The organism is Aureitalea sp. L0-47, from assembly GCF_026126405.1.
Lineage (GTDB): Bacteria > Bacteroidota > Bacteroidia > Flavobacteriales > Flavobacteriaceae > Pukyongia.
Genome location: NZ_JAFMTQ010000007.1, coordinates 115,343 through 165,417, shown reverse-complemented (window position 1 = coordinate 165,417; position 50,075 = coordinate 115,343). Strand labels below are relative to the sequence as shown.

The 50,075-nt window shown below is 43.6% G+C and carries 46 protein-coding genes (1 of these 46 cut by a window edge); 11 read left to right on the top strand and 35 right to left on the bottom strand.

All coding sequences use genetic code 11. The annotated features are described in order from the left end of the window. The coding region (locus J1N09_RS09155; RefSeq protein ID WP_265199858.1) for a DUF1028 domain-containing protein at window positions 1-2,213 on the bottom strand (2,213 nt) is incomplete at its 3' end. A gap of 259 nt (window positions 2,214-2,472) precedes the next feature. Between J1N09_RS09155 and J1N09_RS09150 the strand changes: the two genes are divergently transcribed. Continuing rightward, window positions 2,473-4,158, top strand: a complete 1,686-nt coding sequence (locus J1N09_RS09150; RefSeq protein ID WP_265199857.1) for an ABC transporter ATP-binding protein — start codon at window positions 2,473-2,475, stop codon at window positions 4,156-4,158. 368 nt (window positions 4,159-4,526) lie between these two features. Here J1N09_RS09150 and J1N09_RS09145 read toward each other — a convergent pair whose 3' ends face one another. The 6 genes from J1N09_RS09145 to J1N09_RS09120 form a co-directional block, all read right to left on the bottom strand. Further along, window positions 4,527-5,183, bottom strand: coding sequence for a CoA transferase subunit B (locus J1N09_RS09145; RefSeq protein WP_265199855.1), 657 nt, complete (start codon window positions 5,181-5,183; stop codon window positions 4,527-4,529). Continuing rightward, on the bottom strand, window positions 5,183-5,884 hold the full coding sequence (locus J1N09_RS09140; protein WP_265199854.1) for a CoA transferase subunit A: 702 nt from the start codon (window positions 5,882-5,884) through the stop codon (window positions 5,183-5,185). The genes J1N09_RS09145 and J1N09_RS09140 overlap by 1 nt, the downstream gene beginning before the upstream one ends. 82 nt (window positions 5,885-5,966) lie before the next feature. Continuing rightward, window positions 5,967-8,282, bottom strand: coding sequence for a penicillin-binding protein 1A (locus J1N09_RS09135; protein WP_265199853.1), 2,316 nt, complete (start codon window positions 8,280-8,282; stop codon window positions 5,967-5,969). Between the two features lie 3 nt (window positions 8,283-8,285). Next, window positions 8,286-8,771: a gliding motility lipoprotein GldH gene (locus tag J1N09_RS09130; RefSeq protein ID WP_265199852.1), complete on the bottom strand. Its 486-nt coding sequence runs from the start codon at window positions 8,769-8,771 to the stop codon at window positions 8,286-8,288. Continuing rightward, complete coding sequence (locus J1N09_RS09125) at window positions 8,764-9,930, bottom strand: stage 0 sporulation family protein (protein WP_265199851.1); 1,167 nt, start codon at window positions 9,928-9,930, stop codon at window positions 8,764-8,766. Before J1N09_RS09125 ends, J1N09_RS09130 begins: the two co-directional genes overlap by 8 nt. Window positions 9,931-10,021: 91 nt before the next feature. Then, a complete protein-coding gene (locus J1N09_RS09120; RefSeq protein ID WP_265199850.1) occupies window positions 10,022-11,053 on the bottom strand; it encodes a rhodanese-related sulfurtransferase in 1,032 nt (343 codons plus the stop codon). A 162-nt stretch (window positions 11,054-11,215) separates the two neighbouring features. Between J1N09_RS09120 and recA the strand changes: the two genes are divergently transcribed. The 3 genes from recA (at window position 11,216) to J1N09_RS09105 (ending at window position 14,474) form a co-directional block, all read left to right on the top strand. Continuing rightward, window positions 11,216-12,223, top strand: coding sequence for a recombinase RecA (recA, locus tag J1N09_RS09115; RefSeq protein ID WP_265199849.1), 1,008 nt, complete (start codon window positions 11,216-11,218; stop codon window positions 12,221-12,223). A 124-nt stretch (window positions 12,224-12,347) separates the two neighbouring features. Further along, window positions 12,348-12,878, top strand: a complete 531-nt coding sequence (locus J1N09_RS09110; protein ID WP_265199848.1) for an RNA polymerase sigma factor — start codon at window positions 12,348-12,350, stop codon at window positions 12,876-12,878. Between the two features lie 6 nt (window positions 12,879-12,884). Next, window positions 12,885-14,474: a porin family protein gene (locus J1N09_RS09105; protein WP_265199846.1), complete on the top strand. Its 1,590-nt coding sequence runs from the start codon at window positions 12,885-12,887 to the stop codon at window positions 14,472-14,474. Between the two features lie 83 nt (window positions 14,475-14,557). Here J1N09_RS09105 and J1N09_RS09100 read toward each other — a convergent pair whose 3' ends face one another. Further along, the gene (locus J1N09_RS09100) at window positions 14,558-15,298 is read right to left on the bottom strand and encodes a lysophospholipid acyltransferase family protein (RefSeq protein WP_265199845.1); all 741 of its coding nucleotides are present in this window, start codon (window positions 15,296-15,298) and stop codon (window positions 14,558-14,560) included. 104 nt (window positions 15,299-15,402) lie between these two features. Between J1N09_RS09100 and trpS the strand changes: the two genes are divergently transcribed. Further along, window positions 15,403-16,371, top strand: coding sequence for a tryptophan--tRNA ligase (trpS, locus tag J1N09_RS09095; RefSeq protein WP_265199843.1), 969 nt, complete (start codon window positions 15,403-15,405; stop codon window positions 16,369-16,371). Here trpS and dprA read toward each other — a convergent pair. Beyond that, window positions 16,368-17,474 (bottom strand): DNA-processing protein DprA, encoded by a 1,107-nt coding sequence (gene dprA, locus J1N09_RS09090; RefSeq protein WP_265199842.1) that lies wholly within the window; start codon window positions 17,472-17,474, stop codon window positions 16,368-16,370. The genes trpS and dprA overlap by 4 nt on opposite strands. A 71-nt stretch (window positions 17,475-17,545) precedes the next feature. Between dprA and J1N09_RS09085 the strand changes: the two genes are divergently transcribed. The 3 genes from J1N09_RS09085 (at window position 17,546) to J1N09_RS09075 (ending at window position 22,058) form a co-directional block, all read left to right on the top strand. Continuing rightward, the gene (locus tag J1N09_RS09085) at window positions 17,546-18,532 is read left to right on the top strand and encodes an SPOR domain-containing protein (protein WP_265199841.1); all 987 of its coding nucleotides are present in this window, start codon (window positions 17,546-17,548) and stop codon (window positions 18,530-18,532) included. A 65-nt stretch (window positions 18,533-18,597) separates the two neighbouring features. Beyond that, a complete protein-coding gene (locus tag J1N09_RS09080) occupies window positions 18,598-19,110 on the top strand; it encodes an acyl-CoA thioesterase (RefSeq protein WP_265199839.1) in 513 nt (170 codons plus the stop codon). 206 nt (window positions 19,111-19,316) lie between these two features. Further along, entirely contained in the window at window positions 19,317-22,058 is a 2,742-nt protein-coding gene (locus tag J1N09_RS09075; RefSeq protein WP_265199838.1) for a S8/S53 family peptidase, read from the top strand. Window positions 22,059-22,122: 64 nt separating this feature from the next. Here J1N09_RS09075 and J1N09_RS09070 read toward each other — a convergent pair whose 3' ends face one another. The 17 genes from J1N09_RS09070 to J1N09_RS08995 all read right to left on the bottom strand — a co-directional run bounded on the left by J1N09_RS09070 (window position 22,123) and on the right by J1N09_RS08995 (window position 37,778). After that, window positions 22,123-23,355, bottom strand: a complete 1,233-nt coding sequence (locus J1N09_RS09070; RefSeq protein ID WP_265199837.1) for a murein hydrolase activator EnvC family protein — start codon at window positions 23,353-23,355, stop codon at window positions 22,123-22,125. Further along, complete coding sequence (locus tag J1N09_RS09065) at window positions 23,352-24,131, bottom strand: DUF4292 domain-containing protein (protein WP_265199836.1); 780 nt, start codon at window positions 24,129-24,131, stop codon at window positions 23,352-23,354. Before J1N09_RS09065 ends, J1N09_RS09070 begins: the two co-directional genes overlap by 4 nt. Next, window positions 24,132-25,502 (bottom strand): tetratricopeptide repeat protein, encoded by a 1,371-nt coding sequence (locus J1N09_RS09060; protein ID WP_265199835.1) that lies wholly within the window; start codon window positions 25,500-25,502, stop codon window positions 24,132-24,134. Beyond that, window positions 25,499-26,515 carry a sugar phosphate nucleotidyltransferase gene (locus J1N09_RS09055; RefSeq protein WP_265199834.1) on the bottom strand — a complete coding sequence of 339 codons (1,017 nt, stop codon included), beginning with the start codon at window positions 26,513-26,515 and terminating at the stop codon, window positions 25,499-25,501. The genes J1N09_RS09060 and J1N09_RS09055 overlap by 4 nt, the downstream gene beginning before the upstream one ends. A 25-nt stretch (window positions 26,516-26,540) precedes the next feature. After that, window positions 26,541-26,975 (bottom strand): dUTP diphosphatase, encoded by a 435-nt coding sequence (gene dut / locus J1N09_RS09050; protein WP_265199833.1) that lies wholly within the window; start codon window positions 26,973-26,975, stop codon window positions 26,541-26,543. After that, the gene (locus tag J1N09_RS09045) at window positions 26,972-28,432 is read right to left on the bottom strand and encodes an oligosaccharide flippase family protein (RefSeq protein WP_265199831.1); all 1,461 of its coding nucleotides are present in this window, start codon (window positions 28,430-28,432) and stop codon (window positions 26,972-26,974) included. The genes dut and J1N09_RS09045 overlap by 4 nt, the downstream gene beginning before the upstream one ends. 12 nt (window positions 28,433-28,444) lie before the next feature. Continuing rightward, window positions 28,445-28,936: a hypothetical protein gene (locus tag J1N09_RS09040; RefSeq protein WP_265199830.1), complete on the bottom strand. Its 492-nt coding sequence runs from the start codon at window positions 28,934-28,936 to the stop codon at window positions 28,445-28,447. A 122-nt stretch (window positions 28,937-29,058) separates the two neighbouring features. Further along, complete coding sequence (gene atpG / locus J1N09_RS09035) at window positions 29,059-29,928, bottom strand: ATP synthase F1 subunit gamma (protein WP_265199829.1); 870 nt, start codon at window positions 29,926-29,928, stop codon at window positions 29,059-29,061. A gap of 23 nt (window positions 29,929-29,951) precedes the next feature. Then, on the bottom strand, window positions 29,952-31,526 hold the full coding sequence (gene atpA / locus J1N09_RS09030; protein ID WP_265199828.1) for a F0F1 ATP synthase subunit alpha: 1,575 nt from the start codon (window positions 31,524-31,526) through the stop codon (window positions 29,952-29,954). Window positions 31,527-31,564: 38 nt separating this feature from the next. Beyond that, window positions 31,565-32,104 (bottom strand): ATP synthase F1 subunit delta, encoded by a 540-nt coding sequence (atpH, locus tag J1N09_RS09025; protein WP_265199827.1) that lies wholly within the window; start codon window positions 32,102-32,104, stop codon window positions 31,565-31,567. A gap of 6 nt (window positions 32,105-32,110) precedes the next feature. Continuing rightward, window positions 32,111-32,605 carry a F0F1 ATP synthase subunit B gene (locus tag J1N09_RS09020; protein WP_265199826.1) on the bottom strand — a complete coding sequence of 165 codons (495 nt, stop codon included), beginning with the start codon at window positions 32,603-32,605 and terminating at the stop codon, window positions 32,111-32,113. A 71-nt stretch (window positions 32,606-32,676) separates the two neighbouring features. Then, window positions 32,677-32,916 carry an ATP synthase F0 subunit C gene (atpE, locus tag J1N09_RS09015; protein WP_265199825.1) on the bottom strand — a complete coding sequence of 80 codons (240 nt, stop codon included), beginning with the start codon at window positions 32,914-32,916 and terminating at the stop codon, window positions 32,677-32,679. A gap of 24 nt (window positions 32,917-32,940) precedes the next feature. Further along, complete coding sequence (atpB, locus tag J1N09_RS09010) at window positions 32,941-34,062, bottom strand: F0F1 ATP synthase subunit A (RefSeq protein WP_265199824.1); 1,122 nt, start codon at window positions 34,060-34,062, stop codon at window positions 32,941-32,943. 69 nt (window positions 34,063-34,131) lie between these two features. Next, on the bottom strand, window positions 34,132-34,527 hold the full coding sequence (locus J1N09_RS09005) for a hypothetical protein (protein WP_265199823.1): 396 nt from the start codon (window positions 34,525-34,527) through the stop codon (window positions 34,132-34,134). After that, window positions 34,524-34,781 (bottom strand): AtpZ/AtpI family protein, encoded by a 258-nt coding sequence (locus J1N09_RS15540; RefSeq protein WP_414826844.1) that lies wholly within the window; start codon window positions 34,779-34,781, stop codon window positions 34,524-34,526. Before J1N09_RS15540 ends, J1N09_RS09005 begins: the two co-directional genes overlap by 4 nt. Continuing rightward, window positions 34,729-35,202, bottom strand: a complete 474-nt coding sequence (locus tag J1N09_RS09000; protein ID WP_265199822.1) for a bactofilin family protein — start codon at window positions 35,200-35,202, stop codon at window positions 34,729-34,731. The genes J1N09_RS15540 and J1N09_RS09000 overlap by 53 nt, the downstream gene beginning before the upstream one ends. A gap of 32 nt (window positions 35,203-35,234) precedes the next feature. Beyond that, window positions 35,235-37,778, bottom strand: a complete 2,544-nt coding sequence (locus tag J1N09_RS08995; RefSeq protein WP_265199821.1) for a tetratricopeptide repeat protein — start codon at window positions 37,776-37,778, stop codon at window positions 35,235-35,237. 188 nt (window positions 37,779-37,966) lie between these two features. On the opposite strand from J1N09_RS08995, the gene J1N09_RS08990 reads away from it, so the two are divergent. Beyond that, window positions 37,967-39,016 (top strand): 2Fe-2S iron-sulfur cluster-binding protein, encoded by a 1,050-nt coding sequence (locus J1N09_RS08990; RefSeq protein WP_265199820.1) that lies wholly within the window; start codon window positions 37,967-37,969, stop codon window positions 39,014-39,016. Window positions 39,017-39,019: 3 nt separating this feature from the next. Here the strand turns inward: J1N09_RS08990 and J1N09_RS08985 are convergent, their stop codons facing one another. The 3 genes from J1N09_RS08985 to J1N09_RS08975 all read right to left on the bottom strand — a co-directional run bounded on the left by J1N09_RS08985 (window position 39,020) and on the right by J1N09_RS08975 (window position 41,722). Continuing rightward, window positions 39,020-40,093: a glycosyltransferase family 9 protein gene (locus tag J1N09_RS08985; RefSeq protein WP_265199819.1), complete on the bottom strand. Its 1,074-nt coding sequence runs from the start codon at window positions 40,091-40,093 to the stop codon at window positions 39,020-39,022. Window positions 40,094-40,095: 2 nt separating this feature from the next. After that, the gene (locus J1N09_RS08980; protein ID WP_265199818.1) at window positions 40,096-40,704 is read right to left on the bottom strand and encodes a DUF4254 domain-containing protein; all 609 of its coding nucleotides are present in this window, start codon (window positions 40,702-40,704) and stop codon (window positions 40,096-40,098) included. Between the two features lie 94 nt (window positions 40,705-40,798). Further along, complete coding sequence (locus J1N09_RS08975; protein WP_265199817.1) at window positions 40,799-41,722, bottom strand: hypothetical protein; 924 nt, start codon at window positions 41,720-41,722, stop codon at window positions 40,799-40,801. Window positions 41,723-41,761: 39 nt separating this feature from the next. Here J1N09_RS08975 and J1N09_RS08970 point away from each other — a divergent pair, with 39 nt between their 5' ends. Then, window positions 41,762-41,992, top strand: a complete 231-nt coding sequence (locus J1N09_RS08970) for a DUF6341 family protein (RefSeq protein WP_265199816.1) — start codon at window positions 41,762-41,764, stop codon at window positions 41,990-41,992. Here J1N09_RS08970 and purD read toward each other — a convergent pair. Continuing rightward, complete coding sequence (gene purD, locus J1N09_RS08965; RefSeq protein WP_265199815.1) at window positions 41,984-43,258, bottom strand: phosphoribosylamine--glycine ligase; 1,275 nt, start codon at window positions 43,256-43,258, stop codon at window positions 41,984-41,986. The genes J1N09_RS08970 and purD overlap by 9 nt on opposite strands. A gap of 60 nt (window positions 43,259-43,318) precedes the next feature. Between purD and J1N09_RS08960 the strand changes: the two genes are divergently transcribed. Then, window positions 43,319-44,629: a phenylacetate--CoA ligase family protein gene (locus J1N09_RS08960; protein ID WP_265199814.1), complete on the top strand. Its 1,311-nt coding sequence runs from the start codon at window positions 43,319-43,321 to the stop codon at window positions 44,627-44,629. Here J1N09_RS08960 and J1N09_RS08955 read toward each other — a convergent pair. The 5 genes from J1N09_RS08955 to J1N09_RS08935 form a co-directional block, all read right to left on the bottom strand. Next, on the bottom strand, window positions 44,621-45,433 hold the full coding sequence (locus tag J1N09_RS08955; protein ID WP_265199813.1) for a glycosyltransferase family 2 protein: 813 nt from the start codon (window positions 45,431-45,433) through the stop codon (window positions 44,621-44,623). The two genes, J1N09_RS08960 and J1N09_RS08955, sit on opposite strands and share 9 nt — an antisense overlap. Then, on the bottom strand, window positions 45,402-46,757 hold the full coding sequence (locus tag J1N09_RS08950; protein ID WP_265199812.1) for an exopolysaccharide biosynthesis polyprenyl glycosylphosphotransferase: 1,356 nt from the start codon (window positions 46,755-46,757) through the stop codon (window positions 45,402-45,404). The genes J1N09_RS08955 and J1N09_RS08950 overlap by 32 nt, the downstream gene beginning before the upstream one ends. 2 nt (window positions 46,758-46,759) lie before the next feature. Then, on the bottom strand, window positions 46,760-47,758 hold the full coding sequence (locus J1N09_RS08945) for a UDP-glucuronic acid decarboxylase family protein (protein WP_265199811.1): 999 nt from the start codon (window positions 47,756-47,758) through the stop codon (window positions 46,760-46,762). A gap of 1 nt (window position 47,759) precedes the next feature. Next, window positions 47,760-49,073 carry a UDP-glucose dehydrogenase family protein gene (locus J1N09_RS08940; RefSeq protein WP_265199809.1) on the bottom strand — a complete coding sequence of 438 codons (1,314 nt, stop codon included), beginning with the start codon at window positions 49,071-49,073 and terminating at the stop codon, window positions 47,760-47,762. A 79-nt stretch (window positions 49,074-49,152) separates the two neighbouring features. Further along, window positions 49,153-50,075 carry the 3' portion of an O-antigen ligase family protein gene (locus J1N09_RS08935; RefSeq protein WP_265199808.1) on the bottom strand. The gene runs 301 nt beyond the window's last position, so 923 of the gene's 1,224 nt are visible here — the last part of the coding sequence; the start codon falls outside the window, past its right edge; it ends in the stop codon at window positions 49,153-49,155.

Below are 50,075 nucleotides of genomic sequence, written 5' to 3'. Positions count from 1 at the left end.
CTCGTCATGGTAACATTTGATGCCGAAAGGTTGGTAGGAGAGGTAGGCGCCTCTGTATCCGGTGGATCCAGAGTGGTCACGTTTGCCGCATTACTTGGGTCGGATTCGTTTCCGGCGGCATCCTTGGCAACCACTGTGAATGAATAACTTGTAGATGGGCTTAATCCGGTTACATTGAAGGTAGTACCGGTAGTTGTGCCTATCACCACAGCACCTTCATACACGTCGTAGTCGGTTACCCCCACATTATCCGTGGAAGCATCCCAACTCAGATCAGTTGTTGTTTGTGTTGTATTGGAAGCTGTTAGGTTTGCAGGTGGTGTTGGTGGTGTAACATCCGGCCCTCCGGCAGCATTCAGTACAAAGTTGTCCAGGGCGATGTCCGCCTGCCAGGTACCCCCTGTTACTCTGTTGAATCTCAACTGCACAGCGTTTTCTCCGAGGTAAGCCGCCAGATCTATGCTTTCCGACAACCATTGATTGCCAAGGTTCCCGGATCGGTTCCAGATACTAGCCCAGGAATTTCCTCCATTGGTACTAACTTCAAGATCTATAGTTCCCATATCAGTAGACCCAAACTGGTGATAATTGAAATCAAAGGAAGCCGTATTACTATTTGATAGATCAAAACATGCTGATTCAATGATCGCTCTTTTATTAGGGTATCCCGTACCATTCCCGGAAGCCTCAACATAGATATACGTAGCACCTTCAAAAGCCGATGATGGACCTGTATTATTTGATGGGGTTCCATTACTGTTTCTCGTCCAATTCAAGTCATCATTACCTACGTTGGACCACTCCCCGAATGAGCTTTCAAAGCCTTCGGAATAAGGGAAAGTGTCTACCACAGAATTACAGTTTACCGGTGCCGGTGTACCTACCCGTATGTTGTCCACCGCCATATCACTGGTAAAATTGGCTCCGGTTGTGGCATCGAAACGAATTCGAACCGTTTGTCCCTGGTAGGCACTTAAATCGATCTCCTGGCTTTGCCAGCTATTCCCCTGGTCTCCACTGAGGGACCATAGTGATGTCCATCCTGTACCATTGTTTATAGTGGCCGATAAGGTTCCCATATCTACGCCAAACATATGATAATTGAACGAAAGGGATACGGATTCATTCCCAGGCAGCACCAAACATGGAGAAGTCATGATCGCCCTCCCATTGAAGAATGAACTCGCCTCCACAAACATGTATAATTGTCCCTGGCTTGCACCTGTTGGCCCAGTATTACTTGAGGGGGTAGCGAATCTGGTGCGGATCCAGGACTTATCATTCCCTGTACAATTATTGGCATCCTTCACCCATACATTATCCTCAAAATCCATGGTGTACGGAAATGAAGTCACTGTTTCCCTGCAGGTTGGAGGAGTGATTGAACTATCGTAAAGGCACTGAAGTTCATCAATCGGTTCCACGCCAGTCGCCACTGCATTTCCAGTTGTAAAGAAAAGCGACGGACTGGTCTCTCCCGGTGACAGCACTTGAACAAAGGCCGTTCTCCCACTATTCCCGCTGGACGCACAGCGATTGTCACCACCCACGCGCTTGGCTGCCTGCATGGCGGACATAAGCTTGTCTGCGAGTGTTCCAGATGAATTATTAAAGGAGTCGCGCATATCATCTAATAGATCCTGCCCATTAGAAGTATCAAGGATATTTCCCTGGATGGAGACGGTATAGAATGCGTTGTCAATTTGAAGATCGTTCGCATAGTTCCCATTTGATGCACCGGTATAACCAGCCGCACCCGGATTATCAACTCCTACCACACCGTATTGGCGCGATCCCGGACCTCCACAACAGTCGTTATTCTCAAGCCAGGTAATGATCTCTGAAGGTGAATCCCCGGCAAGCATTCGATTCCTGGCATTGATCTGGTTGGGTTCCTGGTAGCTCGCCTGGGTGTGGATGGCTCCTACGATGTTATCGGGATTAGTTGTTCCGTCTGTAATAAGATCACTGAGGAAGTCAATCCCGCCTGTTATACTCACACAACTACATCCTGCTCCACCTACCTGTCCGGTGGTCTTGTCATAGGCTACAATGGAAAAAGTATCTCCTTCACTGTCCCTTGAGTTGTCATTTTGAATAATTGTTTCTTCTATTTCCGGACGATGGTTAGAAAAATTAATGGTTAAAGCGATCAATCCTATGAATAAAATTGACCCAATAAAGATTTGTTTGGTTTGTTTTAGTTGGTTCATAAGCCTTATATTTAAATACGTGATGCAAACCCCGTCTACCGACAAGTATTGATGCAAATTCTAAGAAATAAGAGGGGAGTTCGGAATTTGGGGATAAATTGAATTATTAATAAAGTATATAATGTTTAAGATTTTTGCAGTTTTATTAAATTTTATTGAAAAACATTAAACAAAACACGATAAATTTTAAAAATAGTAATGTATTTCGCAACTTAATTTAGTTAAAATTGCGAATCCTCAATTTATTTGTATTGATTCTATGAAGAATAGAATATTAAATATTCAAAATTTATCCGTTTCCTTCGGAAAAGGTAAAAAGCGGACCGAAGTGGTCCATGAACTTTCTTTTTCTCTTTCTGAAAATGAGATACTGGGGATCGTTGGGGAATCCGGTTCGGGAAAATCGGTAACATCCCTGGCCATTGCAGGCCTGCTTCCGAAGAAAACTGCCCTTGTTGAAGGAGCCATCCAATTTGAAGAAAAAGATCTCACCAAATTAAGCCCTAAAGAATTCAATAAGTTGCGTGGCAAAGAGATCGCCATGATCTTTCAGGAACCCATGAGCGCCCTGAACCCATCACTAAAATGTGGTTATCAGGTTTCAGAGACCCTACAGCATCAACTTGGCCTTTCCAATTCAGAAAGTAAAAAGGAAACCATCAAACTATTCGAAAGGGTAAAACTCCCAAATCCAAGGGAGATCTATAATCGATATCCCCATCAGATCTCCGGTGGTCAGATGCAACGGGTGATGATAGCAATGGCCATTGCCTGTAAACCGAAACTCCTCATTGCCGATGAGCCTTCTACGGCCCTGGATGTGACTGTTCAGAAAGAAATTGTTCAATTACTTAAAGACCTTCAGAAACAAACTGGGATGAGCATGATCTTCATTTCTCACGACCTCAGCCTTGTTTCTGAAATTGCCGACCGCGTCCTTGTGATGTACAAGGGTGACCTGGTGGAAGATGGCTCGGTTTACCAGGTTTTTAAAACTCCCAGGCATTCATATACAAAGGCCTTGCTTGCTGCCAGGCCTGTTCTTAGCAAAAGATTGAAGCGGCTGCCGACCATCGCTTCTTTAGCGGATAAATCCTTCAAGCCGAGAGAAGTCTCACCACAGGAACGCGCCCTTCGTCATAAAGAACTGTACACGCAAGCCCCATTACTTGAAGTAAAGAACATAAAGAAGGAATTTTACAACCAGGCGGGGCTTTTCCAGCCGAAAAAGGTTACTAAGGCAGTAAACGATGTTAGTTTTAGTGTTTTTGAAGGAGAAACCTTAGGATTGGTTGGAGAATCTGGCTGTGGCAAATCCACTCTCGGTAGGGCGATACTTCTGTTGGACAAGGCAACGTCGGGAAGTATTAAATACAGGGGTAAGGAACTAAACCAGCTTGACGCCGATGAGATCCGCCGTATGAGGAAGGAAATTCAATTGATCTTTCAGGATCCGTTTGCCTCATTGAATCCAAGACTGACAATAGGCCAGGCGCTTATGGAACCTATGAAAGTGCATAAGATCGGGGTTTCCAAAAAAGATCGGGAAGACAGGGTCAATGACTTGCTCGACCGTGTTGGACTCGATAATTCCTATTTCAACCGATATCCTCATGAACTGTCAGGCGGACAGCGACAACGAGTGGGAATTGCCCGAACCATTGCGGTTTCACCCAAATTGGTTATCTGTGACGAATCGGTCTCGGCACTTGATATTTCGGTACAGGCCCAGGTTTTGAATTTGCTGAATGAGCTAAAAGAAGATTTCGGCTTTACTTATATTTTTATTTCTCACGACCTGGCAGTGGTTAAGTATATGTCGGACCAACTACTGGTAATGAATGCCGGCAAGATAGAAGAGATGGGGGATGCGGATGAGATCTATGCGAGCCCTAGAAAGGAGTACACCAAAAAACTTATCGATGCCATTCCGAAGGGGATCTAAAAAAAATGGCCCGTTCTAACCTCACAAAGAACGGGCCTACCTTATCTGAATCGTTGCAGATTCGGGGGTAAAGTACTCTGAAAAAAACTACATCAATAAAAACACTTTTTTCGCAACATACAGTACGTTTCTAATCAATCGTACAGTATTTTTTAAGCTTTTAGAAATGGTTAACATAAGTAGGTTTAGTTGGTTTATTTGGGATTGCTAATATGTGAACTATTTTTTATAAAACACGATGTAAAGCATAATTAATCGATGAAATGCGCTTTATTTTAACATTTATTGATTGTTGCTAAGTATTTTCCTACAATAAGAGATGTGGAATGACGTTGTCTTCCGTAGTAAAAAATAGAAAGAGAGGAGAATTAAAGTTGCATTTCAGGAATATCACCCTCCACAACTAGGTCGCCTTCGGTGGCAGCTACAATTTCTTCTACACTAACACCAGGAGCTCGTTCAAGCAGGACGAATTTATTATTCTCAATATTGAGAACCGCCAGGTTGGTCACAATCTTTTTAACGCAATCCACCCCGGTTAGCGGAAGGCTGCATTCTTTGAGAAGTTTTGATGCTCCTGCCCTGTTGGTGTGCATCATGGCAACTATAATATTGTCGGCCGAGGCTACCAGGTCCATCGCGCCACCCATGCCTTTCACCATCTTGCCAGGAATCTTCCAGTTTGCGATATCTCCATTCTGTGCAACCTCCATGGCTCCGAGAATGGTTAGATCCACATGCTGACCGCGTATCATGGAAAAGCTCATGGCTGAATCAAAGAAGGAAGCCCCAGGCATTGCTGTAATCGTTTGCTTCCCCGCATTGATCAGGTCCGGGTCTTCTTCCCCTTCAAAAGGAAAAGGACCCATGCCCAGGATACCATTCTCACTCTGGAACTCCACTTCTATATCCTCACGTACGAAGTTGGCTACCAGTGTAGGGATTCCTATCCCCAGGTTTACATAGTATCCGTCCTTAACTTCCCTTGCAATGCGTTGCGCTATTTGTTCTTTTGATAATGCCATTAATCTCTGGGTCTTACGGTTCGTTGTTCTATACGTTTCTCATATCGCTCACCCTGAAAGATCCGCTGAACGAATATTCCGGGTATGTGGATCTGGTTAGGATCCAGTTCTCCAGCCGGCACAAGTTCTTCAACTTCTGCCACGGTAATAGTGGCGGCTCCTGCCATATTCGGATTGAAGTTACGGGCGGTTCCCTTAAAGATCAGGTTTCCTGCAGTGTCTCCTTTCCAGGCTTTTACAAAGCCAAAATCGGCATCAAAGGCGTACTCCATCAAATGCATCTTCCCATTGAACTCCCTCGCTTCCTTGCCGTCAGCTACTTCCGTTCCGTAACCAGCAGGAGTGAAGAAGGCAGGAATACCACTTTGGGCAGCCTGACAACGTTGGGCCAGAGTTCCCTGCGGAATGAGTTCCACTTCAAGTTCTCCACTTAGCATCTGGCGTTCGAACTCCGCATTCTCGCCTACATAGGACGATATCATTTTCTTGATTTGTTTTTTCTGAAGAAGTAGCCCCAGGCCAAAATCATCAACCCCTGCATTGTTCGAAATACAGGTGACATCCTTAACTCCTCTCCGAACTAATTCCGCTATGCAGTTCTCGGCTATTCCACTTAAGCCGAAGCCACCAAGCATAAAAGTCATACCGTTCTTCACGCCTTCACAGGCTTCCTGAACGCTCGCTACCGTCTTGTTGATCATGTATAGAAATTTGTTGAAAAATTACGAAAATTAGAGCATTAAAAAAACCTGCCGAACAGAAATCTAACAGGTTTTTAATAGCTTAATCAAGGTCGAATTCGTCGGGTATCTCACCCCCTGAATTTTCGGCCTTCCATTTGGCACAATCGGTGGCTATGGAAATCTTGCTTGGTTTCTCAAAACCACTATCCGAAATATTCAATGACTCATCCTCGTAGCAATTCTTCATATAGATACCCCAAATAGGAAGCGCCATTGTTGCTCCTTGTCCGTAGGCGGTTGAACTAAAGTGTGTGGCACGATCTTCTCCACCAACCCAAACTCCGGTGGCTAAGTTGGGAACCATACCCATAAACCATCCATCACTATTGTTCTGGGTTGTACCCGTTTTCCCGGCGATGGGGTTGGTAAACCCGTAAGGATAGCCGGTTACTGCATTTTTGTATACTGAAGCCGCTCCTGCCCAGGTATGTCGGAGCCTCGCTCCCGACCCGGACTGTGTAACCCCTTCCATCAGGCTTAGGGTCACGTAAGCGGTTTCATCACTTATAACATCTCTGGTCTCCGGAACATTCTGATAAAGCACCGTTCCGTTCTTGTCTTCAATACGCTGAATCAATGTTGGTTTGATATAAACTCCCTGGTTAGCGAAGGTGCTGTACGCCCCAACCATTTCGTACAAGGTTACATCAGGCGTTCCCAGAGCAATAGATGGAACGGGAGGGATGTCTTCGGTATCCATCTCCATTTTACTCACCAGTTCGATCACGGGTTCTGGTCCTACCCTGTCGATCAGCCTGGCTGTGATGGTATTGATGGATTGTGCCAGAGCGGCTCGAAGCGTTAGATGTTTCCCGGAAACCTTGCCGGAGTTCTTTGGAGTCCATGGCTCCAACAGTCCGTACTTTCCTTGCGCAATAGTATAAGGAGTGTCCGGCAAGGTGTCGCAGGGGGACATATGCATCTGGTCAATAGCAGTAGCATAGACAAAAGGCTTGAAGGTAGAACCTATCTGCCGTTGCCCCGTCTTCACCATGTCGTATTTGAAATGTTTGTAATCAATCCCTCCTACCCAGGCTTTCACTTCTCCCGTTCTGGGGTCCATGGACATCAGGGCGGCCTGTAAGATTCCCTTGTAATAACGTATCGAATCCAGCGGTGTCATCAAGGTGTCGATATCTCCACTCCAGGAAAAAATGCTCATCTTGGTCTTTTTCTTGAAGCTTTCCCTGATTTCCTGTTCCGACTTCCCCTGCTTTTTCATCTCTCGCCACCTGTCGGATCGCTGCATGGATGCATCCAGGATCTTATTGGTCTCTTCCGGTGTTATATCGCGGAAGGGTGCTGTTTTGTTCTTTTCATTCTGCTTGTGAAATTCCTTCTGAAGGTTAGCCATGTGAGCATCAACCGCATTTTCAGCATATTGTTGCATCCTGGAATCTATAGTTGTATAGATCTTTAAACCATCACTGTATATGTCGTAATTACTTCCGTCACTTTTAGGATTTGCCTCTACCCAATCGGCCATAAATGCACGCGCATATTCACGGAAGTAGGTGGCTATTCCTTCGTTATGCCCTTGCGGCGAGAAACGTATGATCAGGTCGAGCGCCTGCAGGGAGTCTTTCACTTCGGTAGTGATGTAATCGTATTTCGCCATTTGGGCAAGGACGACATTTCGCCTGTTCCTAACCCCTTCAGGATTTTTCAATGGGTTATAGAGAGAGGAATTCTTGAACATCCCAACCAGCGTAGCTGCTTCTACCGTAGTTAAATCTTCCGGTGCTTTTGTAAAATAAATATTGGCTGCCGACTGTATCCCAACAGCCTGGTTCAGGAAGTCGTATTCATTGAAATACATGGTTATGATCTCTTCCTTCGTATATCTTCGCTCCAAGCGGGTAGCTATAACCCACTCTTTTATTTTCTGAAGTCCACGTTGGAATTTGTTGCGAGATACTTGTTCCGTGAAGAATAATTTCGCCAATTGCTGCGAAATAGTACTCGCCCCTCCTTTCGAACCAAGAAAAGCGAATGCCCGTACCGTTCCTTTCGCATCGATCCCTGAATGATCGTAGAACCGGACATCTTCAGTTGCGATCAACGCATTCACCAGGTGATCAGGAAGGTCTTCATATTTTACAGGAGTTCTGTTTTCTTTGTAGAATGTTCCAAGCGTGATCCCATCAGACCCAATGATCTGTGTAGCGAGATTCTTTTCCGGATTCTCCAGGCTGGTCTCATCAGGCAGACTGCCAAAAACCCCCCAGGACGCCAGCAGGAAGACCAATACCACGAAAAGGATGAGCGCCCCGAACAATTTCCAAAACGTACGGATGTGTTTTCCTACACCCTGATCCTGGTTCGTCGCTTTCTTTTTGGTTTTCGCTTTAGCCATAGCTTACTGCTCTTTATTTTCTTCTATACTATATCCAACGTCTGTTATGCCCTCAAGTCTGCTAACGCCTTCAACATCACCGTTATTGCGAACAGCATGTGTTATAGTTATGTTATAATTCCCTTCTTCATAAAAGGAGACATTCTCCTTATACCACAATTTATTTTCTTTCACACTACCAATACCTTCTCCCATCCATTCACCATTTGGGAAGGCCATCTTGTATTCCAGGGTGTCCACAAGCGTCTTCCCGTGAGGAAATTCCATAGCCACAATAAGGAACAGGTTGTTGAAGGGATAATCGTTAGTATTGCGCACGTTCAGAAACACATTGTATTTCTTCAAGGAATCCAGCTGTGGTATCTGGAATTCCAACGACTCCTGTTTATCCCAATAACCCGGTAACGACCTGGATTCAGAAACTACAATGTCATTGGTGCATGATGCCAAAACCAAAAATATCAACAAGCACGTTAACCACTTAGCCATTTCTCTGTGAGTTTCGGTTCCTACTTCGACTCCTTTTCTTTTTTCGTCTTTTGTTTCTTCTTGTTTTGGGCTGATCGAATCGGGTTAGACTATCCTGACCTACCACATTATTGAACAACTCGCTGTCTGGTACAACGACGTCTTCGATGTACTCCTCTATACTTGCTACAGACTTTCCTTTTTTATTCAGGGCGACGATCTCGTTTACTTTATCAACCCGCAGCTCGTGCCAGTTCATCCCATCATTATCGTATGCAAACCACATCAGGCGCTTGAAAATATCGATTTTCTGACAACTGGCCGTTCCTTTTGTGGTGTTCAGTTTGATGTCGGTTCGTGGAAACTCATCCAGTGCCTCCAGGTAGGTATCCAGTTCGTAGTTGAGACAACATTTTAACTTACCGCATTGTCCCGCCAGCTTCTGCGGATTCAATGATAGTTGCTGGTATCTTGCTGCTGAAGTGTTCACCGAACGGAAGTCGGTTAACCAGGTAGAACAGCACAGTTCTCTTCCGCAGGAACCCACTCCACCCAAACGAGCCGCTTCCTGCCTGAAACCAACCTGTTTCATCTCGATACGAGTACTGAATGCCCTCGCCATGTCTTTAATAAGTTGCCGGAAATCAACTCGCTCTTCAGCTGTGTAGTAAAAGATAGCTTTGGATCCATCTCCCTGGTATTCTACATCACTGATCTTCATTTGCAACCCAAGAGCTATTGCGATTTCTCTTGATTCCTTCTGAACGGTTAACTCTTTACTCCTGCATTTCTGCCAGATATCAATATCCTTTTGTGTAGCTTTTCGGTAGATCTTCGGAAGTGCTTCGGTATCTGTGGTTTGTTTTTTCTTTTTCATCTGAACCCTTACGAGTTCACCTGTGAGGGTTACGATACCTATATCATGACCTGGTGCTGCTTCTGTTGCAACCACGTCCCCAATAGACAGGGTCAATCCCTCCGAATTTTTATAGAAATGTTTTCGCCCGTTCTTAAACCGGATCTCAACCCCGATAAAGGGCTCCTGGTCTCCCGGAAGCGACATGTTGGAAAGCCAGTCGAATACCGTTAATTTATTACAGCCATCTGAGCCACAGGTCCCATTGTTCCTGCATCCCTTTGGCTGTCCGTTGGCACCCGTAGTACAGCTTGTACAGCCCATATTTTATATGTGAAGCCCTGCAGTGCATACTACAGGGACGAAGATTAAACAATTACTCTATGCCGTAAAGATACCAAAAATGTAAGAAGCCCTACTTCTTGAATTTCAGTTTTTCCGAACGGCCCTTTTTGAAGATCTTGTTACTGTTATGCTTGCCGCTTCTCAGCTTTTTTTGCTCTTCGTAGGGTAGATGAATTACATCCACACATTCCTGGCTGCAGCAGTTTTCCATCTTTTCGGCACACTCATCGCACTGTATAAACAACAGATGACAGGCCTCATTGGCACAGTTCACATGGGTGTCGCATGACTTTCCGCACTGGTGGCATTGTGAGATTATCTCTTCAGAAATGCGCTCTCCCCTCCGGTGATCGAACACAAAGTTCTTTCCTATGAATTTGTTCTCCAGGCCCTTGTTGTTAACCTGTCTGGCATATTCAATGATACCGCCTTCCAGCTGGAACACCTTTTTGAAGCCTTTATGTTTGTAATAGGCACTCGCCTTTTCACAGCGAATCCCGCCGGTACAATACATCACCAGGTTTTTGTCTTCTTTGTATTCTGAAAGATCTTCTTCGATAATGGGCAAGGAATCGCGGAAGGTATCCACATCCGGAGTAACGGCTCCTTTGAAATGACCGATCTCGCTTTCGTAATGATTTCGCATATCGACCAACACTGTGTTTGGATCCTCGATAAGCTCGTTGAAACGTTCGGCATTTACGTGAACTCCTTTATTCGTTACATCGAAGGTGTCGTCGTTAAGGCCATCGGCAACGATCTTTTGCCTAACTTTTACCTTGAGTTTCAGAAAGGATTTCAGGTCTTGCTCGATCGCGATATTCAGGCGGACGTCCTTCAGAAAATAGATCCCATCAAGAAATTCTTTGAATTTCTCAAAGTTCCCGGCTGGCACGGAAAGCTGAGCATTGATCCCTTCATTGGCCACATAAATACGCCCAAGCACTTCCATCTCATTCCATGCGATGAAGAGGTGATTCCTAAATAGTTCAGGGTTGCCAATTTTGGCATATTGATAAAAAGAAAGAGTAAGCCTGTCCTCCCCGGCTTCTTCCAGCAAAGCAGCTCTTTCCTTTGCACTTAAAGTATTGTACAGTTGCATGCTATACGTTGTTTTTAGTGAAAAGATAGTTGTTAATAAGGGCGTAAAATTACTGTTTTACTTCATGTTAACAAAAAATAAGGAGGCCCCGTTTTTGAAGTTGCTACGAACATAAAGAAATAGTACCTTAGCCTACTGACTCCCTAATAAAATCTTAGTACAATGAGTAAAGAAAAAGACGCAAAATTAAAAGCATTAAAACTTACCCTGGACAAACTTGACAAAACCTACGGAAAAGGAACTGTCATGAAAATGGGAGACAGCGCTGTGCAGGAAGTGGAAGTGATCCCTTCAGGTTCTTTAGGCCTGGACCTTGCACTGGGAGTTGGCGGTTATCCCAGGGGGAGAGTTGTTGAAATTTATGGCCCTGAGTCTTCAGGAAAAACCACACTTACCCTGCATGCCATAGCAGAAGCACAGAAAAAAGGCGGAATTGCAGCTTTTATTGACGCTGAACATGCATTCGACCGTTATTACGCTGAAAAGTTAGGCATCGACATAGAAAACCTCATCATTTCACAACCGGATAACGGGGAGCAGGCCCTTGAAATAGCTGATAACCTTATCCGGAGTGGGGCCATCGATATCATAGTTGTAGACTCGGTTGCCGCACTAACCCCTAAGAGTGAGATCGAAGGTGAGATGGGTGACAGCAAAATGGGACTGCATGCACGTTTGATGTCTCAGGCACTTCGTAAACTTACCGGATCGATAAGTAAGACCAACTGTACGGTGATCTTTATCAACCAGCTTCGCGAAAAGATCGGTGTGATGTTTGGAAATCCTGAAACCACTACAGGAGGTAATGCATTGAAATTTTACGCCTCTGTACGTTTGGACATCAGGAGATCTACACAGATCAAAGATTCAAACAGCGAGGTTAGAGGAAATAAAACCCGTGTAAAAGTGGTAAAAAACAAGGTGGCCCCACCTTTCAAGACTGCCGAATTCGATATTATGTACGGCACCGGAATCTCTAAAGTAGGTGAGATCATCGACCTTGGTGTGGATTATGAGATCATCAAAAAAAGCGGTTCCTGGTTCAGTTATGATGATACCAAATTAGGTCAGGGAAGAGATGCTGTGAAAACCCTTCTTCTGGACAACCCCGAACTCATGGACGAACTGGAACAAAAAATCAAGGAAGCCATTGAAGCTGTACAGGCATAATCTTTCGTATACAACGCAACCATTTTAATCCTGAAACATCTACAGCGTGTAGAAACCTCGGTTAATCCGGTTGCTACTTTCAAAGTTTAGAAAAGTATAGCATCAATTAATCAAGGTACTGCGTTTGACTTTAGAGGAGCTCATAATACAATGTAAGAAGCAGAATGCCACAGCGCAAGCGGAACTTTATAAGCGGTACTCGAATACGCTGTTCTCGATCTGCCTGAAGTATTCTCCCAATTATGCTGAAGCACAGGATAATTTGCAGGATTCCTTCATTACAATTTTCAAACGTATAGAGCAATTCAAAGGAAAAGGTTCTTTCGAAGGCTGGATCAAGCGGATTACCGTGAACACCGCCCTTCAGAAGTACAGAAAAAAACGCGCCTTTGACATAACAAATGAGGATCAGATAGAAGATGAAGACGTCGAGGTTGAGGATACTTCCCTGCCATTGGACTTTCTTCTGAAGATCATCCAGGAATTACCGGACCGATACCGAATGGTTTTCAACCTTTATATTTTGGACGGTTATTCACATAAAGAGATTGGCGAAATGTTAGGAATTAGTGACGGAACGTCTAAATCTAACCTGGCACGAGCGCGAATGATATTAAAACAAAAGATAGAAATCTATAACAAAGAGCAGTTGTAAGCAGCGATGAAGGAAAAAAAGCAAATAGATAAGCTTTTTCAGGAACGCTTCCAAAACTTTGAGGCGACTCCTCCACCAGACGCATGGGCCAATATTGAGGCTGAGCTTCGGAAGGAGAAGAAGGACCGCAAAGTAATTCCACTTTGGTGGAAAGTTGGAGGTGTAGCCGCATTACTCGCATTGCTGCTTACAATTAGTAATTCGGTTTTCGACTGGGGATCAGACAACACCCAAATTACCGAAGAGGATAAGATAGAAAACACTACCGACCTTGAAAATATGGATAAGGATACCATCCTTACCGAAAAAGCCATTGAAGATACCGATGTTGCTTCTGATACAGAAGAAACCGATGAGCTGGAAAATGTAGAGAACGACCAGAAGGTATACACAAACAACGAATCGAAGGATGCGATCATCAAGACCGATAAATCGGTTGAGTCCGCTGTTACCAGTGAAGATCCGGATTCTAAATTAAAGAAGAAGTCGGAGATCAAGGACCCTATCATTCGTGACAAGAAGATAATTACCGATCCTGTGGTAAGAGATGCTGTTGCGAAGGAAAATTCAGAAGAAAAGAAAACTGAAGTTGAGAAAAAGGATCTCCTCAAAAAAGATCCTAAGGAAATAATAGACCGCAAAGTTGTAGAGACTGAAAAAGTTGCCACAGAAGAGGTCAATAAGAAAGAACTCGAAACAAATCCCTTGATCAAAAAAGGTGCTCAAATAAAAGATGCGAAAATAGAAGAGGCTGTAGCGAAAGAAGAGGCTGATGAAGTGAAAGAGGCTGCAGAAGAAGAGAAGAAATCTATCTTCGACGCTATTGAGGAAAACAAGGAAGTGGAAGAAGCCGTGGCAAAGGAGGAATCTCCCGGAGATCGTTGGGAAGTTAGTCCTAATGTAGGTCCTGTGTATTACAGTTCCTTCGGAAATGGTTCTTCTATCGATCCTACTTTTGCAGATAACTCCCAATCCGGAGATGTTAATTTCAGCTATGGAGCCGATGTGAGTTATGCAATTTCAGACAGGTTAAGCCTGCGTACAGGTATACACAATGTCAATTTGAGTTATAGTACCGGTGACATTGAACTGGGAACCGGTCCGGTGAGTGCAGCACTGCGCTCTATAGATTACGGCAACACGGGTGGTGAAGTACTGACTGCCGTAGATAAAGGTACTATAAGGCCAGCACCGGAAGGTGGATTTGGAGATATTCGTCCAAAGTCTACTGGGGCTGAAGCCTTTATCAACCAAAGCATTCGCTATTACGAAGTTCCTATGGAGCTTAAATACGCACTTGTTGATAATAAGTTTGGCATCCACATGATAGGTGGTTTCAGTACATTATTCCTCGGGGATAATGAAATCGCGGTGGAAGCCGGTGATTTCAGTAGTGTACTGGGCGAAGCCAATAATTTGAATTCTCTTAGCTTCACGACCAATGTTGGTCTGGGCTTCGATTATAAAATCTCCCGAAGGTTAAAGTTTAATATTGAACCTATTTTCAAATATCAGCTTAACCCGTATTCAGACTCCACGGTAGATTTTAATCCATTTTTTATGGGAGTCTATACGGGATTAAGTTTTAAGTTTTAGGTTAGTTTTTTAGTTGGTTAGGTTTGGAGATACCAAACAGACAATGAAGAGAAAGCCGTCCTTTTCGCCATAGGACGGTTTTTTTATTTTAGTGAAGGAGCCATTAACTCGTCCAGGATTATCTTCCGAACCTGCACTTTCAGCATTCGTTTATCTTCTATTTCAAGAATAGCGGTAGGTATCTCGTTATGAATCCTCACCCGGAGTTTTCCCGGCCCACCTGAAAAGAAGATGTAAGAGAATCGCTTCTTGTTATCGTGAAATGTCATTGGGATCACCGGAATACCGTGTTCGATGGCCAGGCGGAAGGCGCCATCCTTAAACTCGTCCAGGATGATCTTTTCGTCGGGCACGCCACCTTCAGGGAATATACAGACACTTAATCCGCGATTCAGTTTATTTTGAGCCATTTCAAAAACTTCACGCCTGCTCCGGGCATTGGCGCGATCTACAAGAATAGAGGTTCTTTTGTAAAAGAATCCGAATAAGGGAATCTTAGCCAGTTCTTTCTTCCCAACAAAAACGAATGGATTCCGAGAAAGGTAGAGCATGAGCATGATGTCTGTCATTGACGTATGATTGGCCACGAGCATATAGCTCTTGCCTTTCTTGATCTTCGTATCTCTCTTCACCACCGGGATGAGTCCCATTCCGAAGAGAATGAACTTAGCCCAGATCCTGGCTAGCCGAAAGAAAAACGGGTACCACTTTTCGTAGGCTATACTTACAAGGAGGACAGGGAATAGTATAATAATGGGAAGAACCACCAGTATATAAAACCAGATCCTGTAAAAGAGGATAAAAATATTTCGGAAGAATCCCATAGATGACCAAAAATAGTGAAATGCCTGAATCAAATACCTTAAATGATTTAACTTTGCGGAAATTTCAGAAGAAATAACGTATACTCCTTTTTCAAGGTAAATCTATGGCACGAATTCTCACAGGCATACAAAGTACGGGAACCCCTCACCTGGGAAACATTTTAGGCGCAATTCTACCGGCGGTCCAAATGGCAAACGATCCCGAAAATGATTCCTACCTTTTCATCGCGGATATGCACTCGCTTACGCAGATAAAAGATCCTGAATTGCTTCGCGATAACACTTACAGTACAGCGGCAACCTGGCTTGCTTTCGGACTGGATACCGAAAAGACGGTGTTCTATCGGCAAAGCGATATTCCGCAAGTAACCGAACTCACCTGGTACCTCAGCTGCTTTTTCCCTTATCAACGTCTAACACTTGCGCACTCGTTCAAAGATAAAGCAGACCGATTGGAAGATGTGAATTCCGGGTTATTTAGCTACCCAATGCTTATGGCTGCAGACATCCTTCTTTACGATGCAGATATAGTTCCTGTAGGGAAAGATCAGCTACAACACCTTGAGATGACACGCGATGTCGCCAGTCGTTTCCACGCCAAAATGGGAGAGACCTTTGTACTGCCCCAGGCGAAGGTCCAGGAGGACACAAAGCTGGTGCCCGGAATAGACGGGGCTAAGATGAGTAAGTCGAAGAATAATATCATTGATATATTCCTGCCCGACAAAAAACTTCGGAAGCAGGTAATGAGCATACAGACTGATAGCACTCCTTTGGAAGAACCCAAAGACCCGGATACATGCAATGTATTCGCCTTGTATAAATTGATCGCTTCGGAAGAGGAAGTAGCCGAAATGCGAAACAACTACCTCGCGGGTGGTTACGGCTATGGCCATGCCAAACAAGCACTTTACGAGGCGCTTTTAGGTAAATTCGAACAGGCTCGGGAACGATACGCTCACTTCATGAACAACAAAAACGAGCTTGAAGAAATTCTTACCTCTGGGGCCAAAAAAGCCAAAGTTGTGGCAGATGATGTGCTGTCCAGAACCCGCAAAAAGCTGGGCTATTAAGTAAGCTGAAACTGTTTTCCAGGCAGCGGTTGAACAAGGCCTTTCATTTCGAGATTGAGCAGTATAGAAGCTGTTTTATACGTGGGTAATTGGCAACCTAATGCGATAATATCCAGTATTTCTTTTCCTTCCTGCCTCAGGTAACTCACTACTTTTTCTTCCTCTTCGGAAAGTGAAACAAAGAGTTCTGTTTGAACAGGTTGTTGTTTCTTCGTGTCCAGATCCCATCCCAGCAGATATATAAGATCCGCCGCGCTTTCGATCATTTGCGCCTGTTGCGTTTTTATCAGGGCGTTACACCCTTTGCTGAAATTATCGGACGCTTTTCCGGGAAATGCGAATACATCACGGTCATAGGAATTCGCGATATCTGCAGTGACCAGGCTACCTCCTTTTTCAGCAGATTCCACGACGATGGTAGCTTCACTCATTCCTGCGATGATTCGGTTTCGTTTTAGGAAATTTTCTCGATTGAAAGCATCATTGCTCCAGAACTCCGTGAACAAACCCCCGTTATTGAGAATGGCCGACACATACTTCTCGTGTACCCTAGGATAGATCTGGTTCAACCCATGGGCCAGGCATGAGATCGTTTGCAATCCGCTTGCCAGGGCAGCCTTATGAGCAATAATGTCTATCCCATAAGCGAACCCGGATACGATCACTGGGTTGAGAACCGCTAGTTCGGAAACCAGCTTTTCGCACATGGTAGCTCCATAAGTAGTGGCATTCCTCGTCCCTACTATACTGATAATTGGACGATTTTTAAGATTAAAGCTTCCCTTTGTAAAGATCAGTAAGGGTGCATCATAACACTGCTTGAGTAGATTGGGGTAATCCTCATCTTTAAAATGAAGAACAGAAATCTCGTTCGAATGGATAAAGGCTAATTCTTCGTCCGCAAGGTCGAGTATGATCTTTGGATTAAACTCTTTGAGTCGGAAGGACGTGATCCCTTCTATTTTAAGTAAGTTCTTCCTACTTTCTTTAAAAACTCCTTCGGCCGAACCTACGTGATGGATTAGTTTCTTTACTGAAGTATCACCAAGGTTCGGAACACGCTGTAGCGCCAGCAAATGGCGCAATTCGATTCTACTAAGCATTCCGGTACAACTAATTGGGGAGCCTTCCAAAAATACAACAATTTCAGGTTGTTAATAAAATCGTACACGGGATGTTGATATGCACTGAAAAAACCTATAAGTTTGTTTTAATGCAATTGGAAACCTACATCAAGGATCTATTATATCGGTACGAATGTGTGATCGTTCCTGGATTTGGTGCCTTCTTAACGAATTTTCGTTCAGCTACCATTGACAAGGATACGCATACCTTCCACCCACCGGCCAAATTGGTTTCTTTTAATCGGCAACTTCAAACCAATGATGGTTTACTGGCCAATTATATCGCGGCCGCCGATAGTTGCAGCTATGAAACGGCCCTTCAGCGAATTCGTAGCTTTACCTCCAGGTTGTCTCAAAAACTGAACGACGGAAATATGATATCCATGCAGGGTATTGGTGATTTTCAGTTGAACAAAGAAGGTTCGGTTCAATTTGTGCCTTCCAGTTCAGAAAACTACGACACGGCTTCATTTGGCCTCACAGCTTTCGTTTCTCCGGAAATAGCACGATCTGCCGAACAGCATGCCCAGGCTTCAAGAGAGAAAGAGCCCGCTCCTTTATTGTTCGCGCCTGGTAGGCGAGTTGTTGTGCCTTACATGAAATATGCTGCCATTGGCTTGATAGCTATCGCGTTAAGCAGCTTAGGCGGTATGAAGATCTACGAAGGCAATGTTCAGAAACACAATTTTTCCGAAAAGGAGAAAGCCGATCTCAGGGTAGAGAACGACATTCAGGAAGCTACTTTTATCATTTCAGATCCTCTTCCAGCCATGAACATCAGTGTTCCTAAAGAAACGGGGCGATATCACATAGTGGCTGGAGCCTTCAGAATTGAGGATAACGCCTTTAAGAAATTAAAGCAATTGACGGCAAAAGGATATTCTCCTAAACTGATTGGTAAGAATCGATACGGATTACACCAGGTGATATACAGTTCACACGTGGACAGACTTGATGCCCTGAGAGAACTTCGGTCTATCAAGAACAATGAGAACTCGGATGCCTGGTTACTTGTTCAGACGTTGGGTTCAGAATAATCAAATTATACTTTCCTTAATACGCATTCCATTAAAACAAATGTAACTTTGCAAAAATTTGTTTTATGGAAGTTAAGCATCCCGAAGATTCTAAGACTATAATTACAGATCTTGTTCTGCCCAGCGAAACCAATCCCATAGGCAATATGTTTGGTGGCGAATTGTTGGCCAGGATGGACAGAGCAGCCAGTATAGCAGCGAGGAGACACAGCCGACGTATTGTGGTTACAGCTTCAGTGAATCATGTTGCTTTCAGCAAAATGATCCCTTTAGGCAGCGTGGTTACTGTTGAAGCCAAAGTTTCCCGTGCATTTAAGAGTTCCATGGAAGTATTTATGGATGTTTGGATTGAAGATAGGGAAAGCGGAATGCGCTCTAAAGCGAATGAAGGTATCTACACTTTTGTAGCTGTTAATGAAATAGGTAGTCCAGTACCCGTGCCGGAATTAGTTCCACAAACCGACCTTGAAAAAGAACGATATAAAGCGGCGTTGAGACGAAGACAACTGAGTTTAGTTCTCGCTGGCAAACTCGAACCTCATAAAGCTACAGAACTAAAGGCTATTTTTGAAGAATAGTCTGAATGTTTCAGAATGGGCAGATAACCTTCAAGCCGAGGCAATTATCATTTTTTTCTTCATTCAAGGAATATTCGATTTTAACGATTTTTACTATGTTTTTTTTGTGACTTTTGAATATATTTGATGTTCTTAAGTAAAATTAGCACATTTAAGAACCATTCATTATTAAAATTCTAACTTTAAACTTTTCTAAAAAATCAACTATGAAAAAATTTACCTTTTTCTCGATTAGTCGGAAAAGTGTAAGTTTTTTGGTGTTAGCGCTTGCATGTACTTTTGCATTTGCCCAGAATCCTTACACAATCACGTTTCAGGATGAAACGATTGAAATGCCGGAAAACATCGACACGTTCCAATGGAACCAGATGCCGGAATCGGCTCATCTTCGTGACGGTTACATCGGGTGGATCCAGTTTTACGAAACTCCATCTCAAGCCGTACAAGACAATTTTGCAGCTAACGGTCTAGACTTGATTAGCTACATCCCAAAACACACTTATGTGTTCCGTTTCCCTCAAAATACGTCTGTTGCGTTTCTTAAGGACAACGGTGTTCGTTCTATCGTTCCTATCCAAGGCAGATTTAAACTGTCTCAGGACCTGAAGAACGGCAACATTGGAAACTGGGCTACAGACGGCAGCAACTATGTTGTTACCCTGCAGCACTATCCTTATGTAGATTCACAATACGTGATCACAGATCTTGCTTCTCAGCAAATTTCTGTAAGAACTGAGTATGCGGGATCCAACAATATCGATCTTGTTATTCCAAACGATTGCCTGGAAGAATTATCCAGTCAGCCATACGTTAAGTGGGTTGAAGTTATCACCGCTCCTTCTGTTAAGGATAGTGATAAGGGAAGATCAATCCACAGAGCAAACTTACTAGATACACAGACTCCTGGTGGAAATAACTTCACAGGTGAAGGTGTAGGTGTTCTTTGTCGTGATGACGGCCCAGTTGGTCCTCATATCGACTTCGAAGGAAGACACATGGGTCCATTAGGACAGACTGCAAACGGGCAGAGTCACGGAGACGGAGTTTCCGGTATCATGGCAGGTGCTGGTAACCTGGTTCCTGGTAACAGAGGAATGGCAGCCGGATCTGATCTATATGTAGTATTCTACAACTCTTCATTCCTTGATGCTGCTACAACGAACTTAATCAACAGTGGTGACGTTCAGGTGACAAACTCATCCTACAGTAATGGATGTAATGCAGGTTATACAACTGTTACTCAAACTGTGGATACACAATCGAACACAATTCCATCCTTATTGCATGTATTCTCTGCAGGTAACTCTAACGGACTTAACTGTGGATATGGTGCAGGAACTCAGTGGGGTAACATCACTGGAGGTCACAAGCAAGGAAAGAATGTTATCGCTACTGCAAACCTATTTGAAGATGGAGCTCTTGTAAGCTCTAGTAGCCGTGGTCCTGCGCATGATGGTCGTATCAAGCCGGATATCTCAGCTCACGGACAAGGACAGGTTTCTACAAACCAAAACCACGGATACCAGACATTTGGTGGTACATCTGCGGCCGCACCAGGTATTGCCGGTGTTTCTGCTCAGTTATACCAGGTGTATATGGATGCTAACGGTGGTGCGTTCCCGGACGGTGCGCTTATTAAAGCGGCCATGATGAATACAGCAAACGAATTGGGTAATGTAGGTCCTGACTTCAAATACGGATGGGGACTTATCAACGCTAACCGTGCTGCACAACTTATCCAGGATGGAAGATACCTTTCAGATAACGTAGCTCAAGGAAATTCGAACACACACAATATCAGCGTTCCTGCTAACACAACTCAGGTTCGTTTCATGGTGTACTGGTCTGATCCTGCGGCAACGCCAGGAGCAAGTCCTGCTTTAGTAAATGACCTTGATCTTGTAGTAACAGATCCAGGAAATACAACTCATCTTCCATGGGTATTGGATAGTACTCCAAATCCAACTGCACTTGATACTCCAGCGACAAACGGAGTTGATCGTCTGAACAATGTTGAGCAAGTATTACTTAACAATCCTGCAGCAGGAACTTACGAGGTTGAAATCACAGGTTTCGATGTGCCACAAGGACCTCAGGAATACTACGTTGTATACGAAGTTATCACAGACAACCTTGTGTTGACGTATCCAAATGGTGGAGAATCATTTAGCAATTCTGCTGCTTCTATCAGATTGCACTGGGATGCAGTTAATACTGCAGCCGGTTTCACGCTTGAATACTCATTGAACAATGGTTCAACGTGGAATAACATCGGAAATGCTTCTGCTTCTGCTTCAACATTCACATGGAGCCCACCTAGCGAAGTTAGTGGTGAAACTCTAATTAGAATCACAAGTGGTTCATACTCAGATACCAGTGATGACGTATTCTCCCTTGCAGAAATAGTGAGTGGAATAAATGTTATTCAGGTGTGCGAGACTGAAGCAACTTTCACATGGGCCGCTGTTCCGGATACAGAGGAGTACGATCTGTATCTTCTTGGTGACAAATACATGGAGGTAGCGGGTACTACAACAAATACCGAGATCACCGTACCAATTGCTGATGGAGAAAACGAAGATCTTTGGTATGCGGTTGTTGCTAGAAACGATACAGAGGGGTGGAAAACACTTCGTTCTGTTGCACGTTTCCATAGTGCCGGATTGCTAGACTGTAGCCCACTAGGGATCGACGATGCTACCTTAGGTAACATCACAATGTCTCCGAACCCTGCGAGTGAATTAGTAACTATTTCATTGGCAGATGCAAACTTCGGTTCATTTGAAGTAACTCTAACAAATATGCTGGGACAAACACTACAAAATGTAAGTGCTGAAGCTGGTGCGAATTCAACTACATTGAATGTTGCCAACTACAAAACCGGTATCTACTTTGTTACTATTGAAGTTGACGGACAATCTACTACCAAGAAATTGATAGTGAGATAACCGATATAAATTCAAATAAAAAAGGCAGCCAATTGGCTGCCTTTTTTTATATCTATAACCGAACCTACATTCGATACACCCAATCCGCAGGATTCATCCGTGTACTGTTCTGGTAAATAAGAAATTTAAGTACCGTCTTCCCGGATAATCCATTGGTGAATATAGTTCCTATTGCCTGCTTTGTTTTTACTTTATCCCCGGTCTTAACAGTAACCTTGTCCATGTTGTAATACACGCTGATATAACTTCCGTGTCGGATATAAACAGCTTTGGTTCCCTGCCGCGTTTTCTGGATCTGAAAGACCACACCATCGAATACCGCTCTTGCATTTGTGCTCTTTTCGGTAGCAATCTCAACTCCACTACTGAATGTAGTTACATTAGGAAGTTGAGGGTGTCTTTGGTTACCATATCTCCGTATTACAACCCCCTTTTCAACCGGCCATGGTAATTTTCCTTTGTTATTGCTGAAATTAGCAGCAAGCGCCTTAGCCTCAGCAGTAAGAGCGAAAGTCTCCACTGTACCTTTAGTTACTTTTGTTTCGCTGCTTTTATTGGATTCAGCAATAGCTGCACGAATAATGGCGTCTATCTGCCTGTCGATAGCATCCGCTTCTTTTTGTTTTGTGCGTATCTGACTGGCAAATTTTCCTTCATCCTTTCTCAAGGACGCTATCAATGCTTCCTGGTCTTTCTTTTCCTTTGCCAGTGTAACCCTGGTTCGCTTATTCTCATCGATAAGTAGCTGCTTTTGTTTTTTCTGCTCCAGCAATCCCGTATTTAGCAGCTGTAGTTGCTCAGTTTTCTCTTTAATTCGATCTCCCTGTGCTTTACGATGTTTGGCGTATTGTTTCATATACTGAAGCCTCTTATATGCTTGTAAAAAGTCGTCTGAAGATAGCAGAAACATTACTCTACTTTGCTGAGACTTGCTTCTATACGACTTCCGAATCATAGCAGCATAGTCTTCTTTCAGCGTTTTCAGTTCGTCTCGCAAGGACTCAATCTTCCGTAAGTTATCATTGATCTCCCGCGTAAGTAAGTTGGCTTGTTGATTAGTCACCCTGATGAGGTTCTCGGTGGCCCTGATACGTTGGTCCAGGTCTTCCACCTGGTTCAGTACCGATTTCTTTTCTCCCCTGGTCTTGAAGAGCAGAGAGTTGATCTGCTTAATCTCTTCGATGATCTGCTGACGTTTTGCTTCGAGTTCCTGTTGCTTTTTAGATTGGGCTTCTACACTTACTGAGCCTATCAGCACACAAAACAGAACCGTTATTATAATTCTCCAATTCGTCATTGGCTGAGGTCAATTTGTTCGTACCCGGAGGGTATTGAAAAGGGAAAGGAAATGGACACATCCAGGTCGATCTTGCGGTAGGTTACCTCTACTTTCGTCCGGTCTTCGCCTTCCGAAGTATTAATAAGAACTTCCGAAGGGAAATACCTCCCGTCTATCTGCTGGTAAGGACCGTAATTGACATTCAACTCCCTGTTGTCCCACGGCTGAGTTACGGATGCGGAAGCAACTTTAAAATTATCCGGATTCAAAAACAGGCTGTGAATGAAATTCTCCAACTGTCTCTTAGGCAATAAGCGGTATTGATTGTTCACTACTTCTGAAGTATAGGAGCTTTTATTGAGATCGAACATGGCTTGTCCCAGCAGTATGGCCTGGGTCTTTGCAAAATCGACTTCTGTCCCCAGCCATTTGCTCAGCAGGGTAAAATCTCCATCGAAATAGGTGTTCGATAATGTTTCATAGTATTGAACACTGTCGGGAGTAACCATCACTTTGGCGAGAGTTATTCCTAATAATGAAGCTTTTATCCAGATCTTTTCGTCTTTTTGCATTCGAAGACTTACGGTAATACTCTGAGATTTCTTCTCGTCTTCGTACTGCACCTTAATCCTTCCCGCGAGCGTTTTAAAATTAGGAGATGCATCGTTATGAGTTGCGATGATCTCTTTGGCCTGCAATCTGGTATTCGCCAATTCAGAACCACTAACCACCTTGGCTCCACGGCAGGAAAACAGCAGCAAAATGAGGACGATATTTAAAAACCAATGTCTCATCTAATTCGCAATATTTATTTCTGAAGCTCTTTTAGCATAGTTTGCCGACTTGGCTGCATCGCCTTTTTTGTCGAAAGCCATACTCAGCTGTTCATAAAAATCCTTTTCCATTTTCGGGTCATCCAGTAAATAATCGATTCCCGTCTCCAGGCTTTCGATTGCCTTGTCCGTTTCTCCCAACTGTATATTTGCGACCCCATTCATGAGGTAAAGTAAGGGCTGAGCCGGAAATATTTCCAGGGCTTCTTCACTGGATCTGGCCACATCCTCGAATTTCGAAAATTCGATTTGAAGCAACAAGGTATTCTTTACCAGGCTGTAATTGTCCGGGTCCTTTGTCATTCCCCTTTCATAGAATTGCAATGCTTTTTCTTTTTCTCCCTTGGCGACAAAGTAACCTCCCAGTTGTTCATATACCTGCCCGGAATTCTCTTCGCTAAATTCCTCCACCACGGCTTCCAACTGCGCTTCGTGTCCTGGGTTTTCTGCAGCGAAACCAATGAAGTCGCTCAACACCCTGTATTTTGCCTCCTTATCTACTTCAGAAGCAGAAAAAACAATGTTCATTGAGTTCAGCGCATTTTCAATATCTCCATCGTCCAAATAGAATTTATACAGTGCCAGGTGCACCAATTTTGAATCCGGCTGGTTGCGCAGCAATTCTTTTGCTGTTTCGAAGGCTTTTTCAGAATCTCCCTGTTCGCTGTACAGAAAGATGAGATTTAGATAATCCTGTTCCTTCTTTGGGTTCTTGTCTATATTCTCTTCAAGATTAGAGATCGCTCCTTCGGTATCTCCCGTAGCTTTGTATATCTGTCTGCGCAAGGCATTCCTCACGGCACTCTCGCCCCAGTCTTCATCTAGTTCGTCCAGTAGAGATAGCGCGTTTTCGTATTGTGAGGTAAGGCTATACAAATTCGCCAGGTCTTCACGATAATCACCATCGAACTTGATCAGCTTCTCCACTAACGGAATCGCAGCGTCATAGTCTTGTTCTTCGTAGTAGACGTCGTAAAGTGCTTCCAGCACATCCAATCGTTCTCCCTGGCTCGTCAACACTTGTTTGAACATGAGCTCCGCATCTTCGTACTGCTTAAGCTTAGCATGGTTCTTTCCCATTTCAAACTGAACCACTGCGGTATTCACAGGATCTCCTTTAGCAGCCAATTCCGCCTTTCTAAGAGACGCAAGGGCTAGCTCGTAGTTCTCTATACCTTTTTGCTTCAAGCCTTCGAAAAAATGATCCTGGAAGGCGTCACTTACATCCCCTAAGTCGTCTGTAGGAACATCCTCCTCCTGGGCATAGGTTTCTGTACTGCTTATAAATGAACCAGCAGCAAGAAAGATGAATAAGATGTACTTTAATTTCATTTCAATTCTGAATAATCACCAATGCTAATCGTAGTAAAGTTGCCATCGAAGGTGGCGTGATTTCCAATCATTGCATTGTCTAAGGTAGCGCTTTTAACTACTGCCTGTTTCTGAATTATACTATTCTTAACGGTAGTATCCTCAATTATTGTGCCTTCTCCCACAGATACATACGGACCTACGGTTGAATTTTTTAATTGAACGTTCTCGCCAATGTAGCAGGGTTCGATGATAGTAGCATTGTCCAGGACCACATTTTCCGAAACCAGTTTATGGCCATCTTCCGAAAGATACTTCAGCATTTTACCATTGGTTTCAACTGTCACCTCTTTGTTTCCGCAGTCCATCCACTCATCAACCGTACCTGTTTTGAATACTTTCCCATTGGCCATCATCCGCAAAATTCCATCATTGATCTGATATTCCCCTCCCTTGATAATGTCATTGTCCAACACATATTGAAGTTCTCGTTTCAGTACAACGATATCTTTAAAATAATAAATCCCAATTACGGCCTGGTCACTAACGAATTCGGCTGGTTTTTCAACCAATTCCACGATCTCGTCTCTTTCGTTTAGTTTAACAACGCCATATGCCTCGGGATTTGCTACCTTCTTAGTCCATATCACACTGTCGACTTCCTTGTCCAATTCAAAATTGGCTCGTATAAGCGTATCGGCATATGCTATCACGGCCGGTCCCGAAAGTGAGGGTTCGGCGCACATAATGGCGTGCCCTGTTCCCTTCGGAATTAATTGGCGGTAGATGCTGCATTTGGCCCCCAGTCCCGTTGCTAAATCTGTGAGACTCTCCACTACATCATCTCCGAAAAAAGCCGGATCACCAAGAATGAAGGCAATCTCCTCGATCTCTTCGTCGAGAATGGATGCTATATCTGTCACCAATTGATGAACAATAGGTCTTCCCGCTACGGGTATAAGGGGCTTCGGAATGGTTAAGGTATGAGGCCTGAGGCGAGAACCACGACCTGCCATTGGGACAATTATTTTCATAGATTGTATTTCTTAGTTCTTATGATCAGTTAACTCCTGTACTTCCAAATCCTCCGGCTCCGCGTTCCGTTTCGGATAATACTTCCACTTCATCCCAGATAGCACGTTCGTGTTTGGCAATGACCAATTGCGCGATTCGTTCACCGTTCTCAATGGTAAATGGTTCTTTTGAAAGGTTCACCAGTATCACACCAATTTCACCTCTGTAATCTGCATCTATAGTGCCCGGTGTGTTTAGTACCGTTATCCCTTTCTTTGCTGCCAATCCACTTCTTGGGCGTACCTGGGCTTCGTAACCCGCCGGGAGCTCAATAAAAAGTCCGGTTTTCACGATTGCGCGTTCGAGGGGTTGCAAGGTGGATGGTTCGGGGACATTTGCCCTTAGATCCATTCCTGCAGAAAAGATGGTTTCATAGTTCGGTAAGGGATGTTCGGATTTGTTTACGATACGTATTTTCATCTTTTTAATATTCTCTTGAGGTCGTTCTTTTCAGCAATTACTATCCAAAGCAAAAATACCAATAATAATGCTGTTCCTATGATTAAATTTCCATTGAAAACGTAGAAGGACAGGGCCGAAAATCCAATCGAAATAATTACATATGCTCCTATCTTTTTCAAGTTGTACGGTACGGCATAATTTCTCTGTCCCAGGATATACGAAATTACCATCATGCTCCCATAGGCAGCCAGGGTGGCGATAGCAGAGCCCTTATAGCTTATCAGCGGGATGAGAACAAGGTTTAACGCCAGGGTGATCACAGCTCCTATCACAGAGATAATGGCCCCGTAACGGGTTCTGTCGGTAACCTTATACCATACAGAAAGGTTGTGGTAGAGTCCCAGGCACAGATTGGCGAGCAATATTATTGGAACTATCACCAATGCCTCCCAGAACCTGGGGTCTGGTATCAGGACGCGTTTGAAAAGGTTGATGTAAACGATAACAAATAGCAGAATAGCACTGCCGAAAATGGCAAAATACTTCGTAATGGTAGCGTAGGTTTCCTTGGCGTTATCTTTTTTTGCATGATTGAAGAAAAACGGTTCGATTCCCAATCGGAAGGCTGTTGCAAAGAGCGTCATAAATACCCCTAACTTATAGCAGGCCGCATATACGCCAACCTCCGCTTCCGCTATATCCGAAGGTAGAAGGTAGTTCAGTAATATCTTGTCGAAGGCTTCATTAATTGAAAAAGCGATCCCTGCAATCAGCACCGGAATGGCGTAACGAAGCATCCCTTTCCAAATGTCGAGGTTGAAACTGAAACCAATTCGAAGGTACAAAGGAGACACGATCAATAAGGTAATTGCGCTGGCGATAAGATTCGCAATGAAAACATAGGCAACTTTTGTGTCCGTGAGCAGGATATTGTTCCAGAAGGAGCCTGGCGAGTCCTCTGCCAAGGGCGGCAGCACCAGAAAGAAGAACAGATTCAGGCCCAGATTGATCACTACGTTAAAGATCTTGATGAGGGCATAACGCATGGGCCTTTCATTGGCCCGAAACCATGCAAACGGAAGAACGGCCAGGGCATCCAGGGCAAGGATAAGCAGTCCATAAGTGATAAATTCAATCCTGAAATCGAGGAAGTTTGAAATCTGCTCCCGTAACAACAGAGTTGTTCCTAAAAACAATAAAGTGCTTACGCCAAGGGAAGTGAGGGCGGTTGACTGTACCTCCTTCTTCTTCTCTTCATGCTTGTTGATAAACCTGAAAAAGGCTGTTTCCATACCGTAGGACAGGACCACATTGCCCAGAATTAGGAATGCCATAAGTGTGGCATAGACTCCGTACTGTTCCTTCCCGAGAACGGAGACATATAAGGGCACAAGAACAATTCCCAGGGCACGTGGTAATACGGTGGCCAGTCCGTATATAAAAGTTTGCCTGAAGAGTTTTCTGAATACGCTCAAGGTATGTAGCGACTAGTTTTCGTTGTTTGGTTTAACGGATGGTAATGCAAGCATTTCTTCTTCTCGAATATCGGTGATCTTCGTATACCTAACAAAATTCCCATCCAGGAAACTAAGAACAGCTTCATTGTCATTCAATTTAAAAGGGAAAGGGGTTTTAGGTGTGTTTTTTGCCTCTTTCACTGGGTCGATATCCATGATAACATCTCGCCTGTTATTGTTTCGGAAATATCCTGCGAATTGGTTTCTTGTTTGAGGCGAAATTTGTGCTTTAGTTACCTGCTCTCTGAAATAAACCTTGTCTATGGTAACGTCCCGCGAGAATTCCACTAATGTAAAATGCACGTTGGTCCCGGAGCCACCATCAGGTACGCCTGCCACCCATTTCTGTGAATAGACATCGGCTACTTTAAAAGGCGGGTCAGGATATAGTACAATTTGTTCCTGATCATTTGTCTTCCCTCCCCCACAACTTGCGAAAAGGAGAAGGATACATGTTATCATCAACGGTTTTAAAATTGTGTTGTTCTCTTTCATGTGGAATGTAAATCAAAAGCCCTGCCATAAAGGTACAAAAAAGCCTTCCGTGTGAGGGAAGGCTTCTAATCTGTTTTTTAACTTTCGAATTAGCCTGCAAGTGCTTCTGCACCACCAACGATCTCAAGGATCTCACCGGTAATAGCAGCCTGACGAGCTTTATTGTACTCAAGGGTCAACGCATCTTTCATTTCAGAGGCGTTATCTGTTGCCTTATGCATGGCTGTCATACGGGCACCATGTTCACTAGCGATACTGTCTCTAATCGCTTTGAAGAGTTGCGTTTTCAAACTCTTCGGAATTAGCTCCTCAATGATTTTCTCCTTGTTCGGCTCGAAGATATAGTCGGCCACTGCGTTGCTATTCGAAGCATCCGATTCCGGCGGAAGAATCGGAAGAAACTGCTCGTTCATCACGATCTGCGTGGCAGCATTCTTGAATTTGTTATAAAGCAGAATGATCTTGTCGCAATTAGCGTCCGCATATTGCTTCATAAGGTATTCGGCTATCTCGGCTACATTATCGAATGATAGATCATCAAAGATCTGGTTGTTATTCTCGATAATAGTTTCTGTCTTGCTTAGAATATCGTTACCCTTCTTTCCGATGGTTACAAATTCCACCTGCTTAGCTGCATAATCTTCCGTAGCTGTACGCTTGGCCTCTTTGATGATATTACTGTTGAAAGCTCCCGCCAATCCACGATTTGAAGTAATGGCCACTACAAGTACCTTCTTCACTTCACGTTGATCAGCATAGGCCCCTCCACTATCCCCATCCAGTGTCGCGCTCAGATTTTGAAGCAACTCGGTGAGTTTATTGGCATAAGGCCTCATGGCAGTAATAGCATCCTGGGCTTTCTTCAATTTTGCAGCAGATACCATCTTCATGGCACTGGTGATCTGCATTGTTGAACCTACAGAAGAGATCCTATTACGTATTTCCTTAAGATTTGCCATCTTTTAGCGTATAATTTCGAATATTAGTACTGAGCCGCAAGGTCTTTGGCCACATTTGTAAGAGTATCGATCACATCGTCCGTGAGCTTTCCTTCTTTCAAAGTATCCAAAGTTTCTCTGTGCTTGGCATTCAGTAGTTCAAGATAATCTCTCTCGAATTTCTTTACTTTGTCAACCGGTACATTTCGTAACAAGTTCTTCGAACCTGCATAGATAATGGCTACCTGGTCTTCAACTGTGAACGGGTCGTTTTGCCCCTGCTTAAGGATCTCAACGTTTCGCTTACCTTTCTCAATTACGTTCATTGTAGCAGCATCAAGGTCACTACCGAATTTCGAGAAGGCTTCCAGCTCACGGTACTGTGCCTGGTCGAGTTTCAGTGTCCCGGCTACTTTCTTCATCGACTTGATCTGTGCACTACCTCCTACACGAGATACAGAGATACCTACGTTAATCGCAGGACGTACACCCGAGTTAAAGAGATCCGATTCAAGGAATATCTGCCCGTCTGTAATCGAGATCACGTTTGTCGGAATATAGGCAGAAACGTCACCCGCCTGGGTTTCAATAATAGGCAGGGCCGTTAATGATCCACCCCCTTTTACCTTATCTTTTAACGGCGCTGGAAGGTCATTCATGTTCTTCGCAATCGAATCATCATCGATTACCTTAGCTGCACGCTCCAACAATCTTGAGTGAAGGTAGAAAACGTCCCCAGGGTATGCTTCACGTCCCGGTGGACGACGAAGTAATAGCGATACTTCACGATAGGCAACCGCTTGTTTTGAAAGATCATCGTAAATGATCAAAGCAGGTCTCCCTGTGTCGCGGAAGTACTCCCCGATCGCTGCTCCTGCGAATGGTGCATATACCTGCATTGGAGCAGGGTCTGATGCATTTGCAGCAACAATAGTTGTATAAGCAAGAGCTCCTTTTTCTTCAAGTACCCTCGCAATGTTCGCTACCGTAGAAGCCTTTTGTCCTACTGCAACATAAATACAGTATACTGGCTCGCCGGCATCGTAAAATTCTTTCTGGTTGATAATGGTATCGATACACACAGTAGTCTTCCCTGTCTGGCGGTCACCAATAACAAGCTCACGCTGTCCTCTTCCGACCGGAATCATGGCGTCTACCGACTTGATACCTGTTTGAAGCGGTTCGTTTACCGGCTGACGGTAGATTACCCCAGGTGCTTTTCTTTCCAATGGCATTTCGAAAGTCTCACCGGCTATAGGTCCTTTTCCATCAATCGGTTCACCAAGTGTATTCACAACACGTCCAACGATCCCTTCACCTACATTGATAGAAGCGATACGCTGAGTACGTTTAACAGTAGCTCCTTCTTTGATCTCCGTATAAGGCCCTAACAATACAACCCCAACATTATCTTCTTCGAGGTTCAGTACAATTCCTTCCAATCCGTTCTCAAACTCTACCAATTCCCCGTATTGCGCATTGGCTAGACCATACACACGGGCAATACCGTCACCAACGGTTAATACCGTTCCCACTTCATCCAAAGAAGCGGAGGCTTCAAATCCTGAGAGTTGTTTCTTTAAGATTGCTGAAACTTCAGCTGGTTTTACTTCTGCCATTTTATTCTTGTTTTAGACCGGCCCCACAGGGCATAACCTTAATTTACTGTGAATTCTCTTTTAAGTTTATTCAAATTATTTGCGATACTCGCATTGTACTGAAGGTCTCCTATCCGAAGAATAAATCCTCCGATGATGGACTCATCAATACTACTTTCAAGAGTAACCGTGTTACTCCCTGTTAATTCTTTGACCTTGGCGAGCACCTGGTTCTCAATTTCTTGTGAAATTGGAACGGCAGTAGTTACGCTTGCCACTATGACTCCTTTTGCTTCATTGTACAACTGCACGAAGCTATACGCAACATCTCCTAATAAAGCGATGCGTTGATTTTCAACCAAAACGTTGATAAGATTGTGAGTGTTATCCGAAGTAGATTCGAAAATCTCAAGCAACGCCGCTCTCTTATCGGACGATTTAATTACCGGACTCTGGAGAACAGCTCGTAACTCTTTGCTCCCCTTCAGTGTTTCCGATACGGAATGCATGTCGCCAAAGACCTTTTCTGCTACCTTGTCATCCTGGGCCTGGTGAAGCACCGCCTTAGCGTATCGTATGGCTGCCTTTGATCCTTTCATTTAATCTTAGTTTAACTTGGCTTCGTCCAACATGTTTTCGACCAGCTTCAATTGCTTTCCTTTGTCCGCTAGTTCTGCTCTTACCACCTTTTCGGCGATATCAACAGACAATTCAGCTACCTGTCCTTTTAATTCAGCAATGGCTGCTTTCTTTTCATTCTCGATCGCAGCTTGAGCATTTACAATGATCTTGTCTGCTTTCACCTTTGCATCTTCTTCTGCATCAGCTATCATTTTGGCTCTGATCTCTCTGGCTTCTTTCAGCATTGCCTCACGCTCTACACGAGCTTCCTTTAAAATGCGTTCATTGTCTGCAGTAAGGTTTTCCATTTCTTTCTTGGCAGCTTCAGCAGAAGCAAGAGCCTCTCTAATTGATTGCTCCCTGTCGTTCACGGTACCTACGATAGGTTTCCACGCAAAACGCTTCAGAAGAAAAAACAAAACCAGGAACGAGATAAACGTCCAAAAAATTAAACCTACATCTGGAGTTACTAAATCCATTTTTTTATACTTTTTTCAATCTTTAATTAAACTGAAGAAACCGGCGCAACCAACCGTTGCGCCGTGTTTTCTTACTTTGCAATAAGTGCAACTACCACCGCGAAAAGTGCTACCGCCTCAACGAAGGCAAGAAGTACGATCGCAGAAGCCTGTATCTTCCCTTGCATCTCTGGCTGACGCGCAATTGCGTCCATTGCAGATCCACCGATTCTACCAATACCGATACCGGCACCAATAGCTGCTAAACCTGCACCAATAGCTGCAAAAGGAGCATAACTTACTACTTCCTGAATTAATGCTAAACTACTCATAGTGTTTATTTATTAAAGATTAAATTAATGTGCGTGTTCGTGTTCTTCCATGGCCGCTCCTATATATAGAGCAGACAGCATAGTAAAAATATAAGCCTGGATGGCGACAACCAACACCTCGATCACACTGATGAATACCGAGAAGAAAATCGAAACAGGCGAAATCCAAACGGTTCCAAAAATAAAGATCAGGGAAATAAGGCTTAATACAATAATGTGACCCGCCGTAATGTTTGCAAACAAACGAATCATCAGGGAAACAGGCTTAATGAATATTCCCGCAAACTCTATGAGTGCAAGGAATGGTTTCAAAAATACCGGCACACCGGGCATCCAGAAAATGTGAACCCAGTAATCTTTGTTTCCTTTAACCGTGGTAATGACGAAGGTGATCACCGCCAATACCATGGTAAATGCTATATTTCCACTCAGGTTCGCACTGAATGGGAAGAATGGGATTAACCCCATTAAATTGTTGATCCAGATAAAAAAGAAGAGTGTTAACAGGAATGGCATGAAGCGCGCATAGTGCCTTTCGCCAATATTTGGTCTTGCTACTTCATCGCGAATAAATACTACCAAAGGTTCGGTGAACTTTGCGATCCCTCTTGGCACACCGGAAGTATCATATTTTCTTGCGGATAATCCGAAGATCAACAGTAACAATACGATGGATATGAACATCGAGAAGACCAACTTGGTAATTGAAAAATCCATCGGGTGGGCGTTCGAGGGATGATCTCCCTCGCCCATCGTTAAATAGGCCCCAGATGCATTTGGCGCAGCAGCTGCGTAATAAATCTCTTCGTGGTATTTTACAAATTTTTGTCCGTCTTTTTCAACCACTACCGAACCGCTGTCGTCATGGTGGAACTCACTGGACATGAAGGTAACCAGACCATTCTCTGTCCAAAGGATCACAGGGAGTGGAAAAGAAATTGCGTGACCGTCCCAATCCATAATGTGAAAATCATGCGAGTCCTTGATGTGGTGCATGATCATTTCGGTTACATCAAACTCCTCATTTTCACCGGTTTCCGACTTGCTCGCCGGAGCATTCGAAGCAGCTAAAACCGGGTTGAACGAAAGGAGGAAAATCAGGCCTAGAATAAGGCTCCTAAAAGTGGTAAAATTGGAAGTTTTCAATATAGTGCTTTTGCGGTTCTGAAATTCGCTGCAAATGTACTAATAGTAAATGAATTGACAAATTATCTGCTAGTTTGTTTCCTCCTTTTTGAAAAAAACGTTCAGCTGGAAAATTTCGAATCCTAAAAACAAAAAATAAGGGATGAAAAAATTAATTACATCCACTACCGCGTTCTCAGATTTATCCGCGAACAAAGGAAGAAGAAATACGATAGCCAGAGCCATCTTAGAAACGGTGAGAATAAGGAATAAATTATAGGTCTTGGTGTAGCCTCTGGCCATTTGGATTCGGATTATTAAAAACAGCAGTAATACAAGCCCTGCATTGAAAAGGTAAATCACCCAGAGTGGAAAATAAAGTTTGATTTCAGAAAAGAAAGTATGAAAGATATAATAATGAATCCCTGCCAGTAACACCGTGTATCCAAACCATTTCAGTAAAAAATAGGGTAGGTCTTGTTTCATTTTTCTTTATCCTCTTTTTTTGAAAAATCCGTGACCTGTTTAATTACAAAGTACATAGCGATTCCCACTGAAAGCAAGCTACATATTACGGTAAATAAGGAATATTCGTTGGGATACCTCTCGTCCAGTTTAATACCTCCATACGTTCCCAGCAAAATGATCACGATCATTTGGAAAGCAATCCCCGAAAATCGGGCATAGCTATTTATTCTGCTGTTCCGTTTTCGGTTTTTGGATTCTTTGGGTTCTGTCAAAAGGATGATTTTGAGATTTAATATTCTCGTTCAATGCCTCCTGTAGGACTTCTGTTTTCTTCTCTGAACCTTTCATCACACAAGATGCGTTAAAGGTGGCTCCCGGTTCAACAGCCAATTTGCCTACTACCACATCTCCTGTGATCTTCGCGGTTGCCTTGAGTGTAAGGGTTCCGGTTACGTCCAACTTGCCGTCGAAAGTGCCTTCTATATCTGCGTTCTCGCACACGAGAGTCCCGGTGATTACACCTGTTTTACCTAGTACTACCTTGGAAGGAGTGTTCACATTTCCATCGATCTCACCATCGATACGGAAAAATCCTTTAGAGTGGATATCTCCTTTTAACTTGGTTCCTTCATTAATTCTGTTTTGGCTTGCTGTTGGTTCCATATTCTTCTTGTCTTTTTTGTCTGAAAACATAGTTAGTTCTAATTAATGGGGATTAACGTTTTCTATTCGACAGTATCGTCCTTCAAATAATCTTCCAGGTTCTTATGAATCTGAACGATCTTGTAGTTGGGTGATGATATTTCGAAAAATGGTTTCTTGATCTTGTATTTTTTATCCTCTTCCAGTACCTGAGCCATTCCTCTGGCACCAAGCTTGGTATTTAGACCGTGAATGATCACAAATCGCGTTTCAGGATCGTAATAGTCAATGGAAGTAGACATCTCGGTATCATAGCGGCGTTCGGCGAGAAATTTGTCTAGTTTGGCCACAAGTTTGTCCATGGTTTCGGTCTCTTCAGGAGTGAATCGGTAGACTACCTTCCACTCTTCACTGTTCTCTTCGTTTACAAAATTCTTCACGCCCAGTTTTGGAAGTACTGTTGAATATATCTCCTGCGCTTTTTTCCCTTCCTCACTGTTCGGATAGTTCAGGGCGATAAAATTGAGTGCTTTCTTATAGGCCTCGAAACCATCTTTCCTGGCCAAGGCGGTAGCTTTAAGCATTTCCAGTTTCGGAACTATATCATTCCCATTGTAGACAGTGATATACTCTTCGGCTGTATCTATTACCTGCTGGTAATTATGTGCTTCAAATTCCCTGTAAAGTCCCTTGTACTTGAACTCCGGACTGGACTCGTCCGTTGCGAGCATGGCCTCCGGATTACGAAGGATCTCAGCATACCTGGAATCCGGGTGATTATTTATAATGTCGTCTTTATACTTATTGGCCAGGGCGGTGCGCTCTATCTGCTGATATATCTTGAACAGATTGTATTTGGCTGGCAATACCAGTCGCTCTTCAGGATTGTATGTCAGTAATTTTTCCAATCGGTTTGATGCAAGTCCGTACTCTTTGAACTTTTCCTTGTAGATCAGGCCAAGCTGATAGTAGGCAAAGTCACGTTCCTTTGTAAGGCTATCAATCACTTTCTCATCCGTAGGAATTAGAGCAATATAGGTTTCTGGCTTGAATCGTTCGTTTTCAGAGATGGGTGTGTTCTCCTCAACTGCAATCTCCTCCGTGATACCAGCACGTTTCCTGTCGGATCTTCTCCAATTGTCTTCACGTGTACGGTCACCCCATATTCTCTTGAATTCCTGTTTCCCGTAGGCTACGGTGCTGGAGTTGTAGAAATAGAATCGGCCACCGCTTTGCTCATTCTTGTTGGAAGCCGTATTCTTCTTGTAGAATTCATTATTCGCGATCTGCTTCTCAAGTTTAACAGAAGCAATGGAATCCTCGATGGCTTTTTGCTTCAGTTTGGCGGTATAATCTGTAAAATAAGCCAGGAGCTGTGCTTCAGATAAGTTCGCCAGGCGCAGGACACTGTCGTTAAGTGTGGCGATATCTTCGTATTTGATCACATCGTCCAGATTCTCACGCTTCTTCTTAACACGTCTCCATGGGCGGGTATTCGGCTCCAAGAACGTTAAAGTGCTATCGTAATAATTTCCGGCCCTTTTGTACTGGGCATTATCGAAATTGATCTCAGCAAGTGTAGAATAATTAACCGACTGCATTACCCGGTCGTCCTTATAATTCTTGATGGACTTGTTGTAGTACATTACAGCGGTATCGATGTTTTCTGTACTTCGATAATATTCACCTATCTGGTTGTAGATCCTGTCCAGGAACGGACGGTTCTCACGGTTCTTCTCGAGGTCGAATAACAATTCAAGGAACGCAACCCTGTCTTCCTTGTCGTAGTTAAAGTTTCTTGCCTTTTCGATATACGCGTTTATCATATAAACACGTGGAGACTTTCTGTTTAGCGCAATAACCTCATCGAAGGCCATATTGGCGCTATCCTTCATCTCCATTCGATTGTATATCTGACCTTTGATGTAGGCGTAGCGACCTTTCAGCTCGTTGTCTTTTGTGTATTCTGAAGCCAGTTTGATGTAAGGAAGTGCACCGTCCAGGGAGTCCAGGTTAACGAATGCCTGAGCAAGTATGGCCGAAGCGTCTGCAAGATCTTCATCTTCCAGGTCTTCGTTCTTCATCATTTGCTCCAGATCTTCAATGGCAACGTCTTCATTGGCAAGGCGAATGTTGGCTTTTGCCTTCCATACTTTTGCCTTGTTGATACTATTACTAGTAGGGTATTTATTCAGAATAAAATTAAAGGCATCCATTGCGGGGATAAAACGCTGATCGTAATATCGCGCCTTTCCTAGCATCATGTAAGCCTCGTCTATTTGTGGATTGTGTTCTTTACCGTCGATGTAAATCGAATGTCTTTGAATTGCTTTTGCCGCCTTTTCTTCGGATCGCTCGAATTCGGGGTTTTTGGTTTCACCTGGCAGGGCCATGCTCTCTTCGAGCTCAAGCCTTTCAACAGGTAATACCTCCCAAAAGTTGTCCCTATAAGTGAGAGCCAGCTCCTCTTTTCCTCTGTCCAGAGCAACATTTCCGTTGTACAAAGCATTATATTCACCGGTAACTGCATGAAAATTTCTACTTAAAAAGGTGTTCTTCTTTCGCGAGCAAGCAGACAGTAAAACGATCGCGAGGATGAAAATGGTAATTTTATTGGCGCCCTTCAAAATTGTTTCGGTTTATATGATATTGTAACTTAAAACCTTCGCTTTTAGTATGTAAAACCGGAAGCGGATGGTAAAAATACATTTCTTTTTCATAACACTGCCCGAAAATTGGGTAAAATTCAGTGATATTGCAGCTTCACACCCCTTAATTCAAATTCAGGATTTGTATTTTTGCAAAAAATAATTCTATGAGTAACTTCTATACGTTAAGCGTTTCCGAAGTAAAAAAAGTAACCCCGAATTCAGTTCGTGTCAGTTTCAACATCCCTGATGACCTGTCAGATACCTTTGCATTTATTCCAGGTCAATACATAACGATAAAACAGGAATTGAACGGAATGGAGATTCGAAGGGCGTATTCGATTTGCAGCAGTCCTTCAAGCGGTAAACTAAGCGTGGGTGTGAAAAAAGTGAAGAATGGCGCCTTCTCTGTATATGCGAACGAGGAATTGGAAGCCGGGAACACCCTCGAAGTTATGCCCCCTGAAGGAAAGTTCACCCTTGAGCCTCAGTCGGATAAAACAAACCACTACCTCGCATTTGCAGCAGGAAGTGGAATTACTCCAATACTTTCCATTATGACTTCCGTGCTGGAAGAGGAGCCAAAGAGTACGTTTTCATTGATCTTCGGAAATCAATCTTTGGAAGAAACAATGTTTGCAAACGATATTTCCGAACTAAAAAACAAATATCCAAACAGGCTGAATGCAGAGTATCTGTTCAGCAGAAAGAAGGAGGATTTTGGATTATTCGGAAGGATAGAGCGATCAACTGTCAATTACCTTTTGAAGAATAAATTGCCTCAGGAAGACTTTTACTCCTATTTTCTCTGTGGTCCGGAACAGATGATTACTACAGTTTCAGAATTACTAAAAGAAAATGGTGTTTCTGAAGATAAGATTCATTTTGAGCTCTTTACCTCCACAGACTCCGAGGAAACAGAAGTAGTGACCGACGGACGATCCAATATCACCGTAATCCTCGATGATGAAACCGAATCATTTGTGATGGATAATGATACACCTATTCTCACTGCATGCCTGAATAGAGGACTTGATGCTCCCTACAGTTGCCAGGGCGGTATTTGCAGCACTTGTATTGCCAGGATTACCGAGGGCAAGGCCGAAATGAGGAAGAACCAGATCCTCACGGATGAAGAGATAGAAGAAGGGTTGATACTTACCTGCCAGGCGCATCCTGTGAGTCCGTCTGTAACCGTGGATTACGACGATGTTTAGGGGCTAAAGGAAATTATTTATCTTTTTAATGACCGACGCCACCGGTATGGATTCCATGGCATTTTCGTAGCCTGTAGGATACGAATTCCCATACACAGATGTTGGAATAAGCGGGAATTTTTCGCGGTCGCACAGTAATTGGTTAGCCTCAGGCTGATTGAAAGGCGTGAAGCCCAGGCAGGGATGTGTAACTCCCCATAGTGTAATAACTGGCACTCCGAACATTGCCGCCAGGTGGCCGTTACTACTGTCCATTGCCACCATAAGGTCCAGGTTGCAAATCAGGGAAAGTTCTTCTTGAAAAGTGAGCTGATCGGCCACATTGACTACATTCTTGAACTCGGCCTCCATGGCCTTTAATATCTCAGTTTCATCCGGACCTCCTCCCAGCAGGAAGACCTTGCAGAGGTTAGACTGATCGAGTTCGCCTATCACCTCTTTCATCATTTCAAGAGGATACATCTTGCTGGCATAAGCCGCGAAGGGAGCAATTCCAATAGCCTTTTTCGGTTCATTCCCGAAGAAATGCTGAATGCGGGGGGATACATCCATCCGCTTCGGAAAGCTGTGATCTGCTAAATCAATGGAAAATCCGAGCTGCCTGAATACATCTGCGTATCGCTCATGGGTAGACTTTACGTGTGGGAGCTCCTTTCTATTTCCGGCGGTAAGGAATTTCTTTTCTGCTCGCCCTTTATCGATAAGAGCGTTTTGAATCCCCTTCAATTTAAGCGATGTCCGAATTATCTTAGAGCGAATCACATTGTGCATGTCTGCTACAGCATCGATGCCGGCCGACTTAGCCTCTTTCGCCAATTTTAGCAGACCAAGTCCTTTGTGCTTTCCATAGACATCGGCTTCTAGAAACCTAACCTCTGGCATCACATCAAATATCGGCTTAAATTGAATCCTTGAGACAACGGTTACTTTCAGGTCCGGGTAGTTCGCCATTAACACGCGAATTACGGGAACCATCATCGCAACGTCCCCCAGGGCTGAGAGTCGAATTACAAGTATATGTGTTGGCAGTGCCATGTTTGTTTGCAGGGTGGTTCGCCTGTGCTTAGGAGTGAACACAATTATTTCTGGTTCCGCAGCACCGGATTCATTTCGTCATCATTGTACATCTTCATCTGCTTGTACACCTTCATATATTTTTCACCTTTGGCGATATCATCGAGCAACTGATCGATGGCCGTGCTTAGGTCGACCCTTTGTTCTAGCAGTACCTCCAACTTCGCTTTACAGGCGGAAATATGTTCCGGACTGGCATCAGTTCGGTTGGCTTCTTCGGCCATGTGATATATCTTCAGGGCCAGAATGGATAATCGGTCGATACCCCATGCTGGGCTTTCGGTGTTGATAGTTGCAGTTTCAGAAGGAACTACATCCTTGTATTCATCTAGAAAATAACTGTCTATGTATTCTACCGTATCCGTACGGTCCTGGTTAGATGCATCAATCTTCCGCTTTAAGGTAAGTGCCGCTTCAGGATCGATGTTGGGATCTCGAATGATGTCCTCGTAATGCCACTGTACCGTATCTATCCAGCACTTTCTGTATAACAGGTGCTCAATGAGTTCAGTTTCTCCATCGTAGGGATTTGAAAAGGGTTGATCTACACTGTCTTTTATGTGGTAGGTATCAATTGCTTTCTGAAATATCCGGTTCGCTTTATCGCTAAACATTGGGTTGCGGTTTAATTAGGTTATTGAAATCAAATGATTCCGCCTGCAAAGGTATTACATTTCATCTGTTTAACTGCAATTATAGGCTGTCCTGCTAAAGAAAAACCAGGCCAACAGGAATTAGGATTGACAGCCACAATATCAGCTCCCTGAAAATTCCCGATTCGCTGTTTTCGATATAGTCGGCAATGCCTATCGCGAGGGGCGGAATAACAAAATACAATTCGCTTCCGTTTTTTTCCGGAGCTCCCAGGGCCACGAATAACGAAATGATCAGGACAACGATCAGGACAACGAAATTAGGTCGCTGTTTTCGCATTATACTGGACACCTTGAACAACCTGTAAAAGGTAATCCAGATAATCCATGTTAGAATTAAGCTGGCGGGGATCAGAAGGTTCCAGCTATTATAGGCCGATGCGTCGAGTCCGATGGAAAAATTCAGTTTATCAAACCAATTGAAAGAGTCTTCAACAAGCAAGTGCACAGAGGTGATAAGGCTAACAACTCCCAGCAAAGCTATTGATGGGATGAACAAATACCGAAATTTTGTGTTAGGGCTGCGTAGTATAGCGAAATATATGGCCGCAAAATAGACCAGGCTGTAAAAGTAAAAATAGGAGGCTACGAATATCCATATCGAAGCATCCAAAAGTTTCTTTTCCGAATTTCGTTCCGAAGTAAAACTAAACACCCTCCTCAATGCAAAAAGGCAAAAGGTGTTTGCTATGAGGATTTCCGGATCCCCATAGGCCATTGGGATCATTAAAGTGAAACAAGTGAAAAAGAAAACGGCCAGAGTACTCGTTCGGGTCAGGTTGTTCTTTCGAACGATGAAATCCAGCAACAACAAGGTAAGTACCAAAAGAAAAGGAAGTCCCGCCAGTTTGACGATCGCAATGGTATCAAATGCCGATTTCAGTACGAACAACTGGTAACCCACATAGCTTAATCCCAATACAATTCCGAGGATCAGGAAATTTACCGGACTAGATTTACCGAAAAATCTTGTGAGCATTGAGGTTAATTTATATTTTTGCCCTATAAAGATACAGTTATGAAGGACTTTTTTTACGGAATAGAAACGCTATTTGTCGATTATCTTTTCTGGCCATATGATGCCTTACGCGCTATGGAGTATGATTCCTGGTGGGGTGCAAATATTATGAGCTGGTTGTTTTTTGCGATCGGTTTTGTAGCTTTTATCTATTGGATGCGTAAACTGAGCGAGGTAAATGCCGCTGGCGAAGAAGACCGTACTTCAACTTCTCACTCCTATTTAGGATAGATCAAATCCGATATCGGTTCTATAATACATCCTGTCGAACGATAGTTTTGCTACGTTTTGATAGGATTTTTTTAGTGCCTTTCTAAAATCTTCTCCCAGGGAAGTTACTGCAATAACACGCCCTCCGTTAGTTACTACTTCCCCCTCTTTCATCGCAGTTCCCGCGTGAAAAACAATAGAGTCTGAAATATCTGAAATTCCGGAAATGTTCTTTCCTTTCTCATAAGCTTCGGGATAGCCACCCGATACTACCATGACTGTAGTTGCCGATCGCGGGTCTAACTCCAAATTCATTTGGTCCAGCTCCTGGGTGTAGGTTGCTTCGAGAAGTTTAACGAGGTCTGTTTTAATCCTAGGTAATACCACCTCCGTCTCGGGATCACCCATACGAACATTGTACTCTATAACGTAGGGTTCATTGTTAACCTTAATAAGCCCTATGAAAATGAAACCTTTATAATCAATCCCTTCTTCCTTGATGCCGTTCACCGTTGGCACTACTATTCGCGATTCGATCTTCTGCATGAGTTCCTCATCGGCGAATGGAACCGGGGAAATCGCACCCATTCCACCAGTGTTCAGACCACTGTCACCTTCGCCAATGCGTTTGTAGTCTTTTGCTGTAGGCAGAACCTTGTAATTCTTTCCATCGGTTAATACGAACACGCTTAGTTCAATACCATCCAGGAATTCTTCGATTACCACTTTCGCACTTGCCGCTCCGAATTTGCTGTGAGCCAGCATATTTTCCAACTCCTGTTTTGCTTCCTCAAGGGAATCCAGGATGAGCACTCCTTTCCCGGCGGCCAGTCCGTCTGCCTTGAGAACGTAAGGTGGTTCCAGTGTTTCAAGGAATTCTTTTCCTGCATCAAGAGTTTCTTTGTTGAAACTGGAATAAGCAGCTGTCGGGATCTTATGTCGGGACATGAACTCTTTGGCTCGTTCCTTACTACCTTCCAGTAAGGCTCCTTCGGCAGAAGGGCCAATGATCATCACATTCTTTAAGTTGGAATCTTGCTGAAAAAAGTCAACAATGCCATTCACCAGTGGATCCTCCGGGCCAACCACCACCATATTTATGTCGTGCTCGAGGACAGCTCGCCTGATGGCTTCAAAATCGTTCACCGAAATAGCTAAATTCTTAGCCATGGCCTGTGTACCCGCATTTCCGGGAGCCACATAAAGATTTTTACACAGTGGGCTTTTTGCCAACTGATAGGCAAAGGTATGTTCACGGCCTCCGGATCCAAGGATAAGAATGTTCATAGGTAAGGTTTTATTACGACTTCAAAAATAATTGTTTGTAAATTGAAGCCCTAATAATTTGTGTTGAATTTATTCGAACTTTCGCTGCGTTTCAATGGTTTCCCGATAAAGGAAGCAAAACAATTGCTAGGTGAGATCCAGGCAATTCCCGAAGCTGATTATAAAGAATATATTTTCGGCCGACAGAAATCAATTCTTCTCTTTCATCTCACGGAAAATTCATTCTATAAAAACTTTGCTCCCCACGCCAATGCAGAGAACTGGGCTAAAGTGCCTATCATGACCAAAAGTGATCTCCAGAAACCCCTTGCAGAGCGACTCAGTAATGGTTTCTCGAAAAAGAAGGTCTATGTTAACAAGACGTCCGGGTCTAGTGGTCATCCTTTCATTTTTGCCAAGGATAAATTTTGCCATGCTCTAACCTGGGCGGAAATACTTGATCGATTTGGTTGGTATGGAATCGATTTTCACAGTTCTTACCAGGCACGTTTCTATGGAATCCCCCTTGATACCGTTGGCTACAGGAAGGAGCGATTCAAAGATTGGTTGGGGCGCAGATATCGCTTTCCCATTTTTGATCTTTCAGAAGAAAAAATGAGGCAGTTCCTGGAACACTTCCGAAGGAAAAAATTCGATCATATCAATGGGTATACTAGTTCCATAGTGCTATTTGCAAAGTACGTGCAATCCCAGGGCTTGATCCTGAAAAACATATGTCCCACGCTGAAGTACTGTATTGTTACTTCGGAAATGTTATACGACAGCGATAAAGCCTTGATGGAGGAAGCCTTTGGGGTGCCTGTGATCAACGAATACGGGGCCAGCGAATTAGACCTCATAGCCTTTACCAATATGCATGACCAGTTCGTGCTGAATAGTGAAACGCTATATGTTGAAGTTGTGGATGATAAAGGCATGCCGGTTCCTAATGGAGAACCTGGTCGAATTATAATTACTTCACTATACAACAAGGCCCACCCCATGATCCGCTACGACATAGGCGATACCGGGATCATTCATCCGGACAGCACAGCTAAAAAGCCTATCCTTCAGAAGCTCATCGGCCGAACCAACGACCTGGCCAAATTACCGGGCGGAAAGACGGTTCCGGGGCTCACCTTCTATTATGTTACCAAGAGCGTGATCGAAGACGATGGAAACGTGAAGGAGTTTATAATTGAACAAACTGCGCTGGACAGATTCAGGATCATTTATGTTTCTGAAAGAGAGCTCACGCAATCCGAAATTGAGGCCATACAAAAAGCACTCTACACCTATCTTGAAAATGACCTTACCCTAACGTTTGAAAGAGAGGAAGCGCTGGACCGAAGCAGAAGAGGCAAGTTAAAGCAGTTTACTTCCTTACTTTAACTTCTGAATATATTTCGGCCGCACGAAGAAATACTCCATGAAGAACTTCATAAGATTCCAGCTCGATTTTACCGAGGAATACCCCATGTGCTCTCTATAAAACCGATAGTTGTATTTTACCAGTTTCGTTTTGTCTGAACTGATGGATTGTTGCCTCACCCGATAATATGCAAGGTCTTCCTGAATTCCTTTGGCTGCTTTTCCGCTGCGTTTGATGGCCTCCAGCCAAACCGCCCAATCCTGTCGCTTACGTATGGCTGGGGAAGGAATCTTTCCCAGTGTTTCCGAACGGTAGATCCCTGTAAGGTTGCCAATGTAGTTATTCTTATGCTGCTTTTGGTAGCTGAGCTCTGGCATGGCGACTATCCTTTTGTGAAGTGGATTGCCATGCTCGTCTATATGCAGGTAGCTGGAAAAAGACACATCGCAGTCGTTTTGCTCCATAAACGCCAGTTGCCGTTGCAGTTTTTCAGGATGCCAGAGGTCGTCGGAGTCTAAGAAAGCAATGTAGTTTCCATTTGCCATTTCGGTGGCCCTGTTTCGGCAAAAAGCTGCGCCTTTGTTTTCGGAAAGAGATTGAATGTGGATCCGTTGGTCTTTATCTGCATAGCGTTTTACTACCGCCATGGAACCATCTGAAGAAGCGTCATCAACAATGATCTGTTCCCAATTAGCATGGGTTTGATTCAGTACGCTTTGTATAGTTTCAGCAATAAAAGATTCTGCATTATAAAGTGGCGTTATAATGGAAACCAGCGGTGTATCCGTACCTTTAGTAGGCTTTTTTATCTCCTTTGATTGCATTGTAAACCGTTTGAAACACGATCTTTATGTCCAGGAACAAAGACCAGTTCTCCAGGTAAAAGATATCGTATTTCACCCTGTTGATGATATGGTTCTGGTCTTCCACTTCACCGCGGTAACCACTTACCTGTGCCAAACCAGTGATCCCTGGTTTCACGAAGTGCCGTACCATGAATTTATCGACTCGTTCGGCATACATATGGGTGTGACTCACCATATGTGGCCTAGGGCCAACCACGCTCATTTCACCTTTCAATACGTTAATGAATTGAGGCAGTTCATCCACACTTGTCTTTCTTATTACTCTACCAATTCTGGTAATACGAGGGTCGTTCTTCTGAACCTGATGCAAATGCGCCATAGGATTAGGACGCATTGAACGAAATTTATAACAATAGAATTCCCTGTAGTCTAGTCCGTTTCGTTTTTGCTTGAAAAAGATCGGGCCCTTGGATTCCAGTTTGATGATAAGTCCGAGTAATGGGGTAAGCCATGAAAGTACTCCAACAATGATAATGAGAGACAAAGCAATATCGAACCCTCGCTTAACGAATTTATTGAATGGTTCTTCAATAGGGATCTTCCGCATAGACAGGATCGGAAGATAACCGTAGTAAGTAAAATCAAGTTTCTTACTGTATATCTCTTTATTGTCCGGAAGGAATTTAAGAATCTTAAGGTTATTATCGGCGTAATCGATAAGTTTCTGAAGTTCTTCGTTGCTAAGTTCACCTACAGAGGAATAGATCTCATCTATGTTATTTGTGTCAATGTATTCAACACATTCTTCCACACTTACTTTTTCAGCTCCGCTAACATCAAAAATATTCAGGAGTTTATAACCGTATTCCGGATTGTCATCAAAGAACTTTCGAAGTTGATCTGTCTTTTGGTTTAGCCCTACGATCACTACCCTTCTCAGGTTCCCCCTAAGAATTACGCGATATTTTTTTAGTAAATAATAGACCCCTACTTTAACAATAGCGATGTACAGGATCACCAGCAGGACATATCTGAAGATCTGAACCGGATCCACCTCCAATTCGCGGTAGAATCCAAAGAACGAAAACACCAGCAGTGCAAATAGCACCCCTTGTTTTCCTACCAATGAAAAAATTGTGGTCAGGCGTGTGAATCGATATATCTCGTAAAAATGAGAACGAAGCGAAAAGATAATCCAGCCTATGGTGATAAATACCATATAGTTTATAAAGTGGAAGCTGGCGCTAAAGAAATGATAGGCCAGAATATGGATAATGGCCAGATCGATCAAGTATGAGATTGGCCTTAAATACCCCGAATATCTTCCAGTTCTATAAATCATTCTTATAGCCTGTTGTGCTTTGAAAAATCTTTGTGTTCACTATTATACAATTCCTCTTCGGTGAGTCCTTTGAAATATTCGAACGTTTTCTTCATTCCTACTTTCCTGTCCACCTGAGGCTCCCATCCGAGAATTTCTTTTGCCAGGGAAATATCCGGTTGACGCTGTAATGGATCGTCCTTCGGAAGTTCTTTGTATATGATCTTCTGCTCTGATCCCGTTAACCCAACCATCTCTTCAGCAAAATCCAGTATGGAAATCTCGTCCGGATTTCCAATGTTCACCGGAAGAGAATAATCACTGAGCAGTAAGCGATACAGTCCTTCTATTTGATCGTCGACATAGCAGAAGGACCTCGTTTGAGAACCATCTCCAAATACCGTTAGATCTTCACCCCGGAGTGCCTGGCCCATAAATGCCGGGATGACTCGCCCGTCGTTTAGACGCATTCGTGGTCCGTAAGTGTTGAAAATACGAGCTATGCGGGTCTCAAGGCCGTGAAAACGATGATAAGCCATGGTAAGGGATTCCTGGAATCGCTTGGCTTCGTCATACACCCCCCGTGGTCCAATGGTATTTACATTTCCATAATAATCTTCACTCTGAGGGTGCACCAGGGGATCACCGTACACTTCTGATGTGGATGCGATCAATATCCTGGCTTCTTTCTGTTTCGCCAGGCCAAGTAAGTTGTGCGTTCCTAACGAACCAACTTTTAAGGTCTGAATAGGGATTTTAAGATAATCTATCGGGCTCGCGGGCGATGCGAAATGCATGATATAATCCACCCTTCCTGGAACGTGTACGAATTTGGTAACATCGTGATGGTAAAACTCGAAATCCTCCAATTTGAATAGATGGGAAATATTCTTTAGGTCACCGGTAATCAGGTTATCCATTCCAACAACCTTATATCCTTCCGCGATAAACTTGTCACAGAGATGGGAGCCCAGAAATCCCGCTGCACCGGTAATTAGAACTTTTTTCTTTCCCTCCTTCATACTAAGAAATTGATTGGTTTCTACCTATGGAAACGTATTTAAATCCTTCGTTCTCCATATCATCCACTGAATAGATATTGCGTCCATCGAAGACCACATTATCCTTCATCAACGTTTTCATCTTTGAAAAGCTAGGGGATCTGAAAATGCTCCATTCTGTACATATTACCAATGCATCCGCATTTTTAAGTGCCTCATACATTCCTTCGGCATACTTCAGGCGATCTCCGAATTTCTTTTCAATATTTGGCATTGCTTCCGGATCGAAAACCGTAAGATTTGCGCCCATAGCGAGCAATTCATTCATAACTGTGATAGATGGCGCCTCCCTGATGTCATCAGTTTCGGGTTTAAAAGCAAGTCCCCAAATGGCAATGTTTTTTCCACCCAGGTCATTGTGAAAATGCTTTTGAATCTTGGGTATAAGTATTTTCTTCTGAAGCTGATTTAGTCGGACCACCGCATCGAGGATCTGAAAATCGTAGTCGGCCTTGTCTCCAGCGTGGATAAGTGCCTTTACATCCTTGGGAAAGCAAGATCCGCCGTAGCCGATTCCCGGAAAGAGGAACCGCTTGCCTATGCGCGAATCCGTACCAATTCCAACACGTACCTTGTCCACATCTGCACCTACTTTCTCACAGTAATTCGCGATCTCGTTCATAAAGGTGATCTTCATCGCCAGGAAGGAGTTGGCCGCGTATTTTGTGAGTTCAGCCGATTTTTCATCCATAGTAATAATCGGATTCCCGGACCGAACAAAGGGTTTGTACAGCTTTTCCATTAGTTTGGATGCCTTTTCACTACTGGATCCAATAATGATTCTTTCGGGTTTCAGAAAATCGTCCACCGCGAATCCTTCCCGAAGAAACTCAGGATTAGACACTACATCGAATTCAATATCGGTATTTTCTGAAATTACCTCGCGAACCTTGTCCGCCGTTCCTACAGGAACCGTGCTTTTATCCACAATTACTTTATACGAACGTATTTTCTTTCCAATTTCTTCCGAAACATTCAGCACATATGATAGATCTGCCGAACCATCTTCATCTTCCGGGGTTGGTAATGCCAGGAAAATGATATTCCCATGTTCCAGGCCTTCGTCTAAAGAGGTGGTGAAACGCAATCTTCCGGCCTTGATATTCCTTTCAAAAAGCACATCCAGGTGAGGTTCGTAAATAGGAACCACTCCTGCTCGCATCTTTTCAACTTTAGCTTCGTCTATATCAACGCAGATAACTTCATTACCGGTTTCCGCCAGGCAGGTTCCTGTAACCAATCCAACGTATCCGGTCCCAATAACTGCTATTTTCATATATCAATAATATCTTACTATTAGTTTATTGCCCTATTCGGCCTTCTAAACAGGCGCAAAAATACAACTTGCCCTCATATTAGCCTTCCTTTTGCTCATTGTTTCCATTGATAAAATTGCTGGATAAGAGCACAATAAGCATGAAGCCGATATAATAAGCCCCTATTTGCCTATGGAACACATTCTCTACCATAAGATAACCAATCATTCCAACCAACATTGCCATGGAGAAATAGTGCCTGATATTCTTCAAAAATGTCACTGCCAGAAATCCTATAAAGAGGATTAGTGCGAACAAGCCAAAGCTTAAATACGTATCCATGAATTGATTGTGCGAATTGTATTCCATTGCCATATAGCGATTTCGCTTCCAATTGCCTTCTATGGTCTCATCATAACATGCTACGAGTAGTTCTTTGGTCTTCTTTATCCCTAATCCATCCAGTAGTAACCCTTCCGAATTCGCTACTTCTGTCGCGCAGCGCCAAACAGTAGTCCTAAGCTCCCATGTCACGGTGTTCTGAAGGAAAGAACTTTCCATGCGATCCCCATTTTCCGCAGCATTACCGTCTTGTTTAAGGTTTGAATATGCCACCACTAAAACCGCAATGCAAATACCCGAAACCGCTATTGCTAAAACCTTCGCCAATTTATACCTGCTGTACAACATTCTTAAAATGAAGACTGCCGCCAAAATGATAATCGCAATCTTGGACACCATTAGGAACACGAACAGGATGTTTACGATGATATTGATGAGGTGATACTGGTTGTTTGGATGATATTCTTTCGACATAGACCTGACCGAGACAAGAATACTCAGGATACTTAGCAATCCAAGGTAGAGTCGGTCTATGAGGAGGGCTTCAATTACTTCCCTGGAATATCCTAACGCGATATCTTCAGAAATATTAATGATCACAATGATCTTTATCACCGAAAAGACAATGGCGGCAAGGGACGAAAATATTATAGCCATACCGATCTTCCGACTGTCTTCAA

What these genes read in the sequence shown, in the direction of transcription:
- J1N09_RS09150 (WP_265199857.1), top strand. Translation starts at nt 2,473, where the DNA reads ATGAAGAATAGAATATTAAATATTCAAAATTTATCCGTTTCCTTCGGA.
- atpA (WP_265199828.1), bottom strand. Translation starts at nt 31,526, where the DNA reads ATGGCAGAAGTAAAACCAGCTGAAGTTTCAGCAATCTTAAAGAAACAA.
- J1N09_RS09040 (WP_265199830.1), bottom strand. Translation starts at nt 28,936, where the DNA reads ATGATAACATGTATCCTTCTCCTTTTCGCAAGTTGTGGGGGAGGGAAG.
- recA (WP_265199849.1), top strand. Translation starts at nt 11,216, where the DNA reads ATGAGTAAAGAAAAAGACGCAAAATTAAAAGCATTAAAACTTACCCTG.
- trpS (WP_265199843.1), top strand. Translation starts at nt 15,403, where the DNA reads ATGGCACGAATTCTCACAGGCATACAAAGTACGGGAACCCCTCACCTG.
- J1N09_RS09005 (WP_265199823.1), bottom strand. Translation starts at nt 34,527, where the DNA reads ATGAAACAAGACCTACCCTATTTTTTACTGAAATGGTTTGGATACACG.
- J1N09_RS08980 (WP_265199818.1), bottom strand. Translation starts at nt 40,704, where the DNA reads ATGTTTAGCGATAAAGCGAACCGGATATTTCAGAAAGCAATTGATACC.
- J1N09_RS08990 (WP_265199820.1), top strand. Translation starts at nt 37,967, where the DNA reads ATGAGTAACTTCTATACGTTAAGCGTTTCCGAAGTAAAAAAAGTAACC.
- J1N09_RS09145 (WP_265199855.1), bottom strand. Translation starts at nt 5,183, where the DNA reads ATGGCATTATCAAAAGAACAAATAGCGCAACGCATTGCAAGGGAAGTT.
- J1N09_RS09085 (WP_265199841.1), top strand. Translation starts at nt 17,546, where the DNA reads ATGTTGATATGCACTGAAAAAACCTATAAGTTTGTTTTAATGCAATTG.
- J1N09_RS09075 (WP_265199838.1), top strand. Translation starts at nt 19,317, where the DNA reads ATGAAAAAATTTACCTTTTTCTCGATTAGTCGGAAAAGTGTAAGTTTT.
- J1N09_RS09140 (WP_265199854.1), bottom strand. Translation starts at nt 5,884, where the DNA reads ATGATCAACAAGACGGTAGCGAGCGTTCAGGAAGCCTGTGAAGGCGTG.
- atpE (WP_265199825.1), bottom strand. Translation starts at nt 32,916, where the DNA reads ATGAGTAGTTTAGCATTAATTCAGGAAGTAGTAAGTTATGCTCCTTTT.
- J1N09_RS09060 (WP_265199835.1), bottom strand. Translation starts at nt 25,502, where the DNA reads ATGAAATTAAAGTACATCTTATTCATCTTTCTTGCTGCTGGTTCATTT.
- J1N09_RS08970 (WP_265199816.1), top strand. Translation starts at nt 41,762, where the DNA reads ATGAAGGACTTTTTTTACGGAATAGAAACGCTATTTGTCGATTATCTT.
- J1N09_RS09080 (WP_265199839.1), top strand. Translation starts at nt 18,598, where the DNA reads ATGGAAGTTAAGCATCCCGAAGATTCTAAGACTATAATTACAGATCTT.
- J1N09_RS09020 (WP_265199826.1), bottom strand. Translation starts at nt 32,605, where the DNA reads ATGGATTTAGTAACTCCAGATGTAGGTTTAATTTTTTGGACGTTTATC.
- J1N09_RS09070 (WP_265199837.1), bottom strand. Translation starts at nt 23,355, where the DNA reads ATGACGAATTGGAGAATTATAATAACGGTTCTGTTTTGTGTGCTGATA.
- J1N09_RS09100 (WP_265199845.1), bottom strand. Translation starts at nt 15,298, where the DNA reads ATGGGATTCTTCCGAAATATTTTTATCCTCTTTTACAGGATCTGGTTT.
- J1N09_RS08950 (WP_265199812.1), bottom strand. Translation starts at nt 46,757, where the DNA reads ATGATTTATAGAACTGGAAGATATTCGGGGTATTTAAGGCCAATCTCA.
- J1N09_RS09065 (WP_265199836.1), bottom strand. Translation starts at nt 24,131, where the DNA reads ATGAGACATTGGTTTTTAAATATCGTCCTCATTTTGCTGCTGTTTTCC.
- J1N09_RS09055 (WP_265199834.1), bottom strand. Translation starts at nt 26,515, where the DNA reads ATGAAAATAATTGTCCCAATGGCAGGTCGTGGTTCTCGCCTCAGGCCT.
- dprA (WP_265199842.1), bottom strand. Translation starts at nt 17,474, where the DNA reads ATGCTTAGTAGAATCGAATTGCGCCATTTGCTGGCGCTACAGCGTGTT.
- J1N09_RS08975 (WP_265199817.1), bottom strand. Translation starts at nt 41,722, where the DNA reads ATGCTCACAAGATTTTTCGGTAAATCTAGTCCGGTAAATTTCCTGATC.
- J1N09_RS08940 (WP_265199809.1), bottom strand. Translation starts at nt 49,073, where the DNA reads ATGAAAATAGCAGTTATTGGGACCGGATACGTTGGATTGGTTACAGGA.
- J1N09_RS09000 (WP_265199822.1), bottom strand. Translation starts at nt 35,202, where the DNA reads ATGTTTTCAGACAAAAAAGACAAGAAGAATATGGAACCAACAGCAAGC.
- atpG (WP_265199829.1), bottom strand. Translation starts at nt 29,928, where the DNA reads ATGGCAAATCTTAAGGAAATACGTAATAGGATCTCTTCTGTAGGTTCA.
- J1N09_RS09135 (WP_265199853.1), bottom strand. Translation starts at nt 8,282, where the DNA reads ATGGCTAAAGCGAAAACCAAAAAGAAAGCGACGAACCAGGATCAGGGT.
- J1N09_RS09125 (WP_265199851.1), bottom strand. Translation starts at nt 9,930, where the DNA reads ATGGGCTGTACAAGCTGTACTACGGGTGCCAACGGACAGCCAAAGGGA.
- atpH (WP_265199827.1), bottom strand. Translation starts at nt 32,104, where the DNA reads ATGAAAGGATCAAAGGCAGCCATACGATACGCTAAGGCGGTGCTTCAC.
- purD (WP_265199815.1), bottom strand. Translation starts at nt 43,258, where the DNA reads ATGAACATTCTTATCCTTGGATCCGGAGGCCGTGAACATACCTTTGCC.
- J1N09_RS08955 (WP_265199813.1), bottom strand. Translation starts at nt 45,433, where the DNA reads ATGCAATCAAAGGAGATAAAAAAGCCTACTAAAGGTACGGATACACCG.
- J1N09_RS08945 (WP_265199811.1), bottom strand. Translation starts at nt 47,758, where the DNA reads ATGAAGGAGGGAAAGAAAAAAGTTCTAATTACCGGTGCAGCGGGATTT.
- J1N09_RS09120 (WP_265199850.1), bottom strand. Translation starts at nt 11,053, where the DNA reads ATGCAACTGTACAATACTTTAAGTGCAAAGGAAAGAGCTGCTTTGCTG.
- dut (WP_265199833.1), bottom strand. Translation starts at nt 26,975, where the DNA reads ATGAAAATACGTATCGTAAACAAATCCGAACATCCCTTACCGAACTAT.
- J1N09_RS09130 (WP_265199852.1), bottom strand. Translation starts at nt 8,771, where the DNA reads ATGGCTAAGTGGTTAACGTGCTTGTTGATATTTTTGGTTTTGGCATCA.
- J1N09_RS09105 (WP_265199846.1), top strand. Translation starts at nt 12,885, where the DNA reads ATGAAGGAAAAAAAGCAAATAGATAAGCTTTTTCAGGAACGCTTCCAA.